The organism is Paraburkholderia sp. RAU2J, from assembly GCF_003634845.1.
GTDB classification, from domain to species: Bacteria; Pseudomonadota; Gammaproteobacteria; order Burkholderiales; family Burkholderiaceae; genus Paraburkholderia; species Paraburkholderia fynbosensis.
Genome location: NZ_RBXG01000002.1, coordinates 1,032,534 through 1,090,204, shown reverse-complemented (window position 1 = coordinate 1,090,204; position 57,671 = coordinate 1,032,534). Strand labels below are relative to the sequence as shown.

At 61.1% G+C, this 57,671-nt stretch carries 45 protein-coding genes and 2 pseudogenes (2 of these 47 cut by a window edge); 20 read left to right on the top strand and 27 right to left on the bottom strand.

Annotated features, from left to right (window positions below; translation table 11 throughout):
• From B0G69_RS22350 to gltS, 5 genes are all read right to left on the bottom strand, one after another.
• Positions 1-454, bottom strand: partial view of a sugar ABC transporter permease gene (locus B0G69_RS22350; protein ID WP_121321085.1) — the start only. Its footprint begins 473 nt before the window's first position; the window shows 454 of its 927 coding nt (coding positions 1-454); it begins with the start codon at positions 452-454; its stop codon lies off the left edge, out of view.
• The gene (ugpC, locus tag B0G69_RS22345) at positions 444-1,526 is read right to left on the bottom strand and encodes a sn-glycerol-3-phosphate ABC transporter ATP-binding protein UgpC (RefSeq protein ID WP_121321083.1); all 1,083 of its coding nucleotides are present in this window, start codon (positions 1,524-1,526) and stop codon (positions 444-446) included. The genes B0G69_RS22350 and ugpC overlap by 11 nt, the downstream gene beginning before the upstream one ends.
• 312 nt (positions 1,527-1,838) lie before the next feature.
• Positions 1,839-3,170, bottom strand: a complete 1,332-nt coding sequence (locus B0G69_RS22340) for an MFS transporter (protein WP_121321081.1) — start codon at positions 3,168-3,170, stop codon at positions 1,839-1,841.
• A 248-nt stretch (positions 3,171-3,418) separates the two neighbouring features.
• The gene (locus B0G69_RS22335; protein WP_121321080.1) at positions 3,419-5,152 is read right to left on the bottom strand and encodes an IlvD/Edd family dehydratase; all 1,734 of its coding nucleotides are present in this window, start codon (positions 5,150-5,152) and stop codon (positions 3,419-3,421) included.
• Between the two features lie 369 nt (positions 5,153-5,521).
• Positions 5,522-6,724, bottom strand: coding sequence for a sodium/glutamate symporter (gltS, locus tag B0G69_RS22330; RefSeq protein ID WP_121323823.1), 1,203 nt, complete (start codon positions 6,722-6,724; stop codon positions 5,522-5,524).
• Positions 6,725-7,016: 292 nt separating this feature from the next.
• On the opposite strand from gltS, the gene B0G69_RS22325 reads away from it, so the two are divergent.
• Positions 7,017-7,925, top strand: a complete 909-nt coding sequence (locus tag B0G69_RS22325; RefSeq protein ID WP_147440757.1) for a hypothetical protein — start codon at positions 7,017-7,019, stop codon at positions 7,923-7,925.
• Between the two features lie 73 nt (positions 7,926-7,998).
• On the opposite strand, the gene B0G69_RS22320 is transcribed toward B0G69_RS22325, so the two are convergent.
• Positions 7,999-8,547, bottom strand: a complete 549-nt coding sequence (locus B0G69_RS22320) for an MbcA/ParS/Xre antitoxin family protein (protein ID WP_121319894.1) — start codon at positions 8,545-8,547, stop codon at positions 7,999-8,001.
• Positions 8,548-9,118: 571 nt separating this feature from the next.
• Between B0G69_RS22320 and B0G69_RS22315 the strand changes: the two genes are divergently transcribed.
• From B0G69_RS22315 to B0G69_RS22305, 3 genes are all read left to right on the top strand, one after another.
• Entirely contained in the window at positions 9,119-11,407 is a 2,289-nt protein-coding gene (locus tag B0G69_RS22315; RefSeq protein ID WP_121323822.1) for a filamentous hemagglutinin N-terminal domain-containing protein, read from the top strand.
• A 288-nt stretch (positions 11,408-11,695) separates the two neighbouring features.
• A complete protein-coding gene (locus B0G69_RS22310; protein WP_147440756.1) occupies positions 11,696-12,022 on the top strand; it encodes a hypothetical protein in 327 nt (108 codons plus the stop codon).
• A 515-nt stretch (positions 12,023-12,537) separates the two neighbouring features.
• Positions 12,538-14,289, top strand: coding sequence for a PQQ-dependent sugar dehydrogenase (locus tag B0G69_RS22305; RefSeq protein WP_241991435.1), 1,752 nt, complete (start codon positions 12,538-12,540; stop codon positions 14,287-14,289).
• Between the two features lie 836 nt (positions 14,290-15,125).
• On the opposite strand, the gene B0G69_RS22300 is transcribed toward B0G69_RS22305, so the two are convergent.
• The 9 genes from B0G69_RS22300 to B0G69_RS22255 form a co-directional block, all read right to left on the bottom strand.
• Complete coding sequence (locus B0G69_RS22300) at positions 15,126-15,680, bottom strand: AAA family ATPase (protein ID WP_121323820.1); 555 nt, start codon at positions 15,678-15,680, stop codon at positions 15,126-15,128.
• Between the two features lie 301 nt (positions 15,681-15,981).
• Complete coding sequence (locus tag B0G69_RS22295; RefSeq protein ID WP_121321074.1) at positions 15,982-16,467, bottom strand: GNAT family N-acetyltransferase; 486 nt, start codon at positions 16,465-16,467, stop codon at positions 15,982-15,984.
• 158 nt (positions 16,468-16,625) lie between these two features.
• The gene (locus tag B0G69_RS22290; protein WP_121321072.1) at positions 16,626-17,141 is read right to left on the bottom strand and encodes a GNAT family N-acetyltransferase; all 516 of its coding nucleotides are present in this window, start codon (positions 17,139-17,141) and stop codon (positions 16,626-16,628) included.
• A 237-nt stretch (positions 17,142-17,378) separates the two neighbouring features.
• Positions 17,379-18,224, bottom strand: coding sequence for a methyltransferase domain-containing protein (locus tag B0G69_RS22285; protein ID WP_121321070.1), 846 nt, complete (start codon positions 18,222-18,224; stop codon positions 17,379-17,381).
• A 204-nt stretch (positions 18,225-18,428) separates the two neighbouring features.
• Complete coding sequence (locus tag B0G69_RS22280; RefSeq protein WP_241991541.1) at positions 18,429-18,752, bottom strand: VOC family protein; 324 nt, start codon at positions 18,750-18,752, stop codon at positions 18,429-18,431.
• Between the two features lie 488 nt (positions 18,753-19,240).
• Entirely contained in the window at positions 19,241-19,492 is a 252-nt protein-coding gene (locus B0G69_RS22275; protein ID WP_121321066.1) for a hypothetical protein, read from the bottom strand.
• Positions 19,493-19,619: 127 nt separating this feature from the next.
• A complete protein-coding gene (locus tag B0G69_RS22270; RefSeq protein ID WP_121321064.1) occupies positions 19,620-20,078 on the bottom strand; it encodes an NUDIX hydrolase in 459 nt (152 codons plus the stop codon).
• Between the two features lie 127 nt (positions 20,079-20,205).
• A complete protein-coding gene (locus tag B0G69_RS22265) occupies positions 20,206-20,802 on the bottom strand; it encodes an NUDIX domain-containing protein (protein ID WP_241991434.1) in 597 nt (198 codons plus the stop codon).
• A 1,287-nt stretch (positions 20,803-22,089) separates the two neighbouring features.
• Complete coding sequence (locus B0G69_RS22255) at positions 22,090-23,259, bottom strand: tryptophan leader peptide (RefSeq protein ID WP_241991433.1); 1,170 nt, start codon at positions 23,257-23,259, stop codon at positions 22,090-22,092.
• Between the two features lie 432 nt (positions 23,260-23,691).
• On the opposite strand from B0G69_RS22255, the gene B0G69_RS22250 reads away from it, so the two are divergent.
• Positions 23,692-25,077, top strand: a complete 1,386-nt coding sequence (locus B0G69_RS22250) for a hypothetical protein (RefSeq protein ID WP_121321060.1) — start codon at positions 23,692-23,694, stop codon at positions 25,075-25,077.
• A gap of 160 nt (positions 25,078-25,237) precedes the next feature.
• Here B0G69_RS22250 and rpoD read toward each other — a convergent pair whose 3' ends face one another.
• The 3 genes from rpoD to B0G69_RS22235 form a co-directional block, all read right to left on the bottom strand.
• Complete coding sequence (gene rpoD / locus B0G69_RS22245; RefSeq protein ID WP_241991432.1) at positions 25,238-26,767, bottom strand: RNA polymerase sigma factor RpoD; 1,530 nt, start codon at positions 26,765-26,767, stop codon at positions 25,238-25,240.
• 764 nt (positions 26,768-27,531) lie between these two features.
• Entirely contained in the window at positions 27,532-27,849 is a 318-nt protein-coding gene (locus B0G69_RS22240) for a hypothetical protein (RefSeq protein ID WP_121321058.1), read from the bottom strand.
• A gap of 206 nt (positions 27,850-28,055) precedes the next feature.
• Positions 28,056-28,787: an IS6 family transposase gene (locus tag B0G69_RS22235; protein ID WP_121321056.1), complete on the bottom strand. Its 732-nt coding sequence runs from the start codon at positions 28,785-28,787 to the stop codon at positions 28,056-28,058.
• Positions 28,788-28,830: 43 nt separating this feature from the next.
• On the opposite strand from B0G69_RS22235, the pseudogene B0G69_RS22230 reads away from it, so the two are divergent.
• The 3 genes and pseudogenes from B0G69_RS22230 to B0G69_RS22215 all read left to right on the top strand — a co-directional run.
• Positions 28,831-28,986, top strand: a pseudogene (locus B0G69_RS22230) (DsbA family oxidoreductase); the annotation flags it as partial.
• 682 nt (positions 28,987-29,668) lie between these two features.
• On the top strand, positions 29,669-30,154 hold the full coding sequence (locus B0G69_RS22220) for a universal stress protein (RefSeq protein ID WP_121321050.1): 486 nt from the start codon (positions 29,669-29,671) through the stop codon (positions 30,152-30,154).
• A 248-nt stretch (positions 30,155-30,402) separates the two neighbouring features.
• Positions 30,403-31,773: an MFS transporter gene (locus B0G69_RS22215; protein ID WP_121321048.1), complete on the top strand. Its 1,371-nt coding sequence runs from the start codon at positions 30,403-30,405 to the stop codon at positions 31,771-31,773.
• Positions 31,774-32,293: 520 nt separating this feature from the next.
• On the opposite strand, the pseudogene B0G69_RS22205 reads toward B0G69_RS22215, so the two are convergent.
• From B0G69_RS22205 to B0G69_RS22190, 3 genes and pseudogenes are all read right to left on the bottom strand, one after another.
• Positions 32,294-32,674: pseudogene (locus B0G69_RS22205) on the bottom strand (IS630 family transposase); the annotation flags it as partial.
• Positions 32,675-34,675: 2,001 nt separating this feature from the next.
• Positions 34,676-34,999, bottom strand: a complete 324-nt coding sequence (locus tag B0G69_RS22195; RefSeq protein ID WP_121321044.1) for a hypothetical protein — start codon at positions 34,997-34,999, stop codon at positions 34,676-34,678.
• A gap of 391 nt (positions 35,000-35,390) precedes the next feature.
• A complete protein-coding gene (locus B0G69_RS22190) occupies positions 35,391-36,482 on the bottom strand; it encodes an IS630 family transposase (RefSeq protein WP_121321042.1) in 1,092 nt (363 codons plus the stop codon).
• Between the two features lie 379 nt (positions 36,483-36,861).
• Between B0G69_RS22190 and B0G69_RS22185 the strand changes: the two genes are divergently transcribed.
• From B0G69_RS22185 to B0G69_RS22155, 7 genes are all read left to right on the top strand, one after another.
• The gene (locus tag B0G69_RS22185; RefSeq protein ID WP_121321040.1) at positions 36,862-38,088 is read left to right on the top strand and encodes an MFS transporter; all 1,227 of its coding nucleotides are present in this window, start codon (positions 36,862-36,864) and stop codon (positions 38,086-38,088) included.
• 438 nt (positions 38,089-38,526) lie between these two features.
• Positions 38,527-39,486 (top strand): tyrosine-type recombinase/integrase, encoded by a 960-nt coding sequence (locus B0G69_RS22180; protein WP_121317750.1) that lies wholly within the window; start codon positions 38,527-38,529, stop codon positions 39,484-39,486.
• Entirely contained in the window at positions 39,483-40,457 is a 975-nt protein-coding gene (locus tag B0G69_RS22175; RefSeq protein WP_121317752.1) for a tyrosine-type recombinase/integrase, read from the top strand. Before B0G69_RS22180 ends, B0G69_RS22175 begins: the two co-directional genes overlap by 4 nt.
• Positions 40,450-41,463: a tyrosine-type recombinase/integrase gene (locus tag B0G69_RS22170; RefSeq protein ID WP_121317754.1), complete on the top strand. Its 1,014-nt coding sequence runs from the start codon at positions 40,450-40,452 to the stop codon at positions 41,461-41,463. The genes B0G69_RS22175 and B0G69_RS22170 overlap by 8 nt, the downstream gene beginning before the upstream one ends.
• A 468-nt stretch (positions 41,464-41,931) precedes the next feature.
• A complete protein-coding gene (locus tag B0G69_RS22165) occupies positions 41,932-42,318 on the top strand; it encodes a DUF6232 family protein (protein ID WP_121321038.1) in 387 nt (128 codons plus the stop codon).
• 160 nt (positions 42,319-42,478) lie between these two features.
• Complete coding sequence (locus B0G69_RS22160; protein ID WP_241991431.1) at positions 42,479-42,814, top strand: hypothetical protein; 336 nt, start codon at positions 42,479-42,481, stop codon at positions 42,812-42,814.
• 328 nt (positions 42,815-43,142) lie between these two features.
• Positions 43,143-44,261 carry a hypothetical protein gene (locus B0G69_RS22155; protein WP_121321036.1) on the top strand — a complete coding sequence of 373 codons (1,119 nt, stop codon included), beginning with the start codon at positions 43,143-43,145 and terminating at the stop codon, positions 44,259-44,261.
• A gap of 103 nt (positions 44,262-44,364) precedes the next feature.
• Here B0G69_RS22155 and B0G69_RS22150 read toward each other — a convergent pair whose 3' ends face one another.
• Positions 44,365-46,818, bottom strand: coding sequence for a glycogen/starch/alpha-glucan phosphorylase (locus B0G69_RS22150; RefSeq protein WP_121321034.1), 2,454 nt, complete (start codon positions 46,816-46,818; stop codon positions 44,365-44,367).
• Positions 46,819-47,591: 773 nt separating this feature from the next.
• Here B0G69_RS22150 and B0G69_RS22145 point away from each other — a divergent pair.
• A complete protein-coding gene (locus B0G69_RS22145) occupies positions 47,592-48,959 on the top strand; it encodes an MFS transporter (protein WP_199731392.1) in 1,368 nt (455 codons plus the stop codon).
• A gap of 59 nt (positions 48,960-49,018) precedes the next feature.
• Here B0G69_RS22145 and ltaE read toward each other — a convergent pair whose 3' ends face one another.
• Positions 49,019-50,026 (bottom strand): low-specificity L-threonine aldolase, encoded by a 1,008-nt coding sequence (gene ltaE / locus B0G69_RS22140; RefSeq protein ID WP_121321030.1) that lies wholly within the window; start codon positions 50,024-50,026, stop codon positions 49,019-49,021.
• Between the two features lie 239 nt (positions 50,027-50,265).
• Complete coding sequence (locus tag B0G69_RS22135; RefSeq protein WP_121321028.1) at positions 50,266-50,772, bottom strand: universal stress protein; 507 nt, start codon at positions 50,770-50,772, stop codon at positions 50,266-50,268.
• Between the two features lie 411 nt (positions 50,773-51,183).
• Between B0G69_RS22135 and B0G69_RS22130 the strand changes: the two genes are divergently transcribed.
• From B0G69_RS22130 to B0G69_RS22120, 3 genes are all read left to right on the top strand, one after another.
• Positions 51,184-52,341 carry an HPP family protein gene (locus B0G69_RS22130; RefSeq protein ID WP_199731318.1) on the top strand — a complete coding sequence of 386 codons (1,158 nt, stop codon included), beginning with the start codon at positions 51,184-51,186 and terminating at the stop codon, positions 52,339-52,341.
• Between the two features lie 75 nt (positions 52,342-52,416).
• Positions 52,417-52,833 carry a helix-turn-helix domain-containing protein gene (locus B0G69_RS22125; protein ID WP_121321026.1) on the top strand — a complete coding sequence of 139 codons (417 nt, stop codon included), beginning with the start codon at positions 52,417-52,419 and terminating at the stop codon, positions 52,831-52,833.
• Between the two features lie 2 nt (positions 52,834-52,835).
• On the top strand, positions 52,836-54,644 hold the full coding sequence (locus B0G69_RS22120; RefSeq protein WP_121321024.1) for a chloride channel protein: 1,809 nt from the start codon (positions 52,836-52,838) through the stop codon (positions 54,642-54,644).
• A gap of 587 nt (positions 54,645-55,231) precedes the next feature.
• Here the strand turns inward: B0G69_RS22120 and B0G69_RS22110 are convergent.
• The 3 genes from B0G69_RS22110 to B0G69_RS22100 all read right to left on the bottom strand — a co-directional run bounded on the left by B0G69_RS22110 (position 55,232) and on the right by B0G69_RS22100 (position 57,265).
• Positions 55,232-55,762, bottom strand: coding sequence for a DUF4142 domain-containing protein (locus tag B0G69_RS22110; RefSeq protein WP_121321022.1), 531 nt, complete (start codon positions 55,760-55,762; stop codon positions 55,232-55,234).
• A 264-nt stretch (positions 55,763-56,026) separates the two neighbouring features.
• Entirely contained in the window at positions 56,027-56,797 is a 771-nt protein-coding gene (locus B0G69_RS22105) for a peptidoglycan DD-metalloendopeptidase family protein (protein WP_121321020.1), read from the bottom strand.
• A 156-nt stretch (positions 56,798-56,953) separates the two neighbouring features.
• Positions 56,954-57,265: a cupin domain-containing protein gene (locus B0G69_RS22100; protein WP_199731316.1), complete on the bottom strand. Its 312-nt coding sequence runs from the start codon at positions 57,263-57,265 to the stop codon at positions 56,954-56,956.
• 286 nt (positions 57,266-57,551) lie between these two features.
• Between B0G69_RS22100 and B0G69_RS22095 the strand changes: the two genes are divergently transcribed.
• Positions 57,552-57,671, top strand: the start of a protein-coding gene (locus tag B0G69_RS22095) for a hypothetical protein (RefSeq protein ID WP_035555954.1). The gene runs 201 nt beyond the window's last position; 120 of the gene's 321 nt are visible here — the first part of the coding sequence; the start codon lies at positions 57,552-57,554; the stop codon falls past the right edge of the window.

Sequence of the window (57,671 nt, the reverse complement as noted above, 5' to 3'; positions counted from 1 at the left end):
CGAGCAGCCCGTGGCCGGGCATCAACACGAGCTTCCAGACCAGCGTGACGATCGTGACCGACAGCACCGACGAGCCGAAGAAAATCGCCCGCAATGCCGCGCAAAACCGGCCCGGCCGGTTGAGCACGAGCGCGAGTGCGAGACCCAGCGCGACGAACATCGGCACCGTCACGAACACGAAGTAAAACGTGTTGCGCACGGCGCCGCGAAAGATCGGATCGGCCGCGAGGTCGACGTAATTCTTGATGCCGATGAACTCACTCGTGCCGGCGAGCAGATCGACGTTCTGCAGGCTCAGCCACCAGCCGTAGCCGAGCGGCACGACCAGCAGCAACACGTAGACGACCACGAACGGCAGCACGAACAGACCGTTCGACCAGGACGCGAGGGGATTGCTGAAACGGCGTTGCCGCGTCTTCGGCAAACCGGCCGTCAGCGAACGCTCAGCCGCCATGATGCGCCGTCCCGCTTGCGTCGAACAGATGCAGATGGGCGGCGTCTATGCTCATACGGAGCGGGTCGCCGGCCTGCAGTTCGTACTCGCGTGGGATCTCGATCACGATCAGCTGATTGCTCGCGAGACTCACGTGTGCGAGCGAACGATCGCCGAGCCGTTCGATGAATTCGGCGCGGCCGCCGAGCGGACCGTTCGCGTCGATCACCACGTGCTCGGCGCGAACGCCGAGCGTGAGCTGGCCCGACGGCAAACTGCCGGCCGCGATAGTGGTGGGAATGACGACGTTGTCAACCGGCAGGCGCACGAGCAGACGGCCGCCGTTATCGCTCGCGGGTTCGACGTCGATAAAGTTCATGGCCGGCGCGCCGATGAATCCCGCGACGAAGCGCGTGGCCGGACGCCGGTATATGTCGAGTGGCGCACCGATCTGCTCGATGCGCCCGCGATTCATCACGACGATGCGCGTAGCGAGCGTCATCGCTTCGATCTGGTCGTGCGTGACGAAGATCATTGTCGAACTCAGACGGCGATGGATGCGCGCAAGCTCGACTCTCGTGCGGGTGCGCAGCGACGCATCGAGGTTCGACAACGGCTCGTCGAACAGGAATGCTTCGGGCTCCTTGACCACCGCGCGACCGATCGCCACCCGCTGACGCTGACCACCCGACAATTGCGCGGGACGACGCTTGAGCAGCGCATCGAGTTCGAGCATGCGGGCCGCTTCGGTAATGCGCCGTTCGATCTCACTCGTGGCGACACCCGTATTGCGCAGTCCGAACGCCATGTTGTCGTAGACCGTCATGTGCGGATAGAGCGCGTAGTGCTGGAACACCATCGCGACGTCGCGCCTCGCCGGCGGCAGGTTCGTGACCTCGCGGCCGCCGATGCTGATCTGCCCTTCGCTGACGTTTTCGAGTCCGGCGATCATGCGCAGCAGAGTCGACTTGCCGCAGCCGGAGGGGCCTAGAAAGACGAGGAATTCGCCTTCGTGGATATTGAGGTCGAGACCCGTGATCACTTCCGTCTCGCCATACCGCTTTGTCACGCCGTTGAGCTGAATGCCCGTCACCGCGCCTCCTTGGGTTATGTCCCGGAACTGCTGTCTCTGTCTGCTTTGATATTATGAAAATATAGTAAGGTAGCCTGATTGGAAACGTCCAATCCCTGTTTCGATATCGAGGTATTCAGGTTTCGGTATGCGCATGCGTATTGGATCGCACTGCGATACTTTGATCTCGGTTTGATGACGCTGATGAGGGTGACGAGCGCCGCGCCGACATTGGCTGTCAAGCGAATTGAAAAGAATCGGCAAGGGCTCACGAGCCCACACGCTTGAATAGCCGATCAAGCGATGGCGAGGCGGGCTCTTTTATATTTCTTCTTACGGCGCGCGAGGCGCGTGCAACGCCGAGCGCACGACGAAGGTAATCACAACCGCAAACACCAGCGTCGCGGCGAGAAAGTACAGGCCGGCGGCGAGACTGCCGGTTGCATCCTTGATGAGACCGATTCCGTACGGCCCCAGATAGCCGCCGAGATTGGCGAGCGAATTGATCGTCGCAATACCGACGGCGGCACTCGCGCCGGTCAGGAACTGGCCCGGCAACGCCCACACCACTGCCTGAATCGAATACAGCGAAAACGCCGTCAGGCAAATGAAGATGAATTGCAGCAGCGGCGCTTGCGCCCACGCGCTGGCCGCCATCGTCACGGCCGCGAGAGCGGATACGACGACGATGTGCCAGTAACGCTCGCCCTGACGATCCGAATGACGCGGCACCAGATAAAGACCCACTACGGCGAACAGATACGGCACCGCCGACAGCAGACCCGTGGTCGAATCGCTGACGCCGAATGCCTTGATGATGGTCGGCAGCCACAACGACAATCCGTAGATGCTCAACGGAAACGGCAGAAACAGCAGCGCCAGCAGCAGCACGCGTTTGTCCTTCAGCGCGGCGAGCGGATTGCGATGCGATTCGAGCGCGTAGGACGCGTGATCGGAGACCAGTTCCCGTTCGATCCACGCGCGATCCGCCGACGCGAGCCAGTGCGCACGGGCGGGTGATTCCGGCAAAAGACGCAGCGTGGGCCAACACAAAAGCACGGCCGGCAATCCGCTCAGCACGAACAGGATCTGCCAGTTCGACAGACCGAACGCGCCATGCGTCGACAACACCATGCCCGCAATCGGCCCGGTCACGATGCCGGCGATGGGCTGCGCCAGCACGAGCAGCCCGATGATGCGCGCGCGGTGCCGCATCGGAAACCATTTGGTCAGGAAGTAGAGAATGCCGGGATAAAGGCCCGCCTCCGCGGCGCCCAGCAGAAAACGCAATGCGTAGAAGCTCCGCGGCCCTTCCACGAGCGACATCGCCATCGTGATGACGCCCCACGTGAACAGGATGCGCGCGAACCACACGCGTGCGCCGAAGCGTTCCAACGCGAGATTGCTCGGCACTTCGCACAGAAAATAGCCAATGAAGAACAGACCCGCGCCGAGGCCATAAGCCGCGTCGCTCAGACCGATCGCCGCATTCATGTGCAGCTTCGCGAAGCCGACCACCGAGCGGTCGATATAGGCAACCACGTAAATCAACGCGAGAAACGGAATCAGTCTGCGCGTCAGCATCCCGACGATGCGTTGCTCGTCGCCCTGCTCCACATGCGAAGGCGCATCAACCTGCTGCGCGCCGGCCGGCTTGGTGCTCATTGCACTGTCTCCATCGATTAGGGTTGTGTCGTGTGGATGCGCGGCGCAGCTTGCGCGTCCGTGGGCGCCATGCGCCGGACAGCAGTGCGCCGCGATGGCGCGAGCGCGCGCGACTGTAGCGTCGCTGCGCGCGGACCGCGCTTGGTACGCGTGAAACTCGGGGTTCTGATCAGACCGCGCGTAACCGCCGCCTGGCGGTTACACGGCTAACTCCACTCAAGTCGACATGCGTCGCCGAGCCTATGACGTCAGTGTGAATGCCGCGGCACGGCAGCACCGCGGCAACCGACGAGGAAATCGAGGTCGCACCCTTCGTCGGCCTGCAGCACGTGATCGACATAAAGGCGCTGATAGCCGCCGCCATTCGGCGCCTGCGGCGGTACGTGTTGCGCCATGCGGCGCTCCAGTTCCGCGTCGCTGATATCCAGATGCAGCGTGCCGGCATCGCAATCGAGCTCGATCCAGTCGCCGTCCTGCACGGCGGCGAGCGGGCCGCCCGCAGCCGCTTCCGGCGTCACATGCAACACCACCGTGCCATAAGCAGTACCGCTCATGCGCGCGTCTGAAATCCGCACCATGTCCTTCACGCCCTGGCGCAGCAGCTTCGGCGGCAGTCCCATGTTGCCCACTTCGGCCATGCCCGGATAACCCTTCGGGCCGCAGTTCTTCATCACCATGACGGAATTGGCGTCGACGTCGAGATCTTCGTCGACGATGCGCGTCTTGTAGTGCTCGAGGTTTTCGAACACCACCGCGCGTCCGCGATGCTTGAGCAGACCAGGCGTGGCCGCCGACGGCTTGAGCACCGCACCGCGCGGCGCGAGATTGCCGCGCAGCACACGAATGCCGCCATCGGCGACGAGCGGGTTGTCGAGCTGGCGGATGACTTCGTCGTTGGTGTTGGGCGCATCCTTGACGTTGTCCCACAGCGATTTGCCGTTCACGGTCAGCGCGCCCGGATGCGGCAGCAGGTCCGCTTCACCGAGCCGGCGCAGCACCGCCGGCAGACCGCCCGCGTAATAAAACTCTTCCATCAGGAAACGGCCCGACGGCATCAGGTCGACGATGGTCGGCGTGTCGCGGCCGACGCGCACCCAGTCGTCGAGTTCGAGATCGACGCCGATGCGGCCGGCAATCGCCTTCAAATGAATCACCGCATTGGTCGAGCCGCCGATCGCAGCATTGGTGCGAATCGCGTTCATGAAGGCCTCACGCGTCAGGATCTTCGACAGCTTGAGGTCTTCGTGCGCCATCTGAACGATACGGATTCCTGACATATGGGCGAGCACATAGCGGCGCGAATCGACTGCCGGAATCGCCGCGTTGTGCGGCAGCGACGTGCCGAGCGCTTCGGCCATGCACGCCATCGTCGAGGCCGTGCCCATCGTGTTGCACGTGCCCGCGGAGCGCGACATGCCGGCTTCGGCCGAGAGGAACTGATGCAGGTCGATCTCGCCCGCCTTCAGCGATTCGTGCAGTTGCCATACCGCGGTGCCCGAGCCGATGTTCTTGCCGTCGAGCTTGCCGTTCAGCATCGGACCGCCGGTGACGACGATCGCCGGCACGTCGCAGCTCGCCGCGCCCATCAGCAGCGCGGGCGTGGTCTTGTCGCAACCGGTGAGGAGCACGACCGCGTCGATCGGATTGCCGCGGATCGCTTCCTCGACGTCCATCGCCGCGAGATTGCGCGTGAGCATCGCGGTCGGACGCAGGTTCGATTCGCCGTTCGAAAACACCGGGAACTCGACCGGGAAACCGCCCGCTTCGTAGACGCCACGCTTCACGTGCTCGGCGATCTTGCGAAAGTGCGCGTTGCACGGCGTGAGCTCCGACCACGTGTTGCAGATGCCGATAACCGGACGGCCGTCGAATTCGTGATCGGGGATGCCCTGGTTCTTCATCCAGCTTCGATACATGAAGCCGTTCTTGTCGGCTGTGCCGAACCATTCAGCCGAACGCAATTTCCGCTTATTTTCCGACATGCCTATTTCCTTGATGCACGTGCCGGGGCACAGCACCGGCCAGTTGACCGAACCGGCGCCGCGCGGCCGGCGGGATGACGATTAAGCGGCTGGCGACCGCGCGTTCCGCGCCGCCACGGGCTACGCAAAGCTCTGGAATGCGGATCACGGAAGGCTGCCGCTCAATTTATGGGACTGCTGAAGTGTACGGAGCGGGGCGATATCTTTCCAATCAAATTTTTGGCGGTATTGATATCAGTTTTGGTATCGGATGGCGCGGATGTGCGTGGGCTGGGCGTCCCGTGAAGGTGTGGCGCAGATAGACGCTGAACTCGCGGTCGCCGCAATGGATCCGCCTCTAACGAAGCCCACCGGGACGCCTCTAGGGTATCAGTGAAAAAGCGGCAGCGCGAGAAACAGCTTGATCACGATCGCGTTGACGATGTCCATGAAAAACGCCCCGGTTAGCGGCACAATCAGGAACGCGATATGGGAATGGCCAAAGCGGTTGGTAATCGCCTGCATGTTGGCGATGGCGGTAGGCGTCGCACCCATTCCCAGGCCGCAATGCGCGGCGCTCAGGACCACCGCGTCGTAGTTGCGCCCCATCACCGGGAACGTGAGGAACACGGCATACAGCGCCATCAGCAGCGTCTGCGCAGCGAGGATCACGATGACCGGTACCGCGAGCGCCGCGAGTGCCCACAGGTCGAGTCTCATCAGCGCCATTGCCAGGAACAACGCGAGACTGACATTGCCCACGAGCGCGACCGCATGCTGATCGAGTTGCACCCGCACGAGCGACAGCCCATTGTTCAATAGCACGCCGACGAACAGCACGCAGACGAACGTAGGCAATTCGAAAATGGTCCCGGCCAGCCACTCGGCCACCATTTCGCCCACGGTCAGACACACGGAGATCAACGCGAGCGTCGTGATGATCGCAGCGGGCGTGGTCGGCTGCTGGGCTTTGGGCTCTTCGAAGACCAGCGTCTCGTTCTCGCGATCGGAAATAGACAGCCTTTCGTCGTCGCCGATTCGACGCATGAGCAGGCGTGCAATCGGGCCGCCGAGCACCCCGCCGATCACGAGCCCGAACGTCGCGCAGCCGATGGCGATTTCCGTGGCCGAGTTCAGCCCATGATGCTCGGCGAAGACCTGACTCCATGCGGCGCCCGTGCCGTGGCCACCCGACAGCGTAATCGATCCGCCGAGCAGTCCGAAGAGCGGATCGACGCCGAGCGCGAAGGCCAGCAGCACACCGACCACGTTCTGCAGTATGAGCAGTCCGCCGACCAGCGCGAGAAATCGGATCAGCACGGGGCCGCCCGCCTTCAGGCTGGAAATGTGCGCATTCAGACCGATGGTCGAGAAGAACGCGAGCATGAGCGGGACCTGCAGCACGGGTTCGAAGCGCACTTCGATACGCGTCGTGAGGCGTATCAACAATACGCTGACGGCAACGATGAGCCCGCCGGCCACCGGTGCGGGAATCGAGTAGGTGCGCAGCACGGCAATCCACTGAATCAGCTTCTCGCCGAGAAGCAGGACAAGCGAGGTGGCAACCAGAGTGCCGTATACGCCGATATTCAGAATGACCTCCGAGCGGAAGCGCAATCACGTTTTATCCCTTGGGCGTGACGCCGTGGCAGTATCGGGCCGACTCGGGATTGCGCGAGCAAAAGACGACCGCCGGCCTGGGCAGGCGAGCGGACTATTGTCTATTCACGTACGGGCACATCGGCAACCATGCTTCATCTTAGCCAATCCGCCAGGCCACGATAGAAATTGCCTTGACCCGCTACAGTCCGGACATCATGTCGCGTCACTGCTCGCGTTGAGCGACGCGCTGCTTCTGAGCACTCCGCTTTGCAGCCGCGCGCAGATGCGCGATTTTCTCCGATCCCGCATCCGCTCCTGCAAGTTAGCCGACGTTATTGACAGGGCATACGGTGCATCCGCGCGCCGGGACCATTCGCCGCAGTCTGCTCGGAATTATGGCGATCAGTTATGGCTCCCGCTTTCTCATAATTTTTCCCAATTGCGCGCGCCCGACTGCTGCGCATTACTTGCCGCAATGGACATCAGCCTCTCGGTCGCCCAACGTTCCGCTGCGATCATGGGGGAGGTCCAGCGGGAACGTGAGGATTGCGGCAGGCCTCGCATCGTTCCGTCTGTCGAACATGCACGTGAGTCAATGCTGGCGCGCGCACAACGCTGTCCAGGTGAGCGTGCATCAGCAAACGGCCTGAATTACTGGGTACTGCGCCTGCTCGACGCCGACTGGCTTCGCCACCACTTTCCACAAAGCCGCTTGACCCCCGTCCCATCGGTGAAGGCCGATCGCGACTGGATTTCCCAGTCCGCCACTGCCGATACACAGGATGACAGGACAAAGACATATCGCTGGAGGCTGATTACTCAGAGCGTCGCCGGACGAAGGGCGGCTGTGAGGGACGGCACATGGTTTGAGGCCGAGCGTTGTGAATATTTCAACCTCCGTGCAGATTCGCTTGTGCGTCCGCGCGACCAGACGGTACTCCGGAGGGCATTGATAAGCACGCCGGCTGTCGCTCACCATGCCGAGGCCTTACGTATGGCGTTAAAAACGACACTTGACGACGAGGCGTGCGTGCAGGTGACCGTCGCTTGGCTCGCGGCACTGGCCGGCATTACCGTGCGGATGGCACGAAATACACTACGGGAGGACCGCACGCTTGCACTCGAAATCCGGTCTGCAAGGCATAGGCGATTCAATGCAAGCCATCAAGAAGCTCGTCTGCGAGCTCAGTGAATGGAAGGAAGCACCGGTAATGGAACATATGGAACACAAGTCCGATAACTGGATCCCAAAGTCTGGCCTTTTGCTATCCGTACCCTTCGTCAATCCGCACCAGCGCTTCCTCAACCAGCCGTGCGTCATCCTCGGTCTTCGCCATTTCGAGCGCAGTTCGGCCGGCAAACTGCTTGTGCGGCATGACCAGCCACCGGATCGCCTTATCCTGCTCCCGGAAGACGGCTATCGCCTGCGCGACTATTTTCGCGAGACGTGTCGCAAGGAGTAACGTGCCACGGGACTCGTCTTGCTCGCCGAACAGCAGTGGATTCATCTGGTCCACAGTTACCCGCACGTCGGGTCGGGAAACGACGCCCTTCAAGGCTTCAATCACGTTATCCGTTGCGGACGGCGGATCGACCCGCAGCCATGACCCGAGCGTATCGCGGAGACACTGCTGACAAAGGTCAATGCTCAGGTGGGCACCGTCGCCAAAAACCGAGCCAAAGCCGCCGCGCCAGTCGAGCGACACTTTTTCATACCACTCCCCCTGGTCATCATCGGGCGACATGCGCTGGCTGCAGCGGTCGCATGTGCAGGCGGCGATCTCCTGCACCATCCTGTCACGGTATTCGCGCATGACCTACTCCCTTTCTGTAAGCGTGCGGCGGGTGCAGGTCGCTTTGCTGACATTCGCAAACAGGTGCCGGTGAATGTCAGCTTTCGCTAAATGTGAATGAGTCTTCCCGACCCGATCCGGCCGTTGGATTCCGCACCAGCTTAACGGCAGCTTTCGAGGGTTGAACTGCCGTTCCTGCTGCCGCGGCGACCGACACACTCCCCGCCTGAAGAGGTGCGAGCAGGCTTTGAGTGCATGCGCCAATACCGGTTTGTCTTTCGAAACGCGCTGCTACCATTAGGCTGTGTTGTGCGGTATGGCGGCTTTCGCGCCTTGCCTGGTCGCAACAAACTGCGTTCCGCGACAACGACTTTCCACGAACCATGTTTCCGGAGGGTTCATGTCGCGTCATTCGTCCAGACTGGCGATCCAGTCGCCCCCAACCCCACGCAATGGGCTGTGCTTTACGCTGGCGTATGCCGGCGCGGCACGCATCGCGCCTCGGTCGCGGCCTGCCGCGTGGAACCGTGTTCTGCGCCCGCTGCCGCTTGCGCTATGGGTGCAGCTCGCGCTCGCCGCGTGGTGTGTGCCGATGGCCCACGCGGCCGGACCACTGCCGCAGGGCGGCACCTTCGTCCGGGGCCAGGGCGCGATGACGAGCGGCACCACTTCGCTGACGATCGACCAGTCCTCGTCCCGCGGCGTGATCGACTGGCACAGCTTCTCGATTGGCAACGGCAACACTGTCGCCTTCAACAACGGGTCGGGCGCGACGCTGAACCGTGTAACGGGCGGCGATCCGTCATCGATTCTCGGCAAGCTCACCGCCACCGGCAGCCTCTACCTGATCAATCCGCAAGGCATCCTCGTGGGGCCCTCGGGCGTGGTCAGCACGGGCGGACGTTTCGTCGCGTCCACCCTGGATATCTGCAACGACGCCTTCATCAACGGCGGCGCTGCACTGACGCTGTCGGGCAAGTCGGCCGCGAGCGTGATCAACCTCGGCAGGATCAGTTCCAGCGGAGGCGATGTGTTCCTGATCGCGCGTCAGGCAGTCATCAACGCGGGTACGGTCAAAGCGCCCAGCGGCACGGTGGAACTGGCGGCCGGCGAGACGGTGCTGTTACAGGACTCGGCCAGCAGCAGACAGGTGTTCGTGCAGGCGGGCAGTCACGGCACGGTCGTCAACGAGGGGCGCGTCAAGGCCGCGCAGGTCAGTCTTCAGGCTGCCGATGGGAACGTCTATGCGCTCGCGGGCGGTGGCACGCGCATCCGCGCAATGGGTACGACAACGCGCGATGGCCACGTCTGGCTGGTCGCGGACAGCGGCCTCGTCAGGCAGCAAGGCAAGATCGCGGCAACGAATGCGGACGGCAGCGGCGGCACGGTCGACACGCAGGCGGCGCAGCTGGCGTTCGGCAGGCACGCAGCCGTTCGCGCCGGCCAGTGGAACATATCGACGCCTGCTTTCGCTATCGACCGCGCCGCTGCAGGCACGCTTCGACGCAGCCTCAACGCGGGCACGTCAGTGGGCGTCATGACGACGGGCATCAACGGCGCGACCGGTGATCTGGATATCGCATCGAACCTGAACTGGCACGGTCCCGCATCGCTCACGCTCGCGGCATACCACAACGTGTCGATCACGAAGGGCACGACGATCGCGAATAATGGCGCGGGCAATCTGACCTTGCGCGCGGACGCATCGGGCATCGACAACGGCGGAAGCATAGCCAACCATGGCACGATCGACTGGTCCGCCAGCACGGGCTCCGTCAGCGCACTTTACGACATGAATGGCAGCTACAGCCCGGGCATCGTCCTGACCAACAATGCATGGAGCGCCGCGCCATACAGCGGGCTACTGACGCAAGTAACCGGCTACAGGCTGGTCAATTCACTGACCGATTTGCAGAACGTGTCGCTGGATCTGGCCGGCATCTATGCGCTCGGCAAGGATATCGATGCAAGTGCGACGAATGCCTTCGGCGGAGTCACGTTCATTTCAATAGGCAATGCGACCACGCCTTTCTCCGGTCAATTCGATGGCATGGGCCATGTAGTAAATAATTTCGGTCAGAGTGAGCAAGGTGCGGTTTTGCCGGCAGTCGGACTGTTCGGAGTGATCGGTCCGACAGGAGTCGTTCGCAATGTCGGCATGACGAACGCCTATTTCATCGCCGCGTTTAGGAGTGTCCCATACGGCATTCTGGCCGGTCAGAACCAGGGCCTGATTACCTACGCGTATACCAGCGGCCGCCGGGAGGGAGGCCCGTTCGAGGGTCCGATGGTCGGCGGTCTGGTGGGGCGCAATGAGGGCCTGATCGAACGGTCGTCGAGCAGCGCGACGATTGGTACGGGAGGTGTGCTTGGCGGGCTCGTCGGCGCCAACTACGGCACCATTAACCAATCCTACACAAACGGCGATGTCTCGCCGGATATCCATGGCTTTGGGGGCGGCCTGGTGGGCAACAACTACGGCACTGTGTCGCAATCCTACGCGACGGGCGTCACCTTTGGGTCTTTCGCGGCCAGCGGGTTGGTCTTCGCGAATGCCGGCGTGGTCGAACAGTCGTTCGCATCCGGCGAGGTTCGAGGCTTGTGTTGCGGCCAACCCAATCCTCCAGGCGCCGCTTACGGCGGCATCGCGTCCTCAAATGAAGGGACGATCGCCACGAACGTCTACTGGGACAAGGAGACAACCACACGAACGGTAAGCGCGGGGAGTGGCACGCAACTACCTGCGGCGAACGGCCTGACAACTGCCCAGATGAGCAACCCGTCCAGCTTCGACGCGTCGTGGGACTTCAGCCCGACCGGTGCGTGGGTCATGCCGGCCGGGGCGACGCATCCAATCCTGCGCTGGCAACTGGCCCGGTAGGCGCTGCTGAGAACCCGCGCGGCCGGCACGAGCCGGCTCCGCCGCGTCACTCGGTGGCATCTCAATGGCAGCTCTTTGGGGGAGGAACCGCCGTCCGAATGTCTGCCTGAACACGCGTGCAACTGTCCGAAGGTGGCCGGCAAGAGGCCGCACGCGGTGATGGGTCAATCTCGGCTGGCAGGGCCCCGGATATGGCAGCCAGCGGACTTGCAATGGTGATGGTCCGCTATCACTATTGCGTGTACTGGGCTACAGATGCTTTTTGAGCTTCGGATAAGGACGGACGCCGTGAGTATTCTCTGCCGAGTCCAGATTGCCGCAACGATTTCCGGGGTTGTCACCGGATGCGTGTCGCAGCCAATCGGCCCGGCGGTAGCTGTGAAGCCGGGGCGCGACAAGCCATTCACCGTCTTTCTGCGGGACGATGCGCAGTGCAAACAGTATGCGAGAGAGCAGCTGGCGCGCGGCGTGGACACCCGCGCTCAGAGCGATGCCAACGTGTCACGGGCACAACTGAATGTGCAGCAAAGATACTATCTCGCGTACCTGGAATGCATGCGCGCGAAGGGAAATGAGGTGTCAGACGGTGCAGCGCCAACTACGCAGTCTGAATAGGCGATCTTCAATATGTTGTACTTTCCCAAGTGCATCGGTTACGAGCCCATGCAATTTTCTGGGAAGACTTCCTTCAGCTTTTTGACAAGCGGCCTTGTTGCAAAGGAATTTCTTGACAAATCAATGCATTGCGACATATTTCAGGCCGCGCGATGCGAAGTGACACCTTTAATTCGGACAGAGGCGAATTGACGATTTTATTTCGTTCGGACTGGAAATAAAATCCTCATCTCGCGCTGTCAGATCCATTGCAGCGACTTGATTTGCATAAGGCGACTTGGCGGCCGAAATACAGCCATTGAGATAAGAAGAATCTTTATCGCCATGTCCCTGCGACCGTGTAACCTGGACCCAGTCAGGCCGGGCTGTCGAACGGACGATGCCGGCGACGGCGACCGGCTCAAGTCGACCCATCTGTGCCGTTCGGACATTGGTCTGCTCAACGTCAGCTTCCAGTTTGGTTCGAGACGATCGCACTGTCGCGCATCCAGTGAATAAAGCGCTGTGATGGAGCAATGAGCCAGGTGCAGGCGTTGGTTTCCTCGCGACCGACAAATCAGGCTTCGGGCATCCAACGGTTTTGCCAGGCGAGCGCGTGCCGGCTGAAGCTCATCCTCCCATTCAACTTACTTGCCTGGCGAGCGGTGACAGTCTTTTGTCCGCCGTCGGCGGGCGCACGGCCCACTATTGAATCAATCTGCGGCGTCAAAACCAAACGACTCACGCGTGGTGCGCGGCGCTGCCTCGCGGTTCGATCCGTGCGGGAGGACAAAGTGTCGCGCTCTATTGAAAAGTGGTTAAGCCAAAGCCGGGTAATCGCCGCGCTTATGCTGATGCTTATGCTGATGCTGACGTTATCGTTTGTGACCAATGCCGCGCACGCGGTTTTTCCCGAGGCCGCTGCTGTACCCGCTGCAGCCTCCGTTGGACAGTCGGTTGCGTGCCAACCCACTTTCACGACCAAGCCGCAGCCGACGCTACCAAAGCATTTTACCGAGCACACTTTGTACAGTGGCTGTCTCAACCAGCCGACGGCGATAAGCTTTAGTCGGGACAAGACTCAAGTTTTCGTCGCCGAAAAAGGGGGCAAGGTTTGGAAATGTGATTTGTCGTCAACCCCTACCTGCTTGTTATTTGCCGACCTGAGCGGCGAAGTCTGCAATGACGCCGACCGGGGACTGCTCGGGCTTGCAGTCGATCCTCGGAACGATGGCAATGTCTACGTGCTTTACACCACGCCACCTGCTGCAGGGGCGTGCAGCGGAAACGTCCTTACCCACGGCCAACTTTCCCTTTTGACAGGGACGAGCGAAACGAAGATCCTGCCCGCCGCAGGGTCAAGCAACCAGACCTGGTGTTTCTTCTATACGTCTCACAGTATTGGCGCCCTGGCCTTCGGCTCCGATAACAAAACGCTTTATGTCAGCGCCGGCGACGGCGCAAGCTTCGACCGGGTAGATTACGGGCAGTTGGATAGCGCTTGCGGCGATGGCACGAATCTGCCCCAGGGGGCGTTTCGCAGTCAGGGCGTGTCGACTGTTCGGCCTTACAGCGATGGCGTTATTCTACGGATGACGAACCCAGGCACGATAACCCAAAGCGTTGCCGTGGTTGCAAACGGTCTGCGCAATCCTTTCCGCTTCGCCCGCGTGCCCGGCACGGGTGTGCGCGTCACGGATGACCTGTATATCGGCAATGTGGGTTGGAACACCTGGGAGGCCATCGATCACGTCAGGGTTGCCGGCCGTAACTTAAACGGCCGTAACTTAAACTTTGGATGGCCATGCTATGAAGGATGGAACCCCAATAACGACTTCGGTGTAGCTCGCCAACCTGAGTACCGGTCCTTCCCGGCCGCTCCTAGCAAGTACTGCAGCGGGAAAAGCGGCATCGTTAGCGGAACGGATGTCACCCCGCCGTTCTTTGCGTACGCTCATCAGGATTACGTTACGCCCGAGGACAGCAGGGGAAGGACCTGCGGCGGCAAGCCGTCCGGCGGAGGGCCGGACCAGAACGGCAGCGTGCTCTCAGCCATTGGGTTCACTGACGGCACGAGCACGACCTATCCCACTCAGTTTAAGAACGCCCTGTACTTTGGCGATCTTCTCCGGAAATGCATCTGGACAATGCAGCCTCCGGACAACACGCCTCAGACGTTTGCGAAGGGTCTGCAAGGAGGACCGGTGGATTTGAAAGCTGGTCAGAACGGAGACCTTTTCTACGTGGACCTTGTTACCAGTACGGTGAGGCGAATTACGCACAAGTAGCACGGGGATTTCTGCGGCCCCGTCTCGGCGGCAGCTTCAGCGGAATGACCGTTTGGTGGGACGGAGCTGACATCTGAGCGTCCGAGCGACGGTCGGGCGAATGACGCTTTCTGGCCGAATACCGCCGAAAGCGCCAGAGCCTCGTCTATCGGTAACACGATCGAGTCGCGTCAGCCAGGCATTTTTGATATGCCTCTTGGCAATCCTGCGCGCACCTTCTCTGTTGTTCCGCTACGTAATCAGGTTGACCTGTCCGGCCGGGGGATGTGCACTGACATCGTGCCAGTGTGGAATTACACGCGCTGATCTGTACGGATACGCAGCGGCGATCGATTTCGGCATGCGAATTGAGAGAACGCGCTCCCAGGACAAAAAGCATTGAGATGACGACCAGGCTGCGCATATTCGTCTCCCGCCACACAGTCGACTGTATGGCATCCCGCTTATCAGCGGGTCTAACTCAGATCCATGCGGCATCTTACCTTCCAAATTCGCTCGACAGACAACGGCGAGAGAAGCCTCTATTGCGTTTCCCGTGGAATGTCTTCATACGCGGTCGCCCCAGTTGCCAGGCAGGCTTGTCCAGAATTCGTCAGCGTTTGTCGCAATTTGTTGCCCGGTGCTCGCGTCGGGCTGAAACGTGCGTTGGCAGCAGGGCGCCTGCCGTTCCAGCCGCTCTGGGGGCGACGGATGGATGACCGTTCATGGCCCGCTACTGCCCGATGCGGTCGGCCGTAGCCAACCCTGAAGAGACGCTCGACTTTCTACGAAGCGGACGGTCGCGTGAGCGGACGCGGAGTCTTCGTAGCCAGCGGGAGCCGACACTTACCACAAATTCACGATGACAGCGCTCGTAGTACGACTTGTGCGCATTCCTCAGGCGTAGCTTCGCTGGTGTCGACCGTGACGCCGTAGGTCATCCCCGTATGCACCTTGTCGTATTGCCATCTAGCTAAACCGACAAGCCGATCACCTCGTTGCCGTTCTCGTTCCTCAAGCACGTGGAGCGGACAGTGGACGCCAACAGTGATTAGCTGGAATGGCTCGAACAGGCGAACATAATCATTTTTTTCATCTCCAAGAAGAACCTCATCAACTATAAGGTTGTTCCCGTTAGATGCCAGTGCAACGATAGCGTGTCGCATACCCCGCATGGCGCGTTGGGCAACCGTACCGCTGTGTATTGATACGACCTTGTGTCCTTCCACGGTCGACGACGCGAAGGTGAATCCATCGGGATCGTCGAGGTAACGAGTCGGTAGCATCGCTAGAAACGCGTCCATCTGGACATGCAAAAACGCGTCCCCGGACGCTGCCTGCAGAGCGCGGGCCAAAGAGGTCTTGCCTGAGCTGCCCACGCCGTTTAGCAAGATGATTTTGGTTGTCTGCATTGACATCAGCGTATGTTTCAATTGGCGAATGATACAGGTCCGCATTGTCAACGGTCGACGCATAGTCGCAGAGAGTTCACTGCTGGGCACCGGATCTGTTAACAGCGGAGAGGTCGCGAGTAAACGGCGACCAACAGCCGCATCATTCGCCGACGATGTAGCAGACTGAATCTAATGTCCCTGTTTGGTCGGTTCCCGGCTTATAAGCGTGGCATAAGCCATCCGTCTAGGCGGCTGGATGGTTCCTCCGAAGGCCGTGCGTACTTCCCGTCGATCAAGCCTAAAGCTCGTTGATAGCGAGTTACCTGGAGGGGGCGCAACCGTTGGCCGCAACGCGGCGAACTGCTGGCCGCCCGGTCAATTCATGTACCGCGGTGAAGAATTCGAACCCTTTGTCATTCTCACGCGTCACGCGAAAGCCCAGTTTGCGATGGAAGGCGATAGATAATCGGTTGGTCTTGTACACGTGACTCTTCAGCTCGACAATCCCTCGGTCGATCGCCAGCGCGGCTACCTTCGCGAGCAGTTCGGTTATAACGGCATAGGTTCGGTACAGGGGATGTATAGCAAATGCGCCAACGAACCAGCACACTCCCGATTCCGGCCGAAGCATCGCGTAAGCAACGAGATTGCCGTCCCGCCGCACTGAGCACACTTCATTCACCTCCAACGACTTCTGCAACTGCACCCGCTGCTCGTCTACGTCGAAGGTATCACCAGCCTGCTCTGTGTGTTCGCGTAACGTAAGAGCGTCAAGCGCGAGAAGTTCGTCAACAGACGGCAACATGTCAGGAGATAAGCGCAAGAGAAAGAGATTGCAATAGCGTACTTCGAATCAAAATTGTCGCCGATCCTTGACGGCTTACTGACGGACCGCCCGTGGCCGACTGATGCCCTAAACGAAGCGGCTTGAAATGTAAGCTTCAAAAGGACCACTGACTAGCCTCAGATACCTTCAGCCGCAGGAAGCGCACGCTCCATCACTATCGCTTGCCCAACAAAATCCATCGCTGGTTTGCGAAGCAGCTCAATGAAGCCCTCGCGCTCCCAGAAGGCGAGCGCCCGAGGGTTTGTGTCGATGACGGCAATGCGCAAGGCGCGGCATTGCCAACTTATGCCGATTGCCTCAGCCCGACGCAGAACCTGTGGACCAAAGCCCCGCCCCTGCGATCCTTCCTGGAACAGCAACAGGCCGATGAAAGCGATGTCGGTCTCCGGGTAGCCCCGCACCATCTCAAGACATCCGACCGGTTCGGCATCGAGAGCAATCTCGTAGACGGACTTATCCGAGTGGTCCTTGCCTGGCGGCAGCGCATCCAGCACCTCAATGGCGGCGTCCGGAGTGGGCAACTTCCCCTCGACGGCCAAGCTATAACCAGGAGCAGCTTCCAGCACGGCTTGCAGCCGGTCTACGTCGTTTGGTACCTGACGGTCGATCAGGCGTAGCGTAGGTGTGGACATGGTCGTGGCGGTTTCGGGGATGTGCGCGGCATCGATTGTCGACTATCGGAGAGCGAATGTCGAATGACCGCAGTTGGCCGGGTGCCGGCTCATGCGATCGGCATACGTGCTTCGCTCTTGCACGGCTGCGTTTGGCAGCACGCGATCCGGAAGTGCCAGTCGTTTATGTCGAAAGCGGACCGTCAGACGCCTGCTGAATCTCGACGCCTAGTATGCGCCGACGGATCGCTACAACGATTAATGCAACGGTGACGACGAGAACCAAAGGTGCCGGTATGCCGCGACGCAGGTTTCATCGGGCGCTCTGTCGGAGGTAAGCCAAACAGATTGAATAGCCCAGGCATCGTCAAGAGTTGGGTCCTTCACTGCGTCATCAAACGTTCCCGCGCCTCCGACACATGGGATAAACCAGGAGGGCATAAAAGGTCTTGCCGCGAAGCCAGCGTCAGTTCGCGTTAGCAGCACAGCAACGCCGACTTTTTCAGATGGGCGCCAGGGGAAAATCAGGCGCCCTTGCGGTCGAAGCGCGAGCAGCCATGATCGTGGCAAAACTTTGACACCAGCATTAACGTATATCAGGTCGGACGAAGGGACTGGCAGCGTTGTCGCATCGCCATGCGTCACACTCACGCCTTCGAACGCTCGCAAGTTGTCGCGCGCCTTCTCAGCTAGGGCGGGGTCGATCTCAAAAGCTTCGACACGCCCTCCCGGAACCACGAGCGCAGACAATATCGCGGTGTAATACCCGGCTCCAATGCCGATATGGGAGACAGTGTCGCCGCTCTTGGGGCTTGTCGCGCCGATCCAGGCGGCATGAAGAAACGGCTCGCCGTTGTTGATTCCTTTCGTCGCGTCAAGCGCAATTAAGGCGTTCTGGTAAAGATAAGCCGGGTCGTCGCTCGGCGTTTCGAAATAGCGATTATCTACCATGACTTTCCACGGACCGGGAGGCAGAAAAGCTTCTCGTGGAACAAGTTCAAAAACCCTTTCGAGTCGAGGATCAATGGACTTGCTGGCAGCAGCCATAAGCTTCGCGTGAAATGCTCGAATTTCAGCTACGTCGGCTCTTTTATTGAAGTTCATTTAATCCTCGTCGAAGTTAGTGCCATGGAGTGCATGGTTGCCCCAGGCAGCGTGCATTTTCAACGCTCCCGACAGAACTTAGAGAAGAGAGCCCTCTAGATTGTCGTCGATGTAGGCTGTCCCTTCATGGCCGTTCACTGCCTCATGCGCCGGGGTGCGCAGCCTTAACCTAGCAAAGCTTATGTCTTTCCACCAAAAAACGAACTAGTCGTGGCAAATGCAAAGCTCGAATTCGTGGCCGTCGGGACTCGCCAGTACCATGCTCTTCATTGTTTCGTTATTTAAGCCATCAAGGACAACTGTTGCACCGTGAGCCTTTGCACGGTTCAGAAACGTATGCAATCCAGATACATCGAATTCGAACACGGGCACGCATCCGCTACCGGCGAACTCGTCGCCAAAATCATTCAACAATAACGCGAAGCGGACTTCACCTAGAGAAAATTCCGTCCACCTTTCCGACTTACGACTCGGCGAGCAATCTAATACGGTTTCCCAGAACGCAGTGGCCCGCTCCATGTCCTTCACTTTCAAATACGTGGTTCTGATTCGCATAGATGCCCTCAGACAGGTTCAAAAGCCGGCAGATTATTAGACGCTCAAAACTGGCGAGACAAACGATTGTCCACGATCTACGTCATATCGTCGAGTGGCCGAAACTGGGCCGGCTTCTGCCCGATGACGCCACATGCAAACTGCCGGGCGTCCAACCCCACCTGGCGTAGCAGCTGAACCCCTAATGCCACGAAAGCTGGATGCGGTCGGGCGGTTGTGGCCGGCGGGTCGTCCGGCGACAATTCTCCCCCCTCGCTGCAAGGCTGCAGTAACGGCAGTTAGCGTGGGAAAACGGCTAGGCAAGCGCCGGCCACCGTCTGGACATCACAGATTGGCGGCAGAACGACCGCGCTGTCGCAGTTGATACGACTCAGCCAAGAGCGGCGATCGTCCATGACACGAGCGGCCTGCTGTGGCGCTCTGGATCCGCAGTCGCCGCCTCAGTTGCCGCGAAGCGACCCTTATCCGTGCCCTGTCACGAACTTTTTCGTCGCGTGATAGCCGTGCCTTGTTGCATCGGCAACAGCATGGCCGGCCTCCTTCGCACCGTGGCCGACCGCGTGCGCGGCATCGCGCACAGCATGCCCGCTCTTCTTTACTGCCGTCTTGACATCGTTCTTGAACTCGTGGGCACCTGTAGCCAGGCTCGCATGCGCCAGCGGGCTGAGCACGGCCAACACGAACAGAATGATCGAAATTCTCGTCTTCTTCATCACTTTTGTTTTCCCACATAAGATTGGTGCGCACGATAGTCAGCCGGACAAGCGGGCGGGCGCGGTCATACTGGATGCGAGCGGCGTTCTCAAGCTCCGGGCAGCCGGGATGCCACCCGGTCGACATCTAACGGCAAAGATCTCCGCTCAGATACGCAGCCACTGGCGCTGTCAGTCCGAAGCCATGCAATTCCTCCGGCGTTGCCAGATGCGCGGCGACAATCTCGCGATTATCGATCCGCAGCTCGGGTAGGCGATCGAGGTGTAGTTCGAAGAAATGCACCCGGTCTCGTCGTCCGTCCCAGGCGCCGCAGACGCTGCCCACCGGGAGCAATGTGTACGACGACAGACCAATTTCCTCTTCCATTTCGCGCTGCGCGGCTGCCTCGGGCGTCTCTCCGGGATGGACACTTCCTCCCGGAAGATTCCAAGCGGTCCGGTACGATGCTTTCACGAGCAACAGCGACTGCCCGACATAGATTGCGACAAGCGCCCCCTGATGGCTGGGTCGTCGAAGGTGCCACCAGACACGAGCAAGCGGATATCCGATGCGAAGTGCCATACGCCAGACAAAGTCGATGATCATGGAACCGTAGTTTAGGCAGCGTTTGATCTTGCTCAGGATAGCGATTGTCGGCAATTCCGAGGCGTATGTCGACCGGCGTCGATGGCCGACCGCTGCCGATCACGCGTACCTGGCTTGCCATCAGCTTTTAGAACTTGAGGAACAAATCGTCGATCGAATACGGTAATGCCAGTTCGGGCATTTCGTGCCTTTTGAAATACCGGGTGTCCTTGGTTTCGGTGTCGGTAGGAATTCCGGAACCGCCAGTGATCTTGCACTGAAACAACGTCGCAACGTATTCAACCTGATCGCCATTGGGATACGTGTACCGGAATGCTCGGCCGCCGAAGACGCCGAGAATGCCATGAATGCGGATGGCGTATCCGGTCTCTTCCATCACCTCCCGGGCAATTGCTTCTTGGGGGCTTTCACCCAGTTCAATTCCCCCAGCTGGCAAACTCCAAGCCTCATCCGAAGATTTCTCTTGCAAGAGAAGTCTGCCCTCGTGATCGTGAATCACGGCCCCAACCGACGGGCTCAGTATCAAACCATTACCGACCTTCTGTCTCAACCAACCGATGTAGCTCTCGTCATTCAAAATGCCACCCGCATAGGAAAGTCGAACCGTTGAGATGGAAAACCGAACCTCGGCATCGGAGGCGATTGTCGCGGATCTGAACGGCCTTGTCGAACGGCCGAAAGTGGCCGAACGCAGGCCGACGGCGAACGCACCAAACCGACCCACAAGCGACAGCCGGGCATCTCCAGAGCGGCCGCTCGCCCGCGTGCGATTTCACGACGGCTTGCAGGTAGCGGCTCAGCCAGCTTTCCATGTCGGGGATCGGGCAACTGCCACTTCGCATCCGATATGATTGCCCGGCCTCACGTTCCAAGATTGCCTCGCCGAACGCAGGATACGTGGCTGCGAATTCACCTGCAGCATCCGTCACGGTCGTCATGAGTTCAGAGTCTGGCCATTCGCACTCCGGCGCCTTGCCACCGCCGAAAGGCATCGATAGATGCGCGTGTAGTGGATCGCAGGGAGGCTCTGCGAATCATCTTCGATCGGCAACTCCTCACACTGACACCCCATGTATCAACTGCAGGATGAAGTTGGATAGCCTGCGCTACCTAAGCGTGGGTGCCGGACCGCGCCTACTCGTACTCAGATGCGGCAAGACAACTTCCTCTAACTGCGCCTCGCTCAACCTCGTTGGATTCCTTTGTCGTGCTTGCTTCTCGCCATGTCCAGCGACAAAGCACATCGGGTTACATCTTTACTACGGGAACCGCACTGCTCAACCGAAGCGCGTACGGGCATTTCTGGATCTCGCCTTCGCCCGCCTGCATGACTGCAATGACTACGTGCTCACCGACAAAGAGGTTGCGCGGTTTAAGTCGCGACCGAAGAGTTCCGGCCGCCCTCGGTAGCGTTCTCAGTCTGTTCGGCACGGATGTCGCGCCCCTTTGCCGTGCGACCGAACCCGGATGCAAAGCGGGCATTGGCCGGCATCGATCGAAGGTCGGCAGTGGGTCGTCAAGACACGTTCACCGTTCCCGGAAGCCGACGTTCGACAGCATCTCATCGCGAACGACAGCAACGCGGTGTACTGCAGCCGCACGGCGGCTGAACAGTGAGCGTCGGCTATGGCCGATTCGCTTCCATCGGGCATCCGGCAGGTCCTGAAGTGACCCGGCCATTGGGTGACAGCTTTCTCAGTCGCGCGAACGACAACTCGCGGCCGGGCCCCGTCCTCTGAAGTCCGTTGGCAAGCGCCTGCCGCATCCCGGGTACCGGTCGTTCAACCGTGGGTCTGCGAGTCAGCGAGTATGTGCCGCAAGGTCGACATGTTCAATGCCGACCGCATGGGCGGGTCAGGTTTTCCGGCGCACCGCCCCGATCCGCGCGAATGTCCGCAGCGTTTCAAATAGAGAAATTGTTAGGTTGTGAGCGGCTGCCAGTCTTACCGTTAGGTATCCAAAAAAGGAAGGTGCGTTGGGTCTGCGCCCTTCTGGCACATAGAACGCGACTTCAAGCGAGGGAGGTCACGCCGGCACCCGCCCGGTCGGGCCCCCAAAGAATGCGAAGTTTGTCGCCAATGTCGGGAATATTCTTGCCGCCCACGCTGGTCTCGGTGACAAGTCGATGTGCGGTCGCACGGCACTGGGAAAGCGTCTCGTGCAATCGCGGTTCAGCCTGCACGGCGGCGACGACCTTCTCGAGTTCAGAGGGGGACTGGCTCAACAGGGCAGGAACTACCTCTTCTGGCGGTATCAAAGAGCCGTTACTCAGAAGCTGAGCGGTCCAGTCGCATCCGTAGAGCAGCGCGCGGCGCTCACTCCTTTGTGCTTCTTCCTGGTCCAGCGCGGCAAGACTGTGCCGGTTCTTGTGAAGCGAAGTGCGCCAGGTCGCAAGGATGTCATTGCGCAGTCTTGCAATTGCTTCACCAAGTGCCGCATTCTGCCCGCCCGCCGCGAGGCACCGTTCTTCGAGTCTGTCGACATAGTCCCGATAGCCCTCGAGGAACGATTGCCAGTTCAACGGGAGCTCTGCCGTCTGGAAGAACGAGTCGCTGAGATCGCCAAGCTCGTTGCTGATCTCATGCAGTGCTCGGGCATCCGCAAGCCGTGACTCATAGACGTCGTCAGCCGTCACCATTTGGCGATGCAGGGGAAAGAGCGGGTTGCTGTGGCGGCGTTGCAGGTGTCGCTCGGCAGCGCCGGGATGGGTGCTCCATTTCCAGTTGGGCAGCGATTTCGCATCGAACTCGACCGCGTCTATCATCGGTCGGAACATCGCCAGTGCCCCTTCGGTCGCATGACGAAAGCAGTCAGCGAGCTTGTAGTCATTGCCCTGCAGACTGCCGCTCTCGTCTCCAGCGTAAGGCGATTCGGGCGAGAGGCGCAGGAAGCCGGTGGCCAGAAAAAATTCCATTGGGAGCTCCACCGGGAGACCCTCCAGCCGGAACCTGCGTTCCCCGGAGGAAATTCCCTCGACAGAATGCGCGAGGCGGTTTTCGAGGTCGAGGAGCGCATCGATTTTGTCGCCGGACGACGGCTGCGCTGCCTCAGCGAGCAGGCCGAAGGACTCACGGGCCATTCGTGCCGCAATAGTGCCGTGCTTCTCCGCAAAGAGCCAGAACCAGAGGGCAAGCTGATATCCTCGAACGCCGTTTCGGAGGACTGGTTCGACGTCGGGCATGAATGTGATGCCAGGGGCGGCCCACCCTGCGAACGGTGCTGAACCGCCGCCCAGGTACATGCCCAGAAGTTGCTGTATCGACTGATGTGTATCGCTGGGCCAGCTCCGCGTCCCGTCTTGCCGCTTCCCGGTTTTCCACAGTCTCCAGGCCATCCTGAACCTCGCAACGTGTGCGTTATGCACGCTGCAACGATACTTGCACACTCGGCCGGGGCCGTAAACCGGCGGCGGCCCGTGTTCTTCCGGGACAGTTCGGCGCGATCCTTGCGGCGTGAGCGGACTTGCAGCATATGCGAACGCTGACGCCGTATCGCGCCGGGGCTTCGGCCCGTGCGTACATTTCCGCCCAGCAGAGCTGACGCGCCAAATGCCAGCATCGCCTCATTTATAATCAGAAAGTCAGCACACCAATGATCGCATGGAGCCTACTTTATGAGTCAACCCCGCGGACGATATGCGGGATCTCGGGACAGCGGCCAGCGCCAACCTCGTCACGTGAAGCAATCCCAGTCCAACCGGCAGAGACAACCGTACGTCAATGCACCTGCCCGGGACTCCGCCCAGACTGCCTCCATTTTCAAAACCCGGTCGTTCCAGTTTCTGGTCGATACGGTGGGTGCAGAGAATATCGCCCTGGGGCTTGGATCAAACATGGCGCGAGTGGCCGAACTGACGAAGGGCGAGAAGTTCACGCCGGAGACCGCCTTTCACATGGAAACCACGCTTGGATTGCCTCACGGTTTCTTTGACCAGCCCCATCCTGCGCTCGCGCCCGAAACCATCGCCCGCCTGAAATCACCGCTCGACTTCGTTCAAACCGACGACGAACCGGAAGCAGTGTCGGAAACACCTGAACCGGATTTCGCCCTGAGCGGCGGCCAACAACCCTATCCTGAAACCAGTTTGTCCGAGGAAGCGCAAATGCCGAAGAAAGCAACGGGCGGGTCGCCCAAGGCCGTCAGGAATAGCCGAAGCCAGATGGGCGAACAGTCTGCCCCTCATGCGCCGCGAAAAGGCTCGCCTTCGAAACAGCGGATATCTGCTGCAACAACCCAACAGCAACCCCTGGCCTTGGACGACAGCGGCGAGGTAGAAAACATCCGGCGCGCCAACCTCCACATTCTCACGGGTCGCAACGGATCGAAAGCAAGACTGGGTGTAGTCATGGCGATGAGCGGATCCGACATGGCCCATCGGCTATATGGCAAGAAACGTCTGGACAATGTCGAAGCAAACCGTTTCACGGAGCGACTTGGTTTGCCCGCTGGCTGGCTGGACACGCCGCGCTCCGAAGCCGAGATCCCGGAGCCGGTGTCGCATTTGCTCACGCCGGCCTCCCGCGGCCGTGCATCCGTTGAACAGGATGAGCCGCTCGCGGCTGCGACGAAGGATGGCGTGCCAGTGAAGCCAGCCGATGCGAAGGCGCACACTGGGCGCGCGCGGGCGGGCGTCCGGACAAAGCCGGAAAACGCCTCACCCGTTCCGGCGGATGTCGCAGAAGAAAAGCCAGCGGCCGTCGTCAGCCAGCAGGGTCATGTCAATAATGTTCCTGACGAGCCTGCCCGTCGCGCATCTGAAGAACGTGATGGCGAACTCCCGGCAGCCGCACCAGCAACCCCGGAGTCGCTCCCAGTCACTGCAATCTCGCAGCGCAATCCGGTGCCGCTCCCCTTCCCTTCCGTGACCAGTCTGGATAATCTTCACGGCATAGAACCGATCGCCGAAGCATTGATCAAGACGCTGGCAGGTAAGGCGCGCACGGGTCGACTGGACGAACTGAAGGCGCTGCAGCTTTTGCAGCAGGCAGTCCTCTTGTGAGTCGGTGGTAGCGTGCCACGACCTGTTCTGCAATGACGCATGAAGCGCATCGGGGTAGCCTGGCCCCGGCGCGCGAAGAATCGCCCTGTTCCCGACCGACGGTAGACTGCGCATCCCGTCCTCGAGGACAACGCAACACGCCGACGCCCGGCTCTGTGGCTCAATGGTCTAGAAATTGCCGTAGCTTGTCGGCACGCCCCGGGTGCATCAGTTTTCGGATCGCCTTGCTTTCGATCTGCCGGATCCGTTCGCGCGTCAGGTCGAACTGTTTGCCCAGCTCCTCGAGCGTATGGTCGGACGTGGTATCGATCCCGAAACGCATCCGTAGCACCTTCGCCTCACGCGGCGACAGCGCATCGAGCGCCTCATCGATTGCGGCGCGCAGTTTCGCCTGCACGGCCGCGTCCGCAGGCGATGCCGCCATCGGATCTTCGATCATGTCGCCAAGCGTCGCGTCGGCGTCCTCGCCCACCGGCGTCTCGAGCGACACGGGCTGCCTTGCGACCTTCAACATGCCGCGAACCTTCTCTTCCGGCAATTCCATGCGCTGTGCCAGCGCCGCAGGCTGAGCCTCGTGCCCGGTCTGCTGGAGAATCTCGCGTGAAATCCGGTTGAGCTTGTTGATCGACTCGATCATATGCACTGGCACGCGAATCGTGCGCGCCTGATCCGCAAGCGAACGCGTGACGGCTTGCCGTACCCACCAGGTTGCGTAGGTCGAGAACTTCCAGCCGCGTCGATATTCGAATTTGTCGACCGCTTTCATCAGGCCGATATTGCCTTCCTGAATCAGATCCAGAAAATGCATGCCGCGGTTCACGTACTTCTTCGCAATGGAGATCACAAGACGCAGGTTCGCCTCGATCATCTCGCGCTTCGCCTGCCGCATTTTCGACTCGGCCGCCATCATCTGCCGGTTGATCTTTTTCAACTCTTGCAGCGGCAGCCCGGCGTTCGCTTCGATATCGATCAGCTTCTCCTGTTCGGCCTGAATCGCAGGCAGACTGCGTTCGAGCGCGGCGCCATACGCGCGCGACGCCGCGGCCGTGCGTGCAGTCCAGCCACAATCGGTTTCGTGGCCCGGAAAGGACTCGACGAAATTCTCGCGCGGCATCCCGCAGCGGTCGACGGCGATCTGTAAAACACGCCGCTCCACCGCGCGCACCTGCGCGACCTGTTGCTGCACGTCGGCACACAACCGATCGATGGTTCGCGCCGTGAAGCGGATGGGCGCCAGTTCGCGCTGGATCGCTGCGCTTATGCGCGCGAAGGCCGCCCGGCCCTGGCCTTGCTCGGCCCCGGCACGCGGAATCTGATTGAACAGTTCGCGCACTCGTGAAAATATCGCGAGGCTGTCGGTCGTGAGCTGTTTCAGACGCGCTGCGTTCGCCTTCGACGGATCGTCCTCTCCAGGCTCGCTGCCTTCATCGCCTTCGTCATCCTCGACGGTTTCGGCGACCCTATCCGGTGCGTCGGCGGAGTCGTCGTTGAGACCATCAACCAGTTCGTCAATGCGCAGTTCACCGGCCTCGATCTGCTCAACACTCGCAAGGATCGTGTGGACAGTCGCCTGTCGGGCGTTCGTCGCGGGACTGCGCCTAGTCGGTCCGCGGCAACCTCGCGCTGATATCGGGAGTCTGGACGCCCTGCTCACGCGAGAAGACGGCGACCATGTTGCGAGGCTGGTCACGGCCGTTTATTCGGTAACGCCGCATCGTTATGCTCAAGCTGTGCCGAACAGGTTGACGCCTCGTCCCAACATGAGGGCTCGCGAGCCGCAAAGGGCAGCCCGGGCCATCGGGTCGCCGACTCGAACTCCGCCAAAGGGATGTCGCCGCCCGACAGTTGCTCGACCGGCTGGTCGTCTTCCGGTGACCTTTAGCGTACAAATGACAGCAAGCGGTCACGGTTTCACCCCTCAGTCACCGCCCAACCGATTAGCTTCTGGCGCAGGCCCAGGATTTGCGCGCTCAAGTGTCTGAAGTTCGTCGTTGACGGTGAATCATGAAGACGCGCGCAATCACCTACGTACAGTGTCCATGCGGACACGCTGGATCGATCATTGAAAGCTTTGGCGACGAGTCGACGTCCGGAGGGTGGTACCTCAGTTGCCTGCGCGATCTCAGCCATGGCGGCAATTATGACGGGCTCGATCCGCTGTTCGCGGACACAACGCCGGCCTGCCCGATGTGCGGACGGTCCCTGTCTCCGGAACACGTCGTGGAGCGTGGCGAGCGTCTTCCCGCAACACTGACTTAACCGGATCCGCGGCAGCCTTGAACGCCGATGTGCTCCCTTGCGTTCAACGGAAACGTCGTGACACGCTCTATCGCGACGGAGACCGACAGCATTCGCTCAAGTGTAGAAAGCATGCACACCGCACGCATGAAGCTGACGTCGCAGACGCCGCCGGGAAGCGGCGCCAGCAGGGAAAATTCACCGTTGCTCGCGGGCCTATCGTTTAGGCCCTTTCATACTTTCCGACTCGATCGCGGCATTCCGCTCCTCGTCCGCTTCAATGGGTTCCATCGCTTCGTCAATGGAGGCCATTGCACGCTCGGCGGCAGCTTTCATTTCGTCTGTCGGGACATCGGGTTCGTCGTTGCCGTCACCCGGCGGCTGTAGCATGTCCTTGAGCATCGCACCCAGTTCCGGGGTGTCCCATGGGAGGCCACGCTGGGTTCGGCCCTTTATGTAGTGTCTCACTTCCGCGTCCTGCTCCGCGGTAAGCGGTAACCCGCGAAAGGTGCTTTCAGGGTCATCGTGCGTCATGGCATTCTCCTGACACTTCCATGACTGTGAGTGTAGCCCCATTGCCCCATCGTGACAGCGTTACTCCTGTGTGCGCTATGGAGGCGTGTCTGCCGCAACGGCAGCTGAGACTCAGGGCCAGCATCGCGCATCGATGACTTGCCACGGCATTGTCAAGTTGACGACGCGGGCATGTACCAATGCAGTACGAGTAGGATTCCTGTTGATTAGCGAGCGATGTCAGTCGGCTCAGTAGCGGTCCACTGGAACCAGCTGGCCAGGCGTGCCCGCAGTTGTGAGCGATGGTCACCCGCACTCATCCTGTGCTGGGGTAGCGCGAAGTGCTGACGGATCGGGCCGAAGTTCGACAGAAAGCGCTGCGTGCGCCGCGGGTCACGGAAACCCTGCATCTGACGCTCACGCCGGCGCGTCGGCTGGTGGCTGTTCTCCACACGATTATTGACCCGAGCCGAGGCCTTCACGAAGACGTGCTTCACATCGGCCAGCTGCAGCAACTCGGCCTTTGCCGCCGGATAGCTGCTCAGCTGGTCGGTGACAATCTTCCGGGGCACCGGGTGCGAGCGCAGCATCTTTCTGAAGAAGCGCCTTGCCGCAGTCTTGTCACGGCGCTTTTGCAGCAGCACGTCCAGTTCGACGCCGTGCTGATCCACTGCACGCCACAGCACGTACGGCTTACCGCGCAGTTTGACGAACAGCTCATCGAGATGCCACGTCGTGCCCGGCCGCGGCCGGACCGCTTTCACCTGGTAGGCAAACATCGCGCCGAACCGTTCGCACCAGTTGCGCACCGACTCGTAGCTGACCACGACGCCGCGCTCGAGCAGCAATTCCTCGATGTCGCGCAGGCTCAGGTTGAAACGGTGGTACCAGCGTACCGCGCAACTGATAACTGCGGCTGGAAAACGGAAGCCGTGATACGGCGAGGGGTTCTTCTTCATCCCCCATTCTACCCAGCGCGGCCTCCAAGTTGACATTGCCGCCTATGGCGACGAAGTTCGCGCGGAAGAACGGAATGACCAGGAGTTGGGCATTCAGTCGGTGCCGACTATTATCTTCAACCGTCGATATCTGGTGACGGGAGGACAACCTGTGGAGGAGTTCGTGAAGGCTATCGAGCAGGTTTTGGCTGAAGCGTAGGCGGTGACGGCGTCGATGCAAAGGTCGGTTAGACGGGGACTTGTGGTTCGAGCGCTACGAAATAGCGGACGCCATTCTCTTTGGCGACTGACGCGAACTGGTTTCGATCGATCGAAAATCCGGCCGCCGATACTCCTGATGAAAGTCGCCGCATACGGCACGTCGCGGCATGCGCTGCCTTGACGCCTCCGTTGATTGCTTCACTGTCGGGCCGAAACCGTGCCTCGCCCATTTGCGCGCCGCAGCAAACCGCAGTGGCAGATACGGCTTTCGCGCGGGCGTCAAACTCAATGCGGTCTATCATAAAGAAATAGCAACCGCATTTATCAGCGCAGGAGCAGATCATGGACTCCGATCCGTCCGTTGAACCGACTGACAAACCTCTCGACCCCGCGCAGCCCCCCTCCGCCACGCCCCGCAAGACCCACTCGCCGCGAGGGACAAAACCGCTGGCCGACGACCTTCCTAACGCCGACGCGGAAGAGCCCGAACCTCACGAGCATCTTCCGAGTCGAAGCGACGACAACTGATTGAATGCCACAGGTGGGGACGCCGTCCGCCTTGATCCGCGCGGCACGCCCGCAAGTCGATCACGCATGCCTGGCCGCCGACGCCGCGAAGTCGAGGAACGGTCGCGGTTCAATCAAGGCATGTTCCGGTTTGAACCGGACAGGAGCAGATCATGCAGAACGTACTGGTAGGTTATGACGGGTCGGCATCCGCGCGACTTGCTGTCACTTTCGCGGTCGATCTCGCGAAGCGTTTTGACGCGCGCCTGCATGTGCTCGTCGTGGCGCGCGCGCCGGATTGGGGTTCGATAGAACTGGAAAGACAGGAACTGGTCGATTACGAGTTGCGCCACTCCAACAAAGTCCTCGACGACCTCAAGGCGACGCTCGCCTCCGACGGCGAACATCCCGAGTTCGATCTCATCATAGGGCAGCCCGCGAAGGAGATCGTGCTCTACGCGGAGCAGCACGCTATCGACCATCTTGTCGTCGGGCATCGCGGCCATACGCCGTTCGATCGCTGGCTGATCGGCTCAGTCGCCCGCCAGGTTCTCGCCTATGCACCGTGCGCCGTCACGATCGTGCGCGATCCGACGACGCTCAAAAAGCGCGTCGCGAAGGCCGCGCAACAATCGACGGACGAAACTCCGTTTGTATGAATGCCGGGCCACCGCAATAAACGGTTAGCTCCCGATGCCCGTCACAGAAAGCTTTCAAACGCGCCTATGAAACCGAATTCTTTGCTCTACGAATAAGCGCACGAGGGCCGGCGTCTCGCGCGTCAGGCGCGTGACGCCTGCAGGCGAGCGTCAAGGCGCGCCTGCAGGTCGCGCGTCGAGCCATGTCGGAACCTCTCGATGCCCTAACTGTCAACCCAGGATGTCACCCTTTTTTTAGGGGGTTTCAAATGGCTGCCTCGCAATCAGGGGCGATGCCCCTCTCCGATGAGGAAGCACGGCGCCAGTTGCGCCGCGCTGTCATCGCCAGCACGATTGGTACGACGATCGAATGGTATGACTTCTTCCTCTACAGCATCGTCACCGGTCTGGTATTCGCCAAGCTGTATTTTCCCGAATCGAACCCAATCGTCGGCACACTACAGGCTTTCCTGATCTATGCCGTCGGCTTTCTCGCGCGGCCGGTTGGCGCGGCCATATTCGGCCACTACGGCGACCGCATCGGACGCAAGGCCACGTTGATCGTGACGCTGTTGCTGATGGGACTCGCCACGTTTGCCGTGGCCTTTGTGCCGACCTATGCGGCGATCGGCATCTGGGGCGCCGTCGTGCTCACGGTGCTGCGCTTCATCCAGGGCGTGGGCGTCGGCGGAGAATGGGGCGGTTCGGTCCTGATGTCTATGGAGTGGGCACGCACCAACGCGCATCGCGGCTTCGTCGCGTCCTGGCCGCAGTTCGGCGTGCCGGCCGGTCTGTTCCTCGCGAACCTGGCAGTGCTGGCCATGAGCGAAATCTTCGGCAACGCATTTTTCACGTGGGGCTGGCGGGTGCCTTTCTTCCTCAGCATCGTGCTGGTCGCGATCGGCCTTTATATCCGCTTGAATATTCTGGAAACGCCGATCTTCGCGAAGCTCGTGGCTGAGCGCAGGATCGAGAAGACGCCGATGCTCGAAGTCTTGCGCCGCCAGCCGAAAGACATTTTTCTCTCGGCTTTTGCGCGCATGGCCGAACAGGCGCCCTTCTATATTTTCACGGCCTTCGTATTCACTTATGGCGTCACGACGCTAGGCGTATCGCGAGACCTGTTGCTAACAGCGGTGCTGGTGGCTTCCGTGCTGGAATTCGGCACGATCCCGCTGTTTGGACATCTGTCCGATCGGATCGGACGGCGACGCATGTACATGATCGGGGCCGCGGCTGTCGGCGTATTCGGCTTCATCTATTTTGCAATGGTCGACACCAAAAATCCAACGTGGATCTTCGCGGCCATTGTGCTCTCGCTGGTACCGCATGCGATGATGTACGGTCCGCAAGCGGCGTTGATCGCTGAATCATTCACGGGACGGCTGCGTTACAGCGGCGCATCGCTCGGCTACCAGTTGGCCTCCGTCATCGCCGGCGGCCCTGCACCGCTGATCGCTACCGCGCTGTTCGCTTACTTCCATTCGGGCTATGCGATCGCGATCTACATCCTCGCATGTGCGGTGCTCAGCCTAGTCGCCGCTTCGCGACTGGGCGACTACACGAACAAGGATATTTCGCGGGAATACGATGACCCGCGGCCGATCGGCGACAGCGGGCATGCCACCCCGAGTGCATGATCGATCAGCATGGGCGGCCGGTCGGACACGGATCGGTCGCGCAGCGGCCTTGCCGCGCGCAGAGCGTGCAATTAGCGCAGGTCTGCGCGCGGCTTCAGATGCCTCACCGCTTTTCCAACATCCGTCTTGCGGCCACGCGTCTATGATGATCAGATGGACGCTGACGGTTGGCTTGGTATGCGGATGCGGCCTGGCCGGAACGGGCAATGCTGAAACAAACGACCGGCTTTTAAAGCTGCTGCAATTGCAAACCTTAAATCGGATGGCATCGGATAGCGCGCCGAGGAAGAAGAACACTTCGGGCGACAACAGTGCGCGCCAGGATCGTGGGGCAGACCGTCCAGGGGCTTCGTCACAGCCAGACAATCGAGGCGCTCCCGGCAACGTGCCGGCGCGAAAGCCATAAGTTTCGACGGTGTCACTCCAGAAGGGCCATGCGTGCCACTGTCGCCGCCACAACTGTGATTCGCGCACAAAGTCTTTGCAGCTTTGCGAGGATGGAGTCAGCGGAGGCGGTCTACATGAATGATTTGCAGTTTTCGTTGTAGTGGGAAACGAACTGATCGATGCGATCAGTTGCCTGACTGAACCGAACGAACCGCGCCGGATGGCCTTATCGGTGATCAGCGCGAAGAAGCACTCCACCTGGTTAAGCCACGAACTGTAGGTGGAATGAAATGCATGTGCCAGCGGGGCGCGCTGCCAGCCACGCCTTGACCTTCGGACGCTTGTGACTGCTGTAGTTGTCGACGATGCAGTGGACCTCAAGCTCAGCCGGTATGGCCTTGTCGATTTCACGCAGGAACGACAGAAACTCCTGATGCCGGTGGCACGGCTTGCAGGTGGCGAGCACTGCGCCATTGATCACGTTCAGCGCGGCAAACAGCGTCGTGGTGCCGTGGTGTCACGGATCGGCGTAATCGAGCCGGGGATGATCGGCATAATGAGGCCACTCAGAACCACTTCTTTTTCCGTAAACTTGCTCATGGTGGATGGTTTGTTGTTTGCGGTTTTCTGACTTCGACAATCAGATTCTCAGCTGAAACCTCCACCGCTTTTAATCTCCCGCCTCAACTCCCCGTACACCACTTACCACTTAGCTCCCGCTCGGCCATACCCGTCCTCTGCAGGCTAGGCAACTTACTACTGTCAAACCGGAGAGCCTGTGCTGAACCGCTATTAACATAAACGAACCGGACTTCGCGATTCCTGATGGATTAACTTGGATTAACTTCGCATATTGCGACGGACCTTGTTTTGATATATAAGCTTAAACCGCATTATGGAAGAGGTGCGGCAAAGGGCTTATCTAAAAATGGCGCGCTTAATCCAGTTTCTTTTTTTATGGATTCGCGGTGCGTTAGTCGGGTACCTCCCGTTTCGTTTATGGCCGGCGCCCATGAAGCAGACGTCGGGACGTGTTACGAGCAATTGTTTGGCCGATTCGCTACTACTTCCGGGTGAGCGGCCGCTACGTGCTAGGTTTCGACTGAATCGGCTCCTTTCATTTTATGATTAGTTTTATATTTTTAAACTTGCGTATGAAGCATCGAGGAAAGGCGGGCATTGCCTATGTACTCAAGCATCGAAATAAATGCGATTTGTTAGGTTAGTTCAATAACCCCTTAAACCAACGCGGTGATGTTCATGATCGATTTATCGAAGTCATGGGTATACTGCTGGCCGGTCGCCGGTGTGTTAACAATCTTGGTCGCGATTGGCGCCCGAGCGACACCTCCATGCCCAGCCTGGGTAGTTACCCCGGCCGGGAGCGCATTTAATCTAGCGGCGCTGATTTCGGACAACGGTTCTCCGGCAGCGGCCCTTGAGAAGGTGCGCAACGCATTGGCGCGCGTAAACGATGGTGGTGAATGCGAATCAATAGGCGTCGACCCTGCTGCATGCGCCGAAACGATTTCACTCGCTCACAAAGCGATTGTGGCCTTGGAAAAATGTGGGGCACAAAATGCCCCGGCCAAGCCGGCCCCAAAAACGCGGCAGCCTTTGGAAACGGAGAACGAGCCACGCCCGTAGGCAGACGATCGACGACCTTGGCGCCTAACGCAAGTGCGCCGTCCTCACCGCGGTGACTCCACGATGTACACACCCGTCGATGCAGGTTTCGCCTTGCTACCTATGCCGTCCCCTCTTTGTGGTCGCAAAGCGCAAGCCAGAAGGCCCCCTCCCGTCCTTCACCGGTGAGCAGGCACCAGTTCGCCAAACCAGGTTGAAGTCCGTCACCTCGCGTCCACGAAAGGTTGATTGGCATAGAACCCAGACCGCTGATAATCCTTGCTTTGGGAGGGTGCGCAAATGCCACACAGCAGCGAATTCTTCGCTTTGCGCGGGCCGTTGCAAGATTGATCCGCGTGCCGCTTGATCTGGCATTGCTGGACTGCACCAACCTGTACATCCGATTCGGGCTTGGCCGCTAGTTCGATCAAACGGCATCCAACATTGCTGCAATGCATAGACGGCCTGAGTCAAGCTGCGGACATGTTTGACTGCACGTATCCCTTCCATCTCGCCCGAGCCGAAAAGATGCATTGGCGCAATCAACGGGCATATCGTTCGCTGCTTTTCGTAGCCGACCATCGTCTCTCCTGAAGGCATCGCCCGTCTCCCTGCGCGACTTGGTGAACTCCGCTCGCTGTTGCAGCACGTAAAGCGCAACCGGCAGAAGGCGACACGTGTTGTTGGACCGTCCAGGCTTTATAACCTGCGCCCGTCGACGGTGCTTTCCTGTTGGGAATGTTGCGAGCGCCAGAGTTGCAGAATCGAAGCTTCGCAATATGCCGCTGTGGGGAAAATTTCTGGTTCCGTCGCAATAGCGGCGGCTGGTATGCTGGGGAACCTTACAGAACGATGTGAACGACAATGAAAGCGCTCAGTCCTGCGGTAGCTAAGGTGCTGAAACGGTTGCACTCGGTCCCGCTTCATTCCAGCCAACTGCGGCCGCTTCTTCGGTCGGGACCTCGTGAAATCCCCAGTCGAGCACGGTCGCACCCTCGAGAAGGCCTTTGCTTGTCACCTTTCCGCTTTGCCTTAGAGAAGCAACGTAGCGCCCGCTGCCCTCACCGAGTTCTAGCTTGTCATATTGATTGGGCATACCGCGTTCGCCGGTTTTGAGATTCACAACAAACTCCAGTTTGACGGAATCTGCGCGAACGAACGGCGATAACAGGAAGATGCCGAAAGCCAAGAAAAGTTGTCGGGTTTTCTTCATGGGAGACTCTCCGATCACGTTAGCCTCTGCTCTGGCATAGACGAACTTGCCAGTCCTTCCCACGCGCGTCTGTTGCCCAGGACCTTACGCTTACAGATGGACGCGTGTGGGGTGGCTTTAAGGGCTTTCCCACGTACGATTCTTTGCGGTTGAGGCGTCGGCGATCGGTTATCGGAAACGCTCGCCACTTTGCCGAAGAGCCGGGGAAGCTTGTTCGAAAGTATCTCCCGGGCACAGTGACGGCGCCAGCCTCTTCGGAAAGCAAATGCCGGAGACCGTCGATATGCGGTTCGCAATTGGCGAATTGGCGATCTTCTTCGCGTCGCGTGCTGTCGATCGCATCATCGCGAGGTTCGAGCTGCGTATGTCCATTGCATATGGTGGCACCCGGCTAGTGTCCCGTTCCGCTGATTCGCGAACAGAGTCTGTGTAGCTTTTCGAGGATGGAATCAGCGGATGCGGTCCACATGAATGGTTTGCAGTTTTCGTTGTAGTGGGAAACGAACTGATCGATACGCTTGATCAGTTGTTTGACCGAGCCAAACGAGCCCCTGCGGATGGCCTTGTCGGTGATCAGCGCAAAGAAGCGTTCGACCTGGTTAAGCCACGAACTGTAGGTAGGAATGAAATGCATGTGCCAGCGGGGCTTTGCTGCCAGCCACGCCTTGACCTTGGGATGCTTGTGACTGCCATAGTTGTCCACGATGCAGTGCACGTCGAGTTCAGCCGGTACGGCCTTGTCGATTTCGCGCAGAAACGACAGGAACTCCTGATGCCGATGACGCGGCTTGCAGGTGGCGAGCACTGCGCCGTTGAGTACGTTCAGGGCGGCGAACAGCGTGGTGGTGCCGTGACGAACGTAGTCATGGGTAACGCCTTCGACGTAACCGAAACCCATCGGCAGCATGGGTTGCGTACGTTCGAGGGCCTGACACTGGCTCTTCTCGTCCACGCACAGTACCAGCGCGTTCTCCGGTGGGCTCAGGTACAGGCCGACCACGTCGCGCAGTTTCTCGATGAAGAATTGATCGGTCGAGAGCTTGAAGCTTTCGCTGCGATGCGGTTGCAGGCCCAGCAGCCTGAAGTAGCGGTGCACACTCGTCGGCGAGATAGCCGTTTCGGCGGCGATCGTGCGCACGCTCCAGTGCGTGGAGCCATCCGCTGGCTTGGTGTGCAGGGTCTTGTGAATCAGTTGAGCCAGCCGCTCATCGTCAATCGTGCGCGGCTTGCCGGGCCGCACTTCGTCATACAGCCCGTTGATGCGATGCTCCAGGAACCGGATACGCCACTTGCCCACCGTGGCACGCGTGATCTGAAGACGCTGGGCAATTGCGCTGTTGGGTTCCCCGGCAGCAGCAGCCAGCACGATGCGCGCACGCGTCACCAGCGCCGCCGAAATCGAGCGCGAACGCGCTATCGAAGTCAGTTGCGAGCGCTCATCTTCACTCAATACCAGGTCGGCCTTCGGTCGTCCCATGGGCATGCTGGTATCTCCCGTTCCGTTGATACCAGCATGCTACGTGAACATAGATTAGTTAACAACAGAACGGGACACTAGCTTCGGTCATTCGAAGGAGGTCTAGAATTAGCGTTTTATGGGCGTACTGCCCGAGGCCCGATCGAGCAAACGCCGATTCTGCGTAGTCACAAAAAGGCCCGCGATGACGAAAGAAATGCAACGAATCGATCCCGATGCCGGCTTCCCTTCGATCAGCCGCCACATTACCGTGCATCGATATGGGACTCGTGGCGCTCGACCAAAGATCTACATGCAAGCATGCTCTACATGCCGGCGGACGAGCATCGCAATATCCGCGCTGGCGGGTCCATGTCGATTCAACATTTGAGCACGGAGACCGAGAGTGAGCGGGGACGTCCTCCAGGAGCAGAATCATCGTCGATGGCGTGCACTGACGCTGCTCGCCGTCACGCTCGTCCTGTCGATGACACCGTGGTTCTCGGCCGCTGCAGTGATTCCTCAATTGCGCGCGGAATGGGCGCTGTCCGTAAGTGCGGCCGCGTGGCTAACCATCGCGGTTCAACTCGGCTTTGTGTGCGGGGCACTGGTCTCGAGCCTGCTTAACCTCTCCGACGTCGTGCCGCCGAAGCATATGATCTTGGGCGGAGCGGTCGGCGCTGCCACCGCGAACGGACTGCTGGAGGTCGCAAGCGGAGCAGGCGTCGGAATCGCATTGCGCTTCGCAACAGGTTTTTGCCTCGCTGGTGTCTACCCGCCAGCCCTCAAGCTGATGTGCACGTGGTTCCGCGAGGGGCGCGGTATCGCGCTAGGGATTCTCGTTGGAGCGATAGTGGTCGGCCAAGCGATGCCCCATCTCATCAACGGACTCGGTGGACTGAACTGGCGGGTGGTCATCGACGTAACCTGCGCGCTGACCCTCGCGGGAGGCTTAATCACAGTGGTCGCGGTGAAGGAAGGCCCTTTTCCCTTTCCCAGGGCGACGTTCGATCCCACGCAGGCGTGGCGCGTGTTCGAGAATCGGGGGGTTAGGCTCGCTTCGTTTGGCTACTTCGGCCACATGTGGGAACTGTTCGCAATGTATGCGTGGTTCTTGCCGTTCTTCTCGCAAGCGCTGGCAGCCAAGGGCATCAGGGTAGGCTCGTCCGCGGCCTACGCGACATTCGCGGTTATCGCCGCTGGCGGATTGGGCTGTTGGGTCGGTGGCATCCTCGGAGATCGGTGGGGCAGGACCAGGACGACTGCCCTCATGATGGCTATTTCCGGGAGTTGCTGCGTGCTCATCGGGCTGTTGTTCGACTCGTCCACGTGGCTTCTTCTCCTTGTGGGCCTGGTGTGGGGCTTCACGGTCGTCGCGGACTCGGCGCAGTTCTCTGCGATGGTGACAGAGCTTGCAGACCAATCTTATGTAGGGACAGCCCTGACACTGCAGCTTGCCGTCGGCTTCATCCTCACGGTCGCAACGATCTGGCTCATCCCGTTGCTCGCGGACACCTTCGGTTGGCAATGGGCATTTGCGTTTCTGGCTCCGGGGCCTGCTTTGGGCGTGGTGGCAATGCTGCGATTGAAATCCCTGCCTGAATCAGCCCGTCTCGCTGGTGGAATCGGCTAATGACAGCAATCAGTTTCGTCCCGCGCGGAGACTTTATTGGCAAAAATGTGGAAGCAGTGTCGTTTTGATCAGGACCATTACTTGAACGTTAGCCTGGACGAAGCTCGGCGGCTATCTGCCAGCGCCGCCTGAATGGCCGCTTTCGAGAAAACTCACTGGCCGTTGTGGGTCGGGAAGACTCATTCACATTTAGCGAAGGCTGACATTCACCGGCACCTGTTTGCGAATGTCAGCAAAGCGACCTGCACCCGCCGCACGCTTACAGAAAGGCGACCGTCGGCTATGGCCGATTATGCCAAGTCGTTGATTATGGAAAGTAGCTGTGCTGGTCGGCGGCACGAACCGGTAATCACAGGGTGTGGCGGCAGGTGACGCCCCACGAACTCGACATAATCTCAGCGATGATCTGGAGTAACGGTTCCACCTGAGGGGACCGTTATGAAGCCAACCCGTTTGTACCCGGCCAAGTCCAACGCGCCGTCTTTTGCATCATTCCCACCGCACATTACTGCCGAATTGCATCGCTACGATGCATATCTGCGCGATGTACGGGGACTGGCAGCCGAGACCCGTAAGAACCGACTTCGTGTTGTCGGTTTGCTCTTGCGAGACAGATTCGAGCGGTGCGCTATCGACTTCAGAAAGGTGCGCCCCGACGATGTTCGCCAGTTTCTTTCGGCGCAGTTGAGAGCAGGCGGCTCGGCTTCTTATGCCTCCCATCTGGCAGCAACGTTACGTAGTTATCTGCGTTACCGGACCGTTTGCGGAGACCAACCCGGCAAGCTCTCCACCGTCATTCTGAATCCGGTCCACTGGAAGCTGGCATCCCTGCCACGTGCGCTCAAGCCAGAAGAAGTTATCCGCCTCCTGGGCGCCGTTGCAGGCGCTCGGCGCTGGCCGAAGCGTAGCTATGCGATGGTCCGGCTGGCACTGGACATGGGGTTGCGTTCTGGCGAGATCGCACATCTCATGATCCGCGACATCGACTGGCGCGAAGGCACTGTGACGTTGAGAGGCACGAAGTCGCTGCGCCAGGACGTCATGCCGTTGCCGATGGCATGCGGGCAGGCGCTGGCTGACTATCTGCAACACGAACGTCCAGCGACCAGCCACCCGGCCCTCTTTGTCCGGCGAGTAGCAGGGCGAGACCAGCCCGTTACCTCGACGGCGGTCCAGAAGGTGATCAAGCGGGCCTGCAGTCGTAGCGGTCTGCTGCACTCCACTGCCCACGCACTTCGGCATACCCTGGCCTGTCGCCTCGTCGAGAACGGCAGCTCGCTCAAGGAAGTGGCTGACCTGCTGCGTCACCGGTCGCTCAATACCACCCTGATCTACGCCAAGCTAGACACGCCGAAGCTGTCGGCAGTCGCTCTGCCGTGGCCGGGGAGTCAATCATGAGCGCGCGCATCAGCTTGCAGCAGCGGATCGACGACTACTTCGTCGAGAGGCGCTCCCTGGGATTTGAGTTGCGCTCGCGGGACACGCTCCTGGCCAGTTTCGCCCGTTACGCCGCCGATCGGCATCACCGTGGCCCACTTACGGCCGACCTCATGACGGATTGGGCCCGGCAGGATAAATGGCACCGTGACACGCCGGCGACCTGGGCGGCCCGGTTGGCGATAGTTCGCCACTTCGCCCGCTACCTGAAGCAGTTCGAACCGGATACCGAAATCCCGGAGGAAGCGGTGTTCGGTCCTGAGCGGGGACGTGTTGCCCCGCATATCTTCCATGAGGACGAAATCGTTGCGTTGCTGGCGGCGGCCTGCCGGCTCGATCCAAAGGGAAGTCTCCGGCCAGTTACCTACGAGACCTTGTTCGGCCTGATGGCCTCGACTGGCCTGCGGGTCTCCGAGGCCATTCATTTGCGCGATGCCGACGTCGACCTCAAGCGTGGGATGCTGACCATTCGACAGACCAAGGTCGCCAAGTCGCGACAACTGCCGATCCATCCGGGCACCGTTGCCGCGTTAAGGCGCTACCGACGGCAACGCATTCAGCAGATTGCCAATACCCCTGACATGTCGTTTCTGATCAGCAGTCGTGGTCGGCGACTGGGACAGCCCCTTGGAGAGCGACAGGCTCATCGTGTCTTCAACTCGCTACGTGATAGCCTTGGCTGGGTGAACCGCGGCGCTCATACGGCGCCACGGCTTCATGATCTGCGGCATACCTTCGCCGTGCGACGCATGATGCTCTGGCATGCCGAGGGTACCGACATCGATCAGATGATGCTGGCGCTGTCGACCTACATGGGTCATGCCGAGATCTTCTACACGTACTGGTATCTGACGGCTGTTCCGGAATTGATGGCCTTGGCCGGCGGCAAGTTTGAGCGTTTCGCCGATCTCGCCGGAGACGGCAATGTATAGGCAAACTAAGACAGCGCCTTCGTTTGCCGCGCTCGTGCAAGCCTGGTTCGCCGAATACCTGACCCAGCAGCGGGCACTCAGCGAGCAAACCATTGCAGCCTATCGCGATAGCTTCGTACTCTTCCTTGACTTCGTAGAGGCGAGCCTGGGCAAGCCGCCAGCCACGATGGCACTCGCCGATATGACGCCGGAACTGATCATGGCCTTCCTCGATCACCTTGAACGTCAAAGGCACAATTGTGTACGCACGCGCAATGCACGTCTGGCAGCGCTGCGGTCGTTCCTGAAGTTTGCCGCGCACCGCGATGTCGCGTCGTTACAAGCGATTGAGCGCGCCTTGGGCGTTCCGGTCAAGCGCTTCGATCGCCCGATATTTAGCTATCTGTCGCGCGAGGAGATGCTAACGGTGATCGGTACGCCCGGCGGTTCCTGGCTGAGCCAACGCGATCACCTTCTGTTCCTGCTGATGTACAACACCGGAGCGCGCGTCTCGGAGATTACCGGGGTGAAAGTTGCGGATGTGGTCCTTGATGACAGTTCTGCCTGCATTCATTTGCGCGGCAAAGGACGCAAGCAGCGCAGTGTGCCGCTTTGGCGCTCTACCGTGAAGGCGGCACGGGCATGGTTGCGGGTCAATCCGGAATTCCAGCCGACATCGCCACTGCTTCCGAATCGGAACGGTCACGCAATGACGAGAGCCAATGTTGCGTTGAGGCTGACGTTGGCTGCCAGGAACGCAGCCCGTTCCTCTCCCGGTCTGGCAGAGCGACACGTATCGCCCCATACCATCCGACACACCACGGCCATGCACCTACTACAGGCTGGCGTCGACATCAGCGTAATCGCGTTGTGGCTCGGACATGAGAGCCCCGTCACGACACACCATTACGTCGAAGCCGACCTGAACATGAAGGAACGTGCGCTTGCCAGGCTTCACGAACCAGGCAGCAAGGTCCCGCGCTATCGGGCACCTGACTCGCTGCTCAACTTCCTGAAGGCGCTGTGATTATGCAAAGGCCGGAATTCGTGCTTGCCGCTTTCCATCAGCTCTCGACGCGAGTTCCGACCTGCTACTTTCCATAATCAACGACTTGGCATAATCGGCCTTATGGAAAGCTTCGCATAAGGCCGACGACCCGCCGGATGCTGACGTAGACGTCACACCACCGAGGTTGAAAAAAAGACCGTACAATGCAAACCTACTGCAAACAACGACCTGCTCAGTTGACTTTTTCCGACGTCGACTTTCCAGCTGAGCGCTAGAAGCCAACGGGTATGCCAGGCAGGCCGCCGCAACCCGTCCCTGAAACGCTCCGCCATAATTTAGTCAGAAAATTCCGTAGTGAATTTTTTTTAGTCACTGAAAGTGTCGCGCCTTGTTCCGCATGCCTGAGAGAGGGTGAAAAAGTCCGTAACTTTAGGAAACTGAAGGCTACGCTGCGCCCATCTCCTTCACTACCTTGCATTGAACCCGATGGAAACCCCTTTCAACGATCGCGGCGTGTCGGTCACGCGCAATGCCCTCTCGTCCGCCGGTCAGGTTTTTCCGCTGCGCGATATCTTGGGCGTGCAGGTCGTCACCGTGCCGAAGAACAAGGTCTTGCCGGTGACGATCTCGGTGCTCGGCCTGATCGGCGCGATTGCCGGCGTGATCTTCGGTTCGCCGGCGGGCATCGTGTGCGGTGTGATGCTGGTCGTGGTCGGCTGGCTCACCTGGGCCACGCAGGACATCACGCATCGGTTGATGGTGCAGACGGCCGACGGCGAACGCGAAGCGCTGATGAGCACCGATCGCGAATTCGTCGAGCGGGTGGGCGCCGCGGTGGACGAAGCGAAAGCGGCGGCGGTGCAAAAGGCGTGACGCTGTTCGCGTTTGCGCGAGGCTCGCTCATTAGCACGAGTTCGTTAGCACAAGTTTGATTCGTGCAGCACCAGCTTTTGCGTGCCATTGAGGCGCGCCCGATAAAAGTGGAGCGAGTATGGACAACGCGCGCCGCCTCTTGCGGGTCGGCGCAACCATAATGCTCACTTCAGTCGCCCCGTCTGAAATCTCCGTGCTGCGCGTTTCGCGCATCGGCCGCCGCGCCATCCATCCGATGGTTCCGCTCGTCGTTATCGACGTGACCGTGCCCGGCACGTCGTCGGCGCTTGCACGGCGAGCGCTCCATGCCGCGCTCGGCGGCGATCTGCGTCTCTACGTCGTGACCGTCGACCCGCTGCGCGAGCACATCGTCTTTCGCATCGAAGTGACCTCGCGCAGTCTCGACGACGTGATCGGCGTGCTGACCACCGCCCTCGACCGCGCGACGCTGGGCCCCGCGCATGCGACCATGATGCGTGCTTCGCGCCCGGATTGAAGCAGGCTTGATGCAGGCGCGTACCGGCGCCTGACTCACCGCGAGTAAACCTTTACACATCTTGGCAATTGCGCCCGAGCGGCCATGTAGAGTCGCCGCTTCCGTTGTTGCGTTCCTCTTGCAGGGTGCCTTCGCTTTGATGTGCTTGAGCGTGTCTCCATGCGCGGCCGCTCGTGAATGCCGTCGGGGCGGGCTTGTATGAGCGATCAGTCTGCCTCGCGCCTGCTCCGCACATGCCGCGAGTCGGCCTCACGCCGACCCGAAGCGCCTCCAGGCATTGCGATGCATTGCCCCGCAAAAGGACCGCGCCTTTTAGCGAGCGTGATCCATGTCCCTGTCATCTCTTCATGCCGCGCGGCGGCCTCTTCGTGCGCATTGGCAAACTCGCCTCCGTGCCGCTTTGCGTGCCCTCCAGCTGAGTCTTGCTTGCCTGACGGCGTGCGCGGCCACCGCCCTCGGCGGTTGCGCCGCCACCTTCCCGGTGCCCACGCCGCCCCCGTCCACGGCCATGCTGATCAACGGCGGCAACGACGGCCTGCTGATTCCGCTGCACGTGGAGCGCGCCGACGAGGATCACGCGCGCCTCGGCCTGCCGCTCCAGCTCGACGGCAAGCCGTTGTACGTCGCAGTCGACACCGGCACGCGAGGGGTGCGCATCCTGAAGTCGACGCTGCCGGGTTCGAACTACATGCGCGCCGGCGACGTCACGTCGCTGTCGTTCGCGAACGGCGCGGAAGTGGTGGGCGCCGCAGTGACGCTGCCGTTCAGCGTGGCCGGCACGAAGCCGGCGCCGATCGCCGCGCAGGCTGTCGATGTGGTGCGCTGTCTGCCGAGCGCAAAGCGTTGTGTCGCGATGGACGGCTACAGCGGGGAATTCGGTTGGGCGTTCTCCGGGATTGCCGGCATCGGCGCGGACCTGCCGGGCGATAGCTGCTGCACGCAGCCGCTGCGCGCGTTGCCGGGCAACATCGGTCAACGCTATCTGGTGCGCTCGAACTTCGCGAAGCCTTACCTCGTGCTTAGCCCGTCGAATGCGCTGACGAAGGACTACACGATGCTGCCGCTGGCCGCATCGAAAGACGGCGCGACACAATGGCCGACCGGCTGCGTACGCGTCGCCGACAAGATGACCTTCTGCGCGCCACTGGTGTTCGCCACCGGCAGTTCCGGCATGATCCGCATCGAAACGGACAAGACGCCGAACTGGACCGGCGACGACGACGTCGGCAACGTGCTCAATCGCGGCAACTACGAGGCGGCGATCGGCGTGGGTTCATGGACGCATCACTATGAGAGTGCGCAAGTCACGATCGTCAAGGCGAAGCCGAACGCGAACCGCATCGTGGTGGGTCTGATGGCGATGCAGAACATCGACGTGCTGTTCGATTTCCAGCGCGGCCAGTTGGGTCTGCGTGCGGCGAACGCGAGCGAAAGTTTCGCGCCGTGAGATTACTGGTGCGATAAAAAAGGCCGTGCGGTCCAACGATGAACCGCACGGCCTTGTCACTTGTAGCGCGCTAAAACGAAACAGAATCAGCGAGCCGGCATACTCAATCCAGATCGAGCTGGTTCACCCGCCAGATATTGCGCGCATATTCGCCGATCGTGCGGTCGGATGAAAACTGCCCCATCCCCGCGACATTCTCGATCGCGCTTTCGGTCCACGCGCGCCTGTCGACGAAGCGCGCATCCACTTCTTCCTGCGCCTTCGCGAACGCGTCGAAGTCGGCCAGCACCATGTAGTGATCGCCCCAGTCGACCAGCGTGTGGAAGATATCCGAGAAACGCAGCGGGTCGTCCGGCGAAAAGTAGCCGCTGCGGATCTGGTCGAGCGCCATGCGCAACTCCGGGTTTTCCTCATAGATGTGCCGGGGCCGGTAGCCGCTCGCGCGCAGGTCGTCCACCTCGTCTGCGGTATGGCCGAAGATGAAGATGTTCTCGCGCCCCACCGCGTCGCAGATCTCGATGTTCGCGCCGTCCATCGTGCCGATCGTCAACGCGCCGTTGAGCGCGAGCTTCATATTGCCGGTGCCGGACGCTTCGGTGCCCGCCATCGAAATCTGTTCGGACAGATCGGCCGCCGGAATGATCAGCTCGGCCACGCTCACGCCATAGTTCGGCACGAACACCACTTTCAGACGATCGCCGATCAGCGGATCGTGATTGACCTTCTCGCTGACGTCTCCGATCAGCTTGATGATGGACTTCGCCATCCGGTACGCGGACGCGGCCTTACCCGCGAACATCACGACGCGCGGCACCCAGTCGCGCTCCGGATTCGCGCGAATCTGGTTGTAGCGCACGATCACGTGCAGCACGTTCAGCAGTTGCCGCTTGTATTCGTGAATACGCTTGACCTGCAGATCGAACAACGCGTCCGGATTGAAATGCTGTTTCGTATGCTGCGCGAGGCGTTGCACGAGCCGCAATTTGCTTTGCCGCTTGGCGTCGCGCAAAGCGTCGATGAAGCCGCTGTCGGTGCGCAGATTGCGCAACTGCTCCAGCTCGAACAGATTGCTGCGCCAATGCTTGCCGATCCGTTCGTCGATCAGCGACGACAGCGACGGACTTGCTTGCGCGAGCCAGCGGCGCGGCGTGATGCCGTTGGTCACATTGGTGAAGCGATCCGGATAGATGCGCGCGAAGTCGGCAAAGATGTCGCGCGTCATCAGTTGCGAATGCAGCTTCGACACGCCGTTCACCTTGTGACTCGCGACGATCGCCAGATACGCCATGCGCACGCGCCGCTGCCCGTATTCATCGACGAGCGAAATGCGGCGGATCATCTCGGCATCATGCCCCGAGTGCTCGCTGACGTGCTTCAGAAACTGCGCGTTGATCTCGAAGATGATCTCGAGATGCCGTGGCAACAGACGCGCGAGCATCTCGACGTCCCACGTTTCGAGCGCCTCGGGCATCAGCGTGTGGTTCGTGTACGAGAAGATCTGCGTGACGTGTTTCCAGGCCTTGTCCCACGGCAGATGATGGACGTCCACCAGCAGACGCATCAGCTCGGGGATCGCCAGTACCGGGTGCGTGTCGTTCAGATGCACCGCAACTTTTTCCGCGAAGCGCCCGAACGTGCTGTGCGTGCGCTGATAGCGGCGAATCAGATCCTGCATGGTCGCCGAGACGAAAAAGTATTCCTGGCGCAGCCGCAGTTCGCGGCCGGCGGGCGTGGAGTCGTCGGGATACAGCAGGCGCGAGACGTTCTCCGACATGTTCTTCGTGTCGACCGCGTTGCGGTAGTCGCCGCGATTGAACGCGCCGAGATCCAGTTCATCGGTGGCGCGCGCCGACCACAGCCGCAGCGTGTTGGTCGCGTCCGTCGCGTAGCCGGGAATGACGGTGTCGTAAGCAGTGGCGTTCACATGTTCGGTGTCGATCCACTCGACCTTTTCGCCGCGCTGCACCGTGCGCCCGCCGAAGTGAACCATGTACTTGATCTCGGGCCGCGGAAACTCCCACGGATTGCCCGCGCGCAGCCAGTAGTCCGGCGCTTCGACCTGCTCGCCGTTGACGATTTCCTGACGGAACATCCCGTACTCGTAGCGGATGCCGTAGCCGAAACCCGGAATGCCGAGCGTCGCCATCGAATCGAGAAAGCAGGCCGCGAGCCGGCCGAGACCACCGTTGCCTAGCGCGGCGTCGGGCTCGATATTGACCAGCGCTTCCATATCGACGCCGAGGCTCGCGAGCGCTTCCTTCATCTGATCGTGAATGCCGAGCGCCAGCAATGCATTTGTAAAGGTCCGGCCGATCAGGAATTCCATCGACAGGTAGTAGACGCGTTTCACGTCCTGCTCGTATTGCAGGCGCGTGGTTTTCATCCAGCGCGCGACCAGCCGGTCGCGCACGGCGAGGGCTGCCGCGTGCAGCCAGTCATGTGGATGCGCGGTGACGGCATCCTTGCCGACGCCGTACATCATGCGATTGGAAATTGAGCGCCGTAGCGCGTCGACGGTACTGTTGAGCTGGTCGAATTCCAGATCGACGGCTGTCATCGAAGCCTCCGGTTAAAAACGACGCGGCATGCGCGGACCGCATAGGTGACGGACGGGAGGCGCGTGCCGGTCAGGCGGTTTAAGAAACAGAGTAGGACATTTTACGGCTGCCGCACACCGGTGAGCACAAGCGGTTAGCCACGCACGTGCCATGCCCGCAAGCACGGCGCATACAAGCCGTTGCGCGCCGATGCGACGGCCTGCGCGCACGGGCGCGGTGCAAATCCGCGCGTGGACGGCACTGCGGGCGTGCATTGCGGGCGCCGAATCCAGTCCTGAGTATGGCGAGTCGCAGCGCGTATTGGACAAACGGACGAACGCAGATAGACGTACGACACCATTATTTTTTCGCCGCGTGACGCGCGGATGAACCGGGTCGATTGATTCGATTTTCATGGTTGAATCAGGCTGCCTCGTCTGCAGAACAGTGATGCGAGTCACGTTTGACAGGGTGATACGCGCGGCGGTTCGAAGTGGCTGGACGGGTCTGACAGTTAGTTGCGTTCATGCGCTTCGATCGCGTCCGTCCAAATTAAAGCCCGCACTGTCCGCGCGCCAGCAGGAATTCCACGTCTCTGTAACAATCGCTACATTCCGCCGCGCGACCCGCTTCTCCCTGCCGATCAGGCGACGCGCACTTCACTCCACGCAACCCTGCCGCTCGCGTCGTGCTCCCTAAGAGCCGCCGCATCGGCATGCATAACCCGACGGGCCACGCTTTGTCCGACAAATCCAGCGCCACCGCCGCGCATGCTTTCCCGGCGGACGGCCCGATGTCCGCCGCCAACCGCCGCGCGATGGCCGCGATCATGCTCGCGGTCGCACTCGCCACGCTCGACACCGCGATCGCCAACACCGCCCTGCCCGCCATCGCCGCGGACCTGCATGCGGCGCCTGCGGCGTCGGTGTGGATCATCAACGCGTATCAGCTCGCGATGGTCGCGACGCTCCTGCCGCTCGCCGCGCTCGGCGATATCGTCGGGCATCGGCGCATTTATATCGGCGGCATTGCGCTGTTCACGCTGGCCTCGCTCGCGTGCTCGATGGCTTCGACGCTGCCCCTGCTCGCCGCCGCGCGCGTACTGCAAGGGCTCGGCGCGAGCGCGATCATGAGCGTGAATACCGCGTTGATCCGCTATCTGTATCCGCCGCACCGGCTCGGACGCGGTCTTGGCACCAATGCGCTGATCGTCGGCGTGTCGTTCGCGGTGGGGCCGACGGTGGCCTCCCTGATTCTGTCGGTGGCCGCGTGGCCGTGGCTGTTCGCGGTCAACGTGCCGCTCGGCGTGCTCGCGTTGGGCTTTGCATGGCCCGCGTTGCCACACACGGGGCGCGGCAAGCACAATTTCGATCCGGTCGCGGCGCTGCTCAACGTCATCACCTTCGCCGCATTGATTTTCGCGCTCGGCGAGGCGGCCCAGCGCGCATCGACGCAACTGGTGCTGAGCGCGGCGGCGATCGCGCTGGTCTTCGGCCTGCTGCTGATTCGCCGTGAAGCGGGCCACCCCGCGCCGATGCTGCCGGTCGATCTGTTCAAGCGGCCGGTATTCGCGTTGTCCGCGGTCACGGCCGTGTGCTCGTTCGCGGCGCAGGGCCTCGCGTTCGTTTCGCTGCCGTTCTACTTCGAGGACGTGCTGCATCGCAGCCAGGTCGAAACCGGCTTCCTGATGACGCCGTGGCCTGTCGTGGTCGCGTTGGCCGCGCCGCTCGCGGGCAGTCTGTCGGACCGCTATCCGCCGGGCCTGCTCGGTGCGATCGGGCTTGCGGTGATGTCGGCGGGGATGGCGTCGCTCGCATTGTTGCCGGTGCATCCGCATGTGCTCGACATCGGCATCCGGATGGCGATTTGCGGCGCGGGCTTCGGCTTCTTCCAGTCGCCGAATCTGAAGGCGTTGATGGCGAGCGCACCGCCCGAGCGCAGCGGCGGCGCGAGCGGCATCGTCGCAACCGCGCGGCTGCTCGGGCAGACCACCGGCGCGGCGCTGGTCGCGTTGAGCTTCGGGATTGCCGGCCGGCATGGTCCGACGCTCGCGCTCGGCACCGGCGCGTTCTTCGCCGGCGCGGCGAGCCTCGCGAGCGGACTGCGGCTTTTCGCGCCGTCGCATCGCGCGGATGCACACGTCAAGGCGTCGGCGAAATGAAAGAAGCGGGGGCCTGTGGACAGCGCCCCCGCTTCTTCGCCTGCTTAACCTGGCACCGCTCAGCGCGCCGCGAAATACCCCTTCACGGCGGCGATGAACGTGTCGATATCGGCGCGCGACACGTCCTTATGCGTGACGAAGCGCGACGCGTACAGCATCTGCGTGAGGATGCCGCGCTCCTTGAGCCACGCTTCGAGCGGCGCGCAATGCTGCTGCGGAAACTGCGCGAACACCATGTTCGTCGCGACCGACTGCACCTTCACCTGTTCGATCGACTCCAGACCCGCGGCCAGATGCGCGGCGTTCGCGTGGTCGTCGGCGAGACGCTCGACGTTGTGATCCAGCGCATACAGGCACGCCGCCGCCAGCACGCCGGCCTGGCGCATGCCGCCGCCCAGCACCTTGCGCCAGCGGTGCGCCACGTCGATCAGCGCTTGGCTGCCAACCAGCACCGAGCCCACCGGCGCGCCCAGTCCCTTCGAAAAACAGATCGAGATGGAATCGAATAGCTCGCACAGCGCCGCGACCGGCTTGCCCGACGCGACTGCCGCGTTGTAGACGCGCGCGCCGTCGAGGTGAGCCGCGAGACCCCGCTGACGCGCGAGCTGCACCGCCTCGGCGACATAGCCGGCCGGCAGCACCTTGCCGCCGATGGTGTTTTCCAGCGCCAGCAAACGCGTGCGCGCGAAGTGGTTGTCAATGGGCTTGATCGCGGCGGCGATCTTCTCGAGGGGAATCGAACCGTCGGCGGCATTTTCGAGCGGCTGCGGCTGGATGCTGCCGAGCACCGCCGCGCCGCCGCCTTCGTATTTGTACGTGTGAGCCAACTGGCCGACGATGTATTCGTCGCCGCGCGCGCAGTGCGCCATCAATGCCGCGAGATTGCTTTGCGTGCCGCTCGGGAAGAACAGGCCGGCTTCCTTGCCGGCGCGTTCGGCGACCGTGGCTTGCAGACGCAGTACGGTGGGATCGTCGCCCCAGACGTCGTCGCCGACTTCAGCGGCCGACATGGCCGCGAGCATCGGCGGAGTCGGGCGGGTTACGGTATCGCTGCGCAAATCGATCATTGTGTGTCCCTGTGCGTCCATAAATGACAGCCTATGCCCGCCGGCAGCGCGCCCTTTAATCGTGCGGCGAGGGAGTGCGGTGGTGGCGGGTCAGCCGTGTATTCTGCTTTTTGGTTTTTGTTTTGTCACTGGTGCAGCGCAGCACTCATCGGCAAGGACATGCGATAACCGGGCGCGGCGGCCCGCACCCGTGGGATGCAATTGCAGCAAAGCCGGCGCGCTCGCGCCGACAAGTTGCGCTAGGAATGCTCGACAGGGCGCGTCGTCTCGCCAGCGCCCGAGCTTCCGGCCACCGCTGCGTGCGGACCGATTTCCGGTCCCATCGTGACGAGCACGCTGCAACCGACCCGGTCCAGCAGCAGGCCGTCGCTTCTGCCGCCCCACCAGCGCGCGAGCCGGCTCGAATGACGGTGCCCGACGACGATCAGATCGACCTTCAGTTCGTTTGCCAGCAGCGGAATCTCGTCCAGCGGATCGCCGATGGCGAAATGCCCGCGCGCGATGATTCCGCGCGCGGCGAGTTTCTGCAACCCTTCGTCGAGCAAACTTCTGGCCGAATCGGTGATGAGATCGATTGGCACGGCGGAGGTAATGTCGGCGCCTTGAATCCACGCGGAATTGTTGAGGACGGAGAGGACGTGCACTTCCGCGTGAAGCTCCTGAGCCAGAGAAGCGCCGTCCTTCAACGCGTGCTGCCCCTCCCGGGTTCCGTCGTAACAGAGAAGAATGCGGTTGAATGTCGGCATGTCATTTCTCCCTGTGCTTTGCGTTTGCGAAACGCGACAACACGGCCGCCCGCTTCTCATACGACACAGGCGAAAACGGGTGCGCCACGCTCGACGCCAACAGTGCATAGCCCCAGCGCCAGCATATTCTCAGTTCATTGTATGTCATTTTGTGATATATGAGCCGCCTGGCATCCGAAGGTGAAAGCGGGTGCAAGAAAACTCGGCCAGCAATGCTCAATCGTCATGCCCAAATCGCGCATCGCCAGACTCGATCTGTAGGACGAAACGACATTGCTGCTCGCCGTGGAACAGATCTGGAGTCAATTTTTATATCACAATGCAATATAATGACCGCCAAAGAGCACTCGTGTTGCCAGGGTTTCCCCGGTAATGCCGGGCCACATCATCAACTCCTTTCCCCGTCCAGATTTGTTCCGCTCCATTGCCCTGCGCTGGCTTGCCAGTTTCATTCCCGCACCGGTCGCCGTGAAATGGCAGGAGCGCGCCCGCTCGTGTCTCGGCGCGCTGCTCGGCATCGCATTCACCGGCGGCTCCATGTATCTGCTGCTGGGGCCGGCCCCGAACATCCCGCTGCTCGTCGCGCCGATGGGCGCATCCGCCGTGCTGTTGTTTGCCGTGCCGGCCAGTCCGCTCGCGCAGCCCTGGTCGATCATCGGCGGCAATCTCGTGTCGGCGACGATCGGCGTGACCTGTGCCCATGCAGTCGCCGATCCGACCCTTGCCGCCGCGCTGGCGGTCGCGCTGTCGATCGGCGGGATGTTTGCGTTGCGCTGCGTTCACCCGCCGTCGGGCGCAGTCGCATTGACGGCGGTGCTGGGTGGGCCCGCCATTCATGCGCTGGGCTACCGGTTCGTGCTGGAGCCGATTGCGCTCCAGTCGGTTGCGCTGCTCGCCGCGGCGCTCACCTATCACGCCGTCACGGGCCATCGCTACCCGCACGCGGGGCGGCAGAACCGTAGCGCGCCAGCCGACGACGCGTCGCCAGGCGGCTTCACCCGCGCGGATCTCGACACGGTGTTGAAGCGCCGCGGCGAAATGCTGGACATCGATCCGGACGATCTCGAATCGCTGCTGCGCGAAACGCAGCTTCAGGCCTTCTCGCGCAGCTTCAACGAACTGAGCTGCGAAGACATCATGTCCCGTCACGTGGTGACGGTCTCCGTGACCACGCGCGCGACGACTGCGTGGGGTCTGTTGAAACGCAACAAGGTCAAGGCGCTCCCCGTTATCGATGCCGACCAGAACCTGATCGGCATCGTGACGCGAACCGACCTTGTCGATAAGCGGGTTTTCAGCAAGTTCGCGCCGATCACCACACACATCGACGGCTGGCTGCGGGGCGACGCACGCCGCCCTCCGGCCGTCGGCCACGTGATGAGTACCGAGGTCCGCACCATCGCGGTCTCGGCGCCGATCACCGACCTCGTGCCGATGTTCGCCCATCACGGCCACCACCATATTCCGGTGCTCGATGCCGCCGGGCATCTGATCGGCATGATTACGCAGGTGGACCTGATCTCCGGCCTCTACCGCCAAACCGTGATGAAGGCACAGCAGACTGCCTGACGGCATCCGGCAGCAGAAGCGAATACATCACTTTGTGATATATTCAACGTTTTATCTGTATGCACAGGCCCTCCTATGAAAGTACGGACTCGTGGACTGACGAAACCCGACTTCGAGCAACTCTCGGAGTTTCGCTATCAGATGCGGCGCTTCGAGCGCTTCTCCGAACAGGCCGCGCAGAGCGAGGGCATCACGCCGTTGCAGTATCTGTTGCTGCTGCATATCAAGGGGTACCCCGGGCGCGACTGGGCGAGCGTCGGCGAACTCGCCGAGCGGCTGCAGTCGCAGCATCACGGCGTCGTCGCGCTGGTGTCGCGCTGCGAGGCACTCAATCTGGTGCGCCGCCAGGTCAGCGAAACCGATCGCCGGCAGGTGGAAGTGCACCTTGAACAAACGGGCGAGCGCGTGCTTGCGAGACTCGCGGAACTGCACCGCGCCGAATTGAAATCGCTCGAGGGCGCTTTCCAGATTCCACAGATCGACTTCGACTAATCGTGAGCATGGATTCCCATAAGCGTGATTTTTCGGCCAACGCCCGGCTGCCTGGCATTTTTGCGCTGGCCGCGTGCATCGGCATGGTCAGCACGCTGGCCGCATTCGTGTTGCTGAACCTGATTCATCTGTTCACCAACCTGTTCTTCTTCGGCACGCTGTCGTTCGCCGAACGTTCGGCCGCCGAAAACACACTCGGCCTTTGGGTGATCGGCGTGCCGGTGATCGGCGGCCTGATCGTCGGGCTGATGGCCCGTTATGGCTCGGAAAAAATCCGCGGGCACGGCATTCCCGAGGCGATCGAAGCGATCCTGTTCGGCAAGAGCAGGATGTCGCCGAAGGTGGCGGTGCTCAAGCCGCTGTCGTCAGGCATCGTGATCGGCAGCGGCGGCCCATTCGGCGCGGAAGGTCCGATCATCATGACCGGCGGCGCACTCGGCTCGCTGATCGCGCAATGCGTGAAGGTCACGGCGGCGGAACGCAAGACGCTGCTGGTGGCGGGCGCCGCCGCCGGCATGACCGCGGTGTTCGGCACGCCGGTGGCGGCCGTACTGCTCGCGGTCGAACTGCTGCTGTTCGAGTGGCGCCCGCGCAGCTTCCTGCCGGTGGCGGTGGCCTGTGCGGTCGCCGGTTTCGCCCGCGCGCTGTTCTTCGGCACGGGCCCGTTGTTCCCGCTCGAAACCGCCGCACCGGATGGCTGGTCGCTGCTGTCCTGCGTGGTCGCCGGGCTGCTGTCGGGCGCGCTCGCCTCCGGACTTTCCGCCGCGCTGTACAAGACGGAAGACCTGTTCGGCAAACTGCCGATCCACTGGATGTGGTGGCCCGCGTTGGGCGGGATCGTGGTCGGCATCGGCGGATGGCTCGAACCGCGCGCACTTGGCGTCGGTTACGACGTGATCGGCGATCTGCTGCATCAGCACATCGCGTTGCAGGTCGCACTCCTGCTGCTAGCGGTGAAGGCCGTCATGTGGGTCGTCGCGCTCGGGTCCGGCACTTCCGGCGGCGTGCTCGCGCCGCTGCTGATGCTCGGCGCCGGCCTCGGCGCAGTGCTCTCGCACTGGCTGCCGGGCAACCAGCCGGCGTTGTGGCCGCTCGTTTGCATGGCCGCCACGCTCGGCGCCACCCTCGGTGCGCCATTGACGGCGATCGTGTTCGCGTTCGGTCTCACTCATGACAGCAACGCACTGCTGCCGCTCCTGACTGCGACGCTGATCGCGCACGGCTTTTCGACGGTCGTGATGCGTCGCTCGATCATGACCGAGAAAATCGCGCGCCGTGGCTACCACATCTATCGGGAGTATGGCGTCGATCCGCTCGAGCGTCATTACGTCGACGAGGTGATGACGACCACGGTCGAATCGATCGACGCGGAGACAGTGGTCGGCGACGCGCTGTCGACGTTTTTCGGCGTCAGCCAACTGCGCCGGGCCTATCCCGTCGTCCGTGAAGGTGCGGTGATCGGCGTGGCCGACCGCGCATTGCTCGAACGCTTCTGCGCTAAAGACAGTGAAGCCGAAGCGGCAAAGCGCGCGCTCAAGCTCGCCGACGTGTTCGACCAAACCACCCCCGCGTTTGCGTTGCCGTCGGAAACCTGCCGCCTTGTCGCGACGCGGCTGGCCGTGCACAATCTCGAACGATTGCCCGTGGTGGCCGACCACGAGAGCATGCGCCTCGTCGGCATCGTGTCGCGCAGCGATCTGGTCAAACCGTCGCTCAGCCATTTCGAAGAAGAGCACAAACGGGAGCGTTTTCGGCGCCTGACACCGGCGCGCGGCAAGCGGCGCTTTGCGCCAGTTCGCAAAGCGGGCTGAAAGAGGCGCATCGGAATCGAGGCTGTTTGCGCGCAGCGGCGCTAGTTGCCCGCGCCGCGCTCGCTGACACAACTCAGCACGAGTGTGTCACCCCATCTCACTGCGGGACCGAGTGCGGCCGTATGGAACTCCGCACTGTCGCAACGCCACTCGGCCACGAAGTCATTGCGACATGCACCCGTCGAGCGACCTTTTCGCGGGGCGCGCGGCGAGTATTCGCAGGTCGTCCGGCCGTTGCATCGATGCGCCATCTCACGAGTGACATTACCGTGTAGCGCTCCGCAGCTCTGGCCATATGTGCCCGATACGATGCTGATCGTTCGCCCTTGCGCTTTCGCTTCCAGGCTTGCAGCCAGAACGAAGCCCACCGACACGGCCAACATGCAGCGAATGGTTCCGCCGGGGAAGATCTTTTTGCCGATGAAATACTTAGGGTCGCTGATCATTTGCCGCCTCCCTGAAAATCACATAGCGAACCGCACCGGAATGATGTTCTGACGCCGGGCACCGCCCCTTAAGCGCCTGCAAGGATCAAGCCGCCCATACGCGCCAATGTTCGTAGCGTGCCCGCAGCACAGCGCAGCATCTCAGCCTCCACTCTTGCCCAGTTCCGCCTGCAGATGCCTCGCGTGCTCCAGGTGCGCGACAAACGCCGGCCGCACCTTGACGAGAAGCGCTTTCAATTCATCGTAGTGAGCAGCCGGGATCAGGGTCTTGTCGAGCGCATCGAACACGCTCTCGTGGTAGGCCACTTCGTGATCGATATACGCCCGATCGAAAGCCATGCCTGCGAGGGTCTTCAATGTAGCGACGTTCGCAGCGCCGCCTTGCTTGAGACTTCGACTGGGGGGTTGTCCTCGGGCGTCACGCCCAGCGTGCACGAGGTCGGCGGCAGCCTTGTTGACGCCACCATGGTCGGCGATCATGCGCTGCGCGAACGCCTTGACGTCCTTCGAACCGGACTTCGATTCCGCGAGTTTGCCCGCGTCGATATCGACCTGATTCGCGCTCACCATGATCGCCGCGATCTGAGGATCGGTGGGACCGGCGCTCTGCGCATAGCCCGCGAAGCTGGCCAGAGTCAGAGCCCGGAACAGGGTCATGTTGAGCCACTTCATGAGATGTGTCCCGGATGATCGTCGCGCGCCTGGCTGGCGGACGCTGTCCAGATCCGATGCGATCGTTGATATGGACCTGGATGTCACCGGGAGGAGCCCTGTTTCCGCATGCTTCACACGCTTCACGCGCGCTTCATGCGTTGAGTGCGGCGGCTACGGGCTCCGGTAGCCGCACGCAATGCTTCAAACCCGCTTGCGCGTCACGCCTGTGCGTTCATCGACGCAGTGCCAGAGCGCGCCACGCGCAAGCCGGGCTGCGACAGCTCACCCACCTGATTTCGGCAGCCAGGCGAGCGGATCGACGGGCTGCCCGTTGTAGCGGACTTCGAACTGGATCGACGCGACGCCGCGGCTGTCCATCCCCACCTCGCCGATGGTCTGCCCTTGTGCGACCGCATCACCTTCCTTGACGAGCAGCGTGCTGTTCTGACCGTACGCGGTGATCAGCGAGTCGTCATGCTTGATGATGATGAGCGGACCATACGCCTCAATACCGGAGCCTGCGTAGACCACGCGGCCGGTCGCAGCAGCTTTGACCGGATCGCCGGGGCGCCCACCGATCACGATGCCGTTCGACTTGCCCTGCGCGAAGGCTTTCAGGATCGGCCCGCGCAGCGGCCACTGCAGCACGCCCTGCTGGGGACCGGCGGAGGCGGTGGGCGCAGCGGGCGCAGCACCCGGCGCGGCCGGGGCAACGCCGACCGGCGGCGTAACGACGCTGCCGGAGGCCATCGGCGGAGAGACACGCAATACCTGACCCGGCGTGACCGGCGAGTTGACCGCGAGACCGTTCCATGCGGCGATCTCCTGCGGCTTGCGGCCATACGCCGACGCGATGCCGCCGATCGTATCGCCCGCATTGACCCGGTAGAAACCGGCGGGAACCGGCACCGTGCTGAGGGTGGTCGGGCTGGACGGCGCGCTGCTGTAGAACGGCGTGCTCTCCCACGGCATCGACGTACAGCCGCTGAACATCACGCCGAGCGCGGCCACTGTCAGCCAGCGCGTCCCCGCCAATTGCCATTGTCTTGTCATGTGATTTTCCTCGACACCTGTTTCAATCGGATTCAACCGATGCCCAAGCATTTACCGTGCCGCCGCGTCCGGGACCGGCGCGGCAATGACTCTCCATTATGCCGCCATGCCCGCGGGCGACGGTGTGGGCATGGCTTCAAACCTGCCGAAGTTCGTTCAGACGCTGCATTGCGCTTCGACCACCAGGATGCGCGCCGCGCCGATCGGATGAGCCACGTGCTCGGTGCCCACCGACGCGTAGAACACATCGCCGGTTTCCAGCACCGCCGAGCGCTCGACGCCGTCCTCGCGATAGCGCATCTCGACGCGGCCATCGAGCACGGCGAACACTTCCTCGCCATCGTTGACGTGCCACTTGTACGGCTGATCGGTCCAATGCAGGCGCGTGGTGATGCCGTTCATGCTGGCGATGTCGAGCGCGCCCCAAGGACGCGTCGCGGTAAAGCTCTTGCTGCGGATGATCTTCATGGTCAAAGGGCAGTTGAGAAAAAACGGACGCCGCCGGGCGCTTTCCTGGCGCGCATACCGCAGCCGCGCAAGCTGGCGCAGCAGGCTTTCGACTGGCCCCATTATAGGTCGGACGGCGGGTCGGACGGCAGGTCGGACGGCGGGTCGGACCGCACCGGCGCCTTCCGCCAAAAGGTCACCTGGCCGATTCGTGTGATTATTGAAACCTCTGAGGCCTCGCCTATACTCCCTCAAGCTGCGCGGAACACACCCTACGTCTACGTCTGGACCCTGCGAGGAGCGGAGCATGAACAAAGCCACCTTTCTGGCTGTGCAACTCAACGTCGACGACGTTGCGGCGTCGCCCGGTCTGGTCGAGTTGCTGAACACGCACCTCGTCTTCGCCGCCGACGTGGCCGAAGCCGCC

Bases quoted from the DNA above. Each gene is read 5' to 3' on its own strand.
- B0G69_RS22340 (WP_121321081.1), bottom strand. From the start codon at position 3,170: ATGAGCACCAAGCCGGCCGGCGCGCAGCAGGTTGATGCGCCTTCGCAT.
- B0G69_RS22335 (WP_121321080.1), bottom strand. From the start codon at position 5,152: ATGTCGGAAAATAAGCGGAAATTGCGTTCGGCTGAATGGTTCGGCACA.
- B0G69_RS22325 (WP_147440757.1), top strand. From the start codon at position 7,017: ATGCGCGATTTTCTCCGATCCCGCATCCGCTCCTGCAAGTTAGCCGAC.
- B0G69_RS22320 (WP_121319894.1), bottom strand. From the start codon at position 8,547: ATGCGCGAATACCGTGACAGGATGGTGCAGGAGATCGCCGCCTGCACA.
- B0G69_RS22315 (WP_121323822.1), top strand. From the start codon at position 9,119: ATGGCCCACGCGGCCGGACCACTGCCGCAGGGCGGCACCTTCGTCCGG.
- B0G69_RS22305 (WP_241991435.1), top strand. From the start codon at position 12,538: ATGAGCCAGGTGCAGGCGTTGGTTTCCTCGCGACCGACAAATCAGGCT.
- B0G69_RS22300 (WP_121323820.1), bottom strand. From the start codon at position 15,680: ATGCAGACAACCAAAATCATCTTGCTAAACGGCGTGGGCAGCTCAGGC.
- B0G69_RS22295 (WP_121321074.1), bottom strand. From the start codon at position 16,467: ATGTTGCCGTCTGTTGACGAACTTCTCGCGCTTGACGCTCTTACGTTA.
- B0G69_RS22290 (WP_121321072.1), bottom strand. From the start codon at position 17,141: ATGTCCACACCTACGCTACGCCTGATCGACCGTCAGGTACCAAACGAC.
- B0G69_RS22285 (WP_121321070.1), bottom strand. From the start codon at position 18,224: ATGAACTTCAATAAAAGAGCCGACGTAGCTGAAATTCGAGCATTTCAC.
- B0G69_RS22275 (WP_121321066.1), bottom strand. From the start codon at position 19,492: ATGAAGAAGACGAGAATTTCGATCATTCTGTTCGTGTTGGCCGTGCTC.
- B0G69_RS22270 (WP_121321064.1), bottom strand. From the start codon at position 20,078: ATGATCATCGACTTTGTCTGGCGTATGGCACTTCGCATCGGATATCCG.
- B0G69_RS22255 (WP_241991433.1), bottom strand. From the start codon at position 23,259: ATGCCCGACGTCGAACCAGTCCTCCGAAACGGCGTTCGAGGATATCAG.
- B0G69_RS22250 (WP_121321060.1), top strand. From the start codon at position 23,692: ATGAGTCAACCCCGCGGACGATATGCGGGATCTCGGGACAGCGGCCAG.
- B0G69_RS22240 (WP_121321058.1), bottom strand. From the start codon at position 27,849: ATGACGCACGATGACCCTGAAAGCACCTTTCGCGGGTTACCGCTTACC.
- B0G69_RS22235 (WP_121321056.1), bottom strand. From the start codon at position 28,787: ATGAAGAAGAACCCCTCGCCGTATCACGGCTTCCGTTTTCCAGCCGCA.
- B0G69_RS22220 (WP_121321050.1), top strand. From the start codon at position 29,669: ATGCAGAACGTACTGGTAGGTTATGACGGGTCGGCATCCGCGCGACTT.
- B0G69_RS22215 (WP_121321048.1), top strand. From the start codon at position 30,403: ATGGCTGCCTCGCAATCAGGGGCGATGCCCCTCTCCGATGAGGAAGCA.
- B0G69_RS22195 (WP_121321044.1), bottom strand. From the start codon at position 34,999: ATGAAGAAAACCCGACAACTTTTCTTGGCTTTCGGCATCTTCCTGTTA.
- B0G69_RS22190 (WP_121321042.1), bottom strand. From the start codon at position 36,482: ATGCCCATGGGACGACCGAAGGCCGACCTGGTATTGAGTGAAGATGAG.
- B0G69_RS22180 (WP_121317750.1), top strand. From the start codon at position 38,527: ATGAAGCCAACCCGTTTGTACCCGGCCAAGTCCAACGCGCCGTCTTTT.
- B0G69_RS22175 (WP_121317752.1), top strand. From the start codon at position 39,483: ATGAGCGCGCGCATCAGCTTGCAGCAGCGGATCGACGACTACTTCGTC.
- B0G69_RS22170 (WP_121317754.1), top strand. From the start codon at position 40,450: ATGTATAGGCAAACTAAGACAGCGCCTTCGTTTGCCGCGCTCGTGCAA.
- B0G69_RS22165 (WP_121321038.1), top strand. From the start codon at position 41,932: ATGGAAACCCCTTTCAACGATCGCGGCGTGTCGGTCACGCGCAATGCC.
- B0G69_RS22160 (WP_241991431.1), top strand. From the start codon at position 42,479: ATGCTCACTTCAGTCGCCCCGTCTGAAATCTCCGTGCTGCGCGTTTCG.
- B0G69_RS22155 (WP_121321036.1), top strand. From the start codon at position 43,143: ATGTCCCTGTCATCTCTTCATGCCGCGCGGCGGCCTCTTCGTGCGCAT.
- B0G69_RS22150 (WP_121321034.1), bottom strand. From the start codon at position 46,818: ATGACAGCCGTCGATCTGGAATTCGACCAGCTCAACAGTACCGTCGAC.
- B0G69_RS22145 (WP_199731392.1), top strand. From the start codon at position 47,592: ATGTCCGCCGCCAACCGCCGCGCGATGGCCGCGATCATGCTCGCGGTC.
- ltaE (WP_121321030.1), bottom strand. From the start codon at position 50,026: ATGATCGATTTGCGCAGCGATACCGTAACCCGCCCGACTCCGCCGATG.
- B0G69_RS22135 (WP_121321028.1), bottom strand. From the start codon at position 50,772: ATGCCGACATTCAACCGCATTCTTCTCTGTTACGACGGAACCCGGGAG.
- B0G69_RS22125 (WP_121321026.1), top strand. From the start codon at position 52,417: ATGAAAGTACGGACTCGTGGACTGACGAAACCCGACTTCGAGCAACTC.
- B0G69_RS22110 (WP_121321022.1), bottom strand. From the start codon at position 55,762: ATGAAGTGGCTCAACATGACCCTGTTCCGGGCTCTGACTCTGGCCAGC.
- B0G69_RS22105 (WP_121321020.1), bottom strand. From the start codon at position 56,797: ATGACAAGACAATGGCAATTGGCGGGGACGCGCTGGCTGACAGTGGCC.
- B0G69_RS22100 (WP_199731316.1), bottom strand. From the start codon at position 57,265: ATGAAGATCATCCGCAGCAAGAGCTTTACCGCGACGCGTCCTTGGGGC.